The organism is Gluconobacter aidae (assembly GCF_009547075.1).
In the GTDB taxonomy this organism is placed as follows: domain Bacteria; phylum Pseudomonadota; class Alphaproteobacteria; order Acetobacterales; family Acetobacteraceae; genus Gluconobacter; species Gluconobacter aidae.
Genome location: NZ_WIPH01000023.1, coordinates 1 through 41,423 on the forward strand (window position 1 = coordinate 1; position 41,423 = coordinate 41,423).

Below are 41,423 nucleotides of genomic sequence, written 5' to 3' on the forward strand. Positions count from 1 at the left end.
ACCTGGACCAAGAAGCATTAAATGTCGGGCTGTGTGGGAATATTTAGATGAGCACCCTGACACTAATATCGCCCAAATGAAGGAAATAGAGAAGATGCGGGAATGGAACCTTCAAAACACTTCCATTGAATTTTATCAGTGGCGAAAATTTCATGGTCTGTCGTCTACAAAGTGACGCTGATAACAAACGCACGATTCGGGCGTAAAACTTATGATTCGCTTACGCACAATATATATGATCGGTTTGCCGTTTCCTGAGATTCGAGCAAGCTATTGTATTTATTAGGAAAAAGCTGGTGCCGGGTGAGGGATTTGAACCCCCGGCCTTCGGTTTACAAAACCGCTGCACTACCACTGTGCTAACCCGGCATCAGCAGTGCGGTTTTTTCCATGCCGGGGCATATCAGGTCAAGCTTCGGAGAACGATTCTCTGTGCCTGCGCAGGATTTTAGTGCGGGATGGGAGTCATCAGGTCTGCGGGTGGGGGCAGATGCTGAGAGTCCTGCGTGAAGCCGTAACCATCGGAAGACAGGCCACGATGCGTGACCGTCTGGGAGCAGGCCCCCAGTGTCAGGCAGGCGCTGATGAGAAGAAGACGGATCATGACCGTTCTTTCGTGCTGTGTTCTGAAGACAGGGAGCGGGCCACAGCCTGCGCGAGCCTCGTATAGGCCTGTGCGGCTTCGCCCTGTGGTGCGGAAAGGATGATCGGGGTTCCCTCATCGCCACTCGCCCGGATATCGGCCAGCAGCGGGATTTCCGCCAGGAACGGGACCCCCATTTTCTCGGCTTCGGCCTTGGCGCCCCCATGCCCGAACAGTTCCGTGCGGTGGTTGCAGTTCGGGCAGCAGAAATAGGACATGTTCTCGACGACGCCGAGGATAGGCGTTTCCATCCGCTCGAACATGGCCACGCCGCGCCGTGCATCCAGCAGCGCGATATCCTGGGGTGTGGAGACGATGACGGCGCCACCGGCTGCCAGCTTGGGGCCGAGCTTCTGAGCAAGGGTCAACTGGGCGTCTCCGGTGCCGGGGGGCATGTCGATCACGAGGACGTCGAGTTCGCCCCACTCGACTTCACCCAGAAACTGCGTCAGCGCACCCATAACCATGGGACCACGCCAGATCATGGCCTGGTTCTCGTCCACCAGATAGCCGATGGACATGCTTTTCAGGCCCCAGGCTTCGATCGGCAGGATCGTCCCGTCGACGACTTCGGGGCGCGTGTTGCGTCCCAGCATCCGGGGCAGGGACGGGCCATAGATGTCTGCGTCGAGAAGGCCGGTTTTCAGGCCCTGATGGGCCAACCCGACCGCGAGATTGACGGCCGTGGTGGACTTGCCCACGCCGCCCTTGCCCGATGCGACCGCAATGACGGCCTTGACGCCGGGCAGCAGCGTTTCAGGCGCATGCTGGCTCGCGGCATTGCGTCGTTTGTCGCCCAGATTGAAAGGCCGGTGCCCCCCGCCCTGAGCCGGGGCATTGGCAGCAGCCGGCGTTGCGGGACGATGGGACGTGAAGGACAGCGTGGCGCCCGTGATGCCGGGCAGGCTTGCAATCGCGGCTTCGACGCGCGGCCGCAGTGGCTCCACGCGCGAGGCATTATCGCGCGACGTCGCCAGCGAGACATGGGCATGACCGTTGCGGACCGACACGCTCTCCAGAGCGGCAAAGGACAGGACGTTCGAGCCCTGGGCGTCCTGCTCGCTTTTCAGGATGTCGGTAATACGGGTCTCGGCGCTGGGAAGACTGGTCTCGGGGGAGGCAGGCGGCATGTCGTTCGGGGGCGTGGTGTCAGTCATGCCGGGCTCTCATCAGGGGAATATCGTATCGGAAAGGACTCTGCCCCTAGCATGATCGGGGCGAAAACGCATCCCGAACGGCGGGATGGTGACGAACGACCACGTTCTGCGTTAGCGTGCGGGTATGAAAAACCTGCTCGCCCGTTCCGGCGCCCGTCGTGCTGCCTGTCTTGCTGTTTCCGGTCTGGCCCTGTCCCTTGCGGGGGGCTGGAGCGCGAGTCCCGCCTTTGCCCAGAGCGTGGCGCCGATCTCAGGCCAGCCGTCTTCGATACCGACCCCGGCGCCGCGCTCCGTGCCATCGAGCTTCGCGGATCTGGCGAACAGGCTGCTTCCCTCGGTCGTGAATGTCTCGACATCCGCGGTTCTCAAGCCGTCAAAAAATGACGACAAGGGCCCGGATTCCAGTGCCCCGGACGGCCCGCAGGTGCCCCCGTTCCAGCAGGGCTCCCCGCTGGAAAAATTCTTCCATGATTACCTGAAGCACAAACCGGCCCCGAACCATCCGCCGCGACGTCAGCAGGCACTGGGCTCGGGCTTCATTATCGATGCGTCCGGTATCATCGTGACGAACAACCACGTCATTGAAGGGGCGGATCAGGTCAGCGTGACGCTTCAGGACGGGACGGAAATGCCGGCGCGGATCGTGGGGCGGGACAGTCAGGTCGACCTGGCGGTGCTTGAGGTCAAACCGAAGCATCCGCTTCCGACCGTTCCGCTGGGCCGGAGCGACAAGGCGCGGATTGGCGACTGGGTTCTGGCGATCGGCAATCCGTTCGGGCTGAACGGGACTGTAACGGCAGGCATCATTTCCTCGCGTGGGCGAAACGTCGAACACGGTCTGTATGACGATTACATCCAGACGGACGCCGCCATCAATCGCGGCAATTCGGGTGGCCCGCTGTTCAACCTGTCCGGCGAAGTCATCGGCATCAACACGCTGATTTATGGCGGTGCGGGCGGCGATTCCATCGGCATCGGCTTTGCCATTCCGGCTGATGATGCGCGCGGGATTATCGACCAGCTTCGTCGTACGGGGCATGTCTCCCGTGGCTGGATGGGACTGAAGTTCCAGGACGTGACGAACGACATCGCCGAGACGCTCGATTTCCACAAGCCGGACGGTTCCAACGGCAAGGGGACGCTGATCTCGGAAATCGATCCGAAGGGCCCTGCTGCAAAGGCCGGTCTTGAGGTCGGCGACATCATCACCCGCGTGGGCGATCAGGATGTGACCGGCCAGACCATGCCGCGCATCATCGCGTCCATCCTGCCCGGTGCGAAGGCGCAGTTGACGGTCTGGCACAAGGGGGCGTTCAAGACGCTGCCGATTACTCTTGGCCAGTCGCCTACGCCGCCGGACATGCCGCCGTCGGACACCCATCAGCCCGAACATCGTCACGCGGCACTGGGCGAGCTTGGGGTGACGGTCAGTTCGATCGATGCGGATGCCCGCACGCAATATGCCCTGACCGACGATCAGCGTGGCGTTCTCGTCTCGCGTGTCGAGGCCGGAAGCCCCGCCGCATCTCGCGGGATTGCGGAAGGGAACGTCATCACGCAGGTCGGCCAGGACCAGATCAACACGCCGGATGATTTCGCAAAAGCCATACAGCGCCTGCATGATCGCAAGAAGACGGAAGTGCTGCTGCTGGTTCAGGATGATGACGGACTGCGCTGGGTGCCGGTGCCCTTCCTGGGGAACTGATATCGCTCCTTTGCGCTGAAACCTGCCATGAACTTTCTGACACGTCTGAGCCGGAAGTGGCTGTCCGTGCCACCTCGAAACAGCAGATGGCGCGATGTCACCCGTCCTGCGACACGCCAGACCATCCGCGTTCTGGTGTCGGTGGTGGTGGCCTGGATCGTTGGCTCGCTCATGCATCTGCAGGAGACGATCTGGGCACTGGTGACAGCACTGATCGTCACGCAGTCCAGCATCAGCCAGACCATGACGACGGCCCGCGATCAGATCAGCGGAACATTGATCGGCGCGTTAGCAGGCGTATGCGCCGTAGTGCTGGAAATCACGACGGGCCTGCGCTGGGTTCCGTTCTGGCTTATGCTCGCGCCCCTCGTGTTCCTCACCGCCATGCAGCCGACGCTGCGCTTTGCCTGTATCACGTTGATGATCGTGTACCTGTTCCCCAGCCAGGGCAGCCCGTTCCTGCCCATGATTACGCGGCTTCTCGCCATTGTGGTCGGTGTCGCGGTTTCGATCGTGGTATCATTCTTCATCCTTCACAGCAGTGCCCGCAAACAGGCGTTCCATACGGCCGCGCGTCTGTTGCGGCGGATGGACCAGCTTCTGAAAAGCGCCCTTGACCAGAATACCGGATGGACGGCGATCGAACATCAGAACGATGACTGCGTGGCGTTGCTGACGGAGCTGGAAGATGCCGTTACCGAAGCACGGCGCGAACATTGGGGCGAGCTGGAAAGGCGCGATCCGGTACTGGCGGCTCTTCCACGGCTCATGCGGCGGCTGTTGAACGATACGATGCTGGTTGCCCGCGCCATTGCGACGGGGCGCGCGGCAGGGAACACAGGTCTGCTGCCACTGTACAAGGGGCTGAGCCACGCGCTTCGAGCGCTGGCGCATAGTTGTGAAGAGCTGCTGCGCGCGAAGCGGAACCAGCACGAACCGCAGTCCGAAGACGAGGAAATCCTCGACCTCCTGCCGCGGCTGGAAGAACAGACGCGGCCGGAAATGCGCTTTGTAATGTCGCTGTTCCGTGAAGATCTGGAGCGGGCTGTAGGCGTGGTAATGCGCGGGGATGCGAGTGCCGCAAAGGGCCTCTGAATGCGCTTGTGACGATATCACGCGCTCCGGTGTCAGGGGCGCTGTTGAAACCGTCATTCGGTTTTTACGTTGTTCCGGGGCTATGATGGCACATGCCCGGCCTTGTCGGTCCCCGTCAGCGACCGGCCCGAAACCACGGAGAAGTCCATGATTACGCGCGAAACCCTCAAGTCTCTTCCTGCCAGTGTCCAGGCTCCCCCCTATGACATTGACGGGATCAGGCCAGGGATCGTGCATTTCGGCGTGGGTAACTTCTTCCGCGCTCATGAGGCGTTCTACGTCGAGCAGATCCTTGAGCATGCGCCGGATTGGGCAATCGTCGGTGTTGGCCTGACGGGGAGTGATCGTTCAAAGAAAAAGGCCGAGGAGTTCAAGGCGCAGGACTGCCTGTATTCCCTGACCGAAACGGCGCCGTCCGGCAAAAGCACGGTGCGCGTCATGGGTGCGCTGCGCGATTACCTGCTGGCCCCGGCCGATCCGGAAGCTGTGCTGAAGCATCTTGCCGATCCGGCGATCCGCATTGTCTCCATGACGATCACGGAAGGCGGCTACAACATCAACGAGACGACCGGTGCGTTCGATCTGGAGAATGCGGCGGTGAAGGCCGACCTTCAGAATCCGGAAAAGCCGTCCACCGTTTTCGGTTACGTCGTCGAGGCCCTGCGTCGCCGTCGGGAAGCCGGGACCAAGGCCTTCACGGTCATGTCCTGCGACAATCTGCGCCATAACGGCAATGTCGCCCGCAAGGCGTTTCTGGGTTACGCGAAGGCCCGCGATCCTGAACTGGCAAAGTGGATTGAAGAAAACGCGACCTTCCCGAACGGCATGGTCGACCGCATCACCCCGACAGTATCGGCCGCCATCGCCAAGAAGCTGAATGCGGCGAGTGGGCTGGACGACGATCTGCCGTTGGTGGCCGAGGATTTCCATCAGTGGGTTCTGGAGGACCGGTTCGCCGATGGCCGGCCGCCGCTGGAAAAGGCTGGCGTGCAGCTTGTCGATGACGTGACGGACTGGGAACACGTCAAGATCCGGATGCTTAATGCCGGTCACATCACGCTCTGCTTCCCTGCCATTCTGCTGGGTTATGAAAACGTGGATGAAGCCATTGAGGACGCGGATCTGCTGGCGAACCTGAAGAACTACCTCAACAAAGACGTCATTCCCACGCTGAAAGCCCCGCCGGGCATGACGCTTGAAGGATATCGGGACAGCGTCATCAGCCGCTTTTCGAACAAGGCGATGTCCGACCAGACGCTCCGGATCGCAAGTGATGGCTGCTCGAAGGTTCAGGTTTTCTGGACGGAAACGGTGCGGCGTGCGCTTGAAGGTAAGCGTGACCTGTCACGGATCGCGTTCGGCATTGCGTCCTATCTGGAAATGCTGCGTGGCCGGGACGAAAAGGGCGGGACCTATGAATCGTCCGAGCCGACCTATGGCGAAGCGGAACAGAAGCTGGCCAAAGCGGATGATTTTGAGAGTGCCCTCAAACTCCCGGCATTCGACGGCTGGCGTAATCTGGACACGACGGAACTGGACCAGAAAGTCATCGCACTGCGCAAAATCATCCGTGAGAAGGGTGTAAAAGCAGCCCTGCCGGGTTGAGCACACTGTGCTCTGTTCCGGATTTTATCGCGTCTCGGGATCGAGGCGCGAGTAGAACCAGGACAGACCGCAGGAAAAAGCCGCTACCACCAGAATGGCGGCTGTGCTGAACAGCGGTGTGAAGGGAAGGCCAAACACACCCAGCCCGGCCGCGATCAGACACATGCCCAGCAGAATGAAGACCGGGCCACAGGTTCTGTGCGTCCGGTTCCAGACCCACGTGCTGTTTTTGGTCCAGGGCGTGCGGATGCCGATGATGTCGTTGGGACGCAGTTTTCCAAGCCCGTTTCCAGCCAGAACGAAAAAGGCTCCGAGCAGAACATCCGACACGGAGCCCATAACGATCCGGTTGCCCAAAGCGTATTCCATGGAGGCGATCGCGAGAATGCCCATCGTCGCCGTGAGGGTAATCCAGAGCGTGTCGTAGACCGGAAGGGACGCGGCGAAACCGTCTCCGCCCTTCCGGGCGCGTATAAGACGGGGCAGCACCGCCATCAGGACCCATAATACCGCCATCAGCCCCGTCCAGACGAGCAGTCCGTGAAGCGGCGGGACCAGCCGGTCCGCGGTCCAGTCCCTTGTAAAATGAATCGGCACTTTCGCGCCTGATGGTGTGTGAGCAGCGATGGCCAGTCCCACGACCAGGACGGTTGCAATCAGCGCGAGGGAGAGGAGGGGACCGGATCGACGGTCGGATCTGTCGTGCATGATGATAGGTTCCGTGCCTGCTGTGATGTGGCGGATTTCACCTGTCCCAGTTTCATTGAGGACGCCAGACGCAGCCATGCCTCTTCGAGAACGGAGAGCTTCAGATGGTAGATCAGGGTGGTGCCTTCGCGTTCCCGATGCACGAGGTCGGCGCCAAGAAGGACGTTCAGATGCCCGGACAGCGTGGGTTTCGCGAGACTGAACTGTGCGGCGATTTCCCCGGCCGTCATTTCGCGCTTCCGCAGCATTTCGAGGATGGCGCGGCGGGTCGGGTCGGCGAGGGCTTTGAAGACATCGTTCATGATTCGGTAATTAGCAAATCAACGAAATTAAAGCTACAAAAAAAGAGCACCGGTAAACGAACCGCCGCTTCCGGAAGACGAAAGCAGCGGTCTGTATTCAGATCTGGCCCATGAGGACGAGAATGACAACAATGACCACGATCAGGCCAAGACCGCCCGAGGGGTAGTAGCCCCATTTCGAGCTGTACGGCCATGACGGCAGCGCACCGATCAGCAGGAGGATCAGGATTACAAGAAGGATCAGTCCCATGGCACATTTCTCTTGCCGGTTGAGACTGCTTTACGTTTTCGCATGACTGAAAGTTTCGCAATGATTGCGAAAGATCAAAGTCGCCCGCCAGAACTGACAATCAGAGCTGGCGGTCCCGTTTGATCCGGTCCCAGGCGGCATTGATCCGCGCCACGCGGTCCTGGGCACGCCTGCGTTCGGTTTCCGTCATGGGTTTCTGGGCGAGGACGTCGGGATGGTGCTCACGGATCAGTGTTCGCCAGCGCACACGGATTTCCGTATCCGTCGCGCTGCGGGTGATGCCGAGAATGCGGTAGGCATCCGGCTCGTTTCCGCTGGCGGCGCGGCTGTTGCCGCTTTCCGCTCTTTCCCATGCTCCGGAAGAGAGACCAAAGGCGCGGTGTACGCGCTGGAGGAAATCGATTTCCCTGGGGTGAAGTTCACGGCCCGGCCCCGCATCGGCGCGGGCGATGCGGAACAGGGCGGCCATGAGATTTTCCAGCGGCGCCGTGTTGTCGGCATAGGCCTTGCCCATCTCGCGGGCATACATCTCGAAATCGTCCGTCCGGTCGCGGGCGCGATCGAACAGCATCCCCACTTCCTTGACGTTGTCGGGCGGGAACTGGAAGCATGCCTTGAAAGCGTTGATCTCGTGCCGGTTCACCGGACCATCGATCTTGGCCATCTTGGCACAGAGCGCGACGAGTCCGATCGCATAGAGCTGGTCGCGCTTGCCGAGAGCGGCTGCGATCTTCGCCGCGCCGAAAAAAGCGGCGCTGTTGGGATCGGGACGACCATTCGCGGGAAAACGCTCGCTCCAGCCGCCCGTCGAGGGTTTGAGCAGCGAACCATTATCAGCCGCATGTCCCAGCGCCGCGCCCATCAGTGCTCCGAAAGGACCACCAACCGCGAAGCCCGCGACACCACCGAACATCTTGCCCCAGATAGCCATGCCATCAATCTAGCACGCCTGCCCACGGCGGCAAATGACAGATCGCAGACAGGGTGCTTCGGATGCGCCAACCGTCCTGTCCGGCAGTATGATATAGGGTGGGAACTACGAACTTGGCGCCGTCCCATTCTTTTTGGAGGCGCAGATTTCTCTGCTTGTTTCATGACGGATATTTTCATGCCCACCCAGCTTCAGACTGTCACTTCGGCTCCTTTCCGCTCTGATGACGAACTGATGGATCTTCTGATCCAGCGCCTGCCCGAACGGTTGCAGAACGTGCTGAACTGGCTGCGGGAGCCGGATCATCGATGGGTCCGGATTCCGGCGGGCGTGCTGTTCCTGCTGGGGGGCGTTCTGTCCATTCTGCCGGTTCTGGGGCTGTGGATGCTGCCGGTCGGCGTGATGCTGCTTTCGCAGGACATTCCCTTCTTCCGTCGCCTTCAGGGCCGCGTCCTGCGTTGGATCGAGCGCAAACATCCGGACTGGCTGAGCCTGTCGGGGGACAGCGCCGGGCGTTAACTATCCATCCGCGAGCCTTTCTGAAGATGCATCAGCGCCGCGACGCGAAGGGCGGAGGCCAGTGGTCGCTCGGGCGGTCGGGCCGCATCGAGAGACGCCACCAGAGACGCAAAGCTCTGCTGGCGGATTGCGGCCATCGCATCCAGTACCGTCCAGAATTCGGGTTCCAGCGCCACGGACGTCCGGTGTCCTGACAGAGACAGGCTGCGTTTGACGAGATCACTCATGCCGATTGTTCCTCAAGGCGGCTCAAAGCCCAGTGCGCGGTTTCGGAAATATCAGGGTCCGGATCACTCAGCAGATCCCGCGCTGACGCGGCGAGTGACGGGTCTGCGGAGTTGCCGATGGCGATCAGGACATTGCGCACGAACCGGTTTCGCCCGATCCGCTTGATCGGCGAGCCGGAAAAAAACGTACGGAATGTCGCGTCATCCAGCCGGACCAGTTCGTCGAGCTTCGGTGCCACCAGTTCGGGGCGCGCCTGAAGTTTGATATGCCGTGCGCTCTCGGCAAAGCGGTTCCACGGACAGACGGCCAGGCAGTCGTCGCAACCGTAGATGTGGTTGCCGATTTTCGGGCGCAGATCATGGGGGATCGGGCCTTTATGCTCGATCGTCAGATAGGAGATACAGCGTCTCGCATCCATTTTTCCGGGTGCTGTAAAGGCGTCTGTCGGGCAGGCTGTCAGGCAGCGCGTGCAGGAGCCGCAGCTTCCGCCCGTGGGATCGGACGGTGTCAGTTCAAGCGTGGTGTAGATCTCGCCCAGCAGCAGCCATGATCCGTGCTCCCGCGAGACGAGGCAGGTGTGCTTTCCGGTCCAGCCGAGCTGCGCTTTCTCCGCCAGTGCGCGTTCCGAAACTGGAGCCGTGTCCACGAACACCTTCACCTGCGTCTCCGGTCCGCCCAGCTTCACGACATACTGCGCCAGATGCTTGAGCATGCCCTTGATGACGTCATGATAGTCCCGGTTTCGGGCATAGACGGAAATGTTGCCGCACTCGGGATCGGTCGTCGGTCCTTCGGCAGGGGCATAGGACAGGCCGAGCGAAATCACGCTCCGGACTTCGGGCCACAGGGCCTGCGGATGGGCGCGTTCCTCGATCCGCGTTTCCATCCACTCCATCGTGCCATGATGGCCCTGCGCGACGAACTCCCGCAGGTTCCGCGCCACGTCCGGCCCGAGTTCGGCCTTGCAGAACCCGACCGCATCGAAACCCAGATGGCGCGCATGCTCCGCAATCCGGGCTTCAGGCCCTGTATCGGGTTTCGGGGAAGCAGGCATGGAAGAGAGAGGTCTCGCCGGTGAACGGGGAGCCGTTATGCCATCAGGGACGCAGACGGACCAGCTTTTCTGCTGTCCGGAACGGCTGATGCAGACAGGATTTGTCACGATCTGAAAATGGCTTGCCACGTCGGGGGCGGGGCGGCATCGTTGGGCCATGCGACATCCTTTCTTTCGTGTTCTGCCTGCCGTTTTTCTGGGCATGACTTCTGCTCTGACGATGATTTCGCCTGTACATGCTGCTCCGCAGTCTGCTGTACGGATTTATGACCGAATCCGGGACGATCCGGTCCGGCTGAACATGTTTCTCCGTGCTTTTCCGAAAGGGGCGGACCTGCACAACCATCTGGTTGGTGCGGTCTACGCCGAAAACATGCTGGACTGGGCCGCGCGCGATGGTCTGTGTGTGTCGCTGAAGGAAAAACGCATCCTCGACCATGCCTGCACGCATTCGGGAGAGGGTGAGCTTCCCGCCGCCGAACTGTCGCATCACGCGGAATCGGAAAATGTCCTGATCGACGCGCTGTCCATGCGCGACTTCGTGCCCGCTCCTGGCGACGCCTCCGGGCATGACCACTTCTTCGCGACATTCGCCCGGTTTGGTTCCATCGATGATGCGCATTCGGGCGACATGCTGGCTGAAGCGCGTGACCGGGCGGCCCGCGATCATGTGGCCTATCTGGAGCTGATGATTTCGCCCGGTATCGGCGGGATGATTGGCGCGGGCTTCCATCATCCGCTGAAGGGGGATGATTTCGCGACCGCACATCAGGCACTTGCCCCCGAAATTCCGGCACTCGTGCAGAAAGCCCGCGCCGAGACGGACCGGATGGAAGAGCAGGCTCGGGACGTTCTGAAATGCGGAACCCCACAGGCCCATCCAGGATGCGCGGTGACGGTGCGCTATCTGTTCCAGACCCTGCGCACACTACCGCCCCAGGCCGTTTATGCGCAGCTCGACGGCGGATATGCGACCGTGAAAGCCGATCCGCGCTTCGTCGGACTGAATATCGTGGCGCCCGAAGACGATCCGACCGCCATGCGCGACTATGACCTGCACATGCGGATGTTCCATTTCCTGAATGGCGTCACTCCGGGTGTGAAACTGAGCCTGCATGCAGGTGAACTCACGACCGGCCTCGTCCCGACGGAGGGGCTGCGCCATCATATCCGCGCGGCTGTCGAGGTAGCGGGCGCAAGCCGGATCGGGCATGGCGTGGATGTGGCTCTTGAGGACGATCCTGAATCGCTTTTGTCCGAAATGGCGCGGCGTCATGTGATGGTGGAAATCAACCTGACCAGCAATGACCAGATCCTCGGCGTCAAAGGCGCGGCTCATCCGTTTTCGCTGTATCGCAGGGCCGGTGTGCCGATGGCGCTGTCGACGGATGATGAGGGCGTCTCACGCGGGGACCTGACGCAGGAATATGTCCGCGCGGCCCGGACCTATGATCTGTCCTATGCCGATCTGAAAACGCTGTCCCGTGCCGGGCTGGACTATGCATTTGTGCCGGGTGCAAGCCTCTGGGTCGATCATCAGCCGGGAAAATTCATTCCGGCCTGCCAGGCATGGCCGGTCGCTTCCGCATCCTGCTCGGCGTTCCTGAAGTCCAGCGAGAAAGCCCGTCTGCAATGGGCACTTGAGGAGCGGTTCGGTACGTTCGAAGCCGCTGTCACACATGAGGGTCTCTATCAGTGAAATCTGTCTCAACCGTTTTTGGGGCAGCGCTCCTGTCCCTCTGTGCGTCTGGTCTGGCGTCGGCCCATGCCCCGATCCCCGTTCGTGTCGTCGTCGTCACGACTTTCGAGGTCGGCAAGGACACGGGGGATACGGCGGGCGAATATCAGAACTGGATCGAAAAACTGCCCCTGCGGCAGACGATCCCGGCCCCCGGCACCGATCATGACGTGATGCACTACAATCCGGACCTGCATGTTCTGGGCATCGCGAGCGGCGAGGGACCGGAACACATGGCCTCGGCCATCACGGCCCTCGTGCTCGATCCGCGGTTCGATCTGCGACATGCTTATTTCGTGCTGGCAGGGATTGGCGGGATTGATCCGAATTTCGGCACCATCGGTTCGGCCGTCTGGGCACCGCGCGTTATTAATGGTGGCCTGTCCCATCTGGTGGACCCGCGTGAAATTCCTGCCTCCTGGCCGGACGGGTTCACGCCCGTGCAGGGTAGTATACCGGATGAAAAACCACGCCCCGCGCTGCATTCCGGCATGGGGGATATGGAATACACGCTCGACCCGGCCCTTGTGCAGTGGGCCTATGGACTGACGAAGGACATTGCGCTTCCCGACAATGCCGGGCTGAAGGCATCGCGCCTGCGCTACACCGGTTTTGCGGCTGCCCGGAAGCCGCCCTCCGTGCAGCTTGGCGACACGATTTCGGGCGAGACCTTCTGGGTTGGCGCAAAAATGAACCAGTGGGCCGAGCGCTGGGTGAAATACTGGACGGATGGACAGGGTGTGATGGCCACGACCGCTGAAGAGGACGTCGCGTTCTGTCAGGCTCTGGCGCTTCAGGGCAAGGCCGGGCGCGTTGATCCGAAGCGTGCGCTCATTCTGCGCACGGCCAGCAATTTCGACATGCCGCCGCCGGGGCAGAGTGCGGCGCAGCTTTTGTCGGACGAAGCGCACGAGACGGGATTTTCGGGTTTTCAGGCCGCGGTCGATGCCGCCTATACGGTGGGCAGTGTCGTTGTGAAGGAACTGGCGACGCATTGGGACCGGTACGGCAAGGTCCTGCCGTCGGCGCAATGAAGCTATCTGACCAGTCCCCTCCGGTCAGCGTGCCGGAATATGGTCGCGATAGCGGTCCCAGTGTGACGCAAGTTCACGCACGACAGGTTCTCCGGCGCGTTCGTTGTTGTCATAGGCAACGGCCTGCCCCGGTCCTTCGTCTCCCATGGATGCCGTGACCGAAACGCCGGGCGGCGGCATGTCGAAATTACTGCCTGAGCGCAGGACCATGATCCGCTCCGGATCGACATAGCCCAGCCGCGCCAGCATCCGCATGTCGTACTGGTAGTGCTGGCTTTCCTCATTGGTCATGACGAAGCGCCCCTGACCCTTCGTCCACATCGCAACCCAGTTCTCGGCCCAGCGGTTGCGTTCCGCGCCATGCCAGTAGCGCTCCGTGCCGAGCGTCTCACCCATCAGCACCATCGGCGGCTTCTGCGCCTGCGGATAGCCGCGCCATGCCTTGCGACGTTCGGCAATCACCGGATCGTCAGCGAGTTTTACATTCTGGCTCAGGGCAAACGCCCAGCGCGCCAGACCACGATTGAGCGGATAGGCTTTGGTCAACTGCGCCACATCCGTCACCGAGCCATAATGGTTCGGATTGTCGGGCAGGGTGTCCGGACGGCTCGCGCCGATCGCGTAGAGTCCGTAAGGCCAGCCTTTCGGAATGGTCCGGTCGTCGATTTCGCGCAGGGCGTCCGCATCCACAACCCATTGCGCCCAGGCGACGCTTCCCACCGATGCCATGTTCGGATTGACGCCGGAAATGCCGGTGAACAGCCAGTAGGTGTGGTGCAGGTCAAAGCGCGGATCGAGCGCCAGTGCATGCAGATCCATATCGCCATGTCGCAGGACGATTCCATACACGCCGTCCGCGTTACGGCGGAGCTGGTCCGGGACGCCGCGGATGGGAACGGTTTCGTCCAGATGCAGCCGCTCCACCCAGTCCTGATATTCGCCGGGCGCGTCCCCGGTGTCGTGACCGACTTCGAAATTCGCCACGACCAGAACACGGATTTCTTCCGGCGCGGCGCAGGCCGTTCCCGTTGCGAGAGCGGTGCTCAGAACCAGAGCGGAGAAAATATGGCGCATTGAGGTTCTTTCTGGGGGTGAGGCAGGGCTCTGCCCTGCACCCGGAAGGGGTCGAGACCCCTTCACTCCGCTTTATGAATCTGGATCAAAGGGACCGCGTCCCTTTGTGGGGTCTGGGGCAAAGCCCCAGTTTACAGGGCCAGATCAGGCATTGGCCATTCATCTTCGGTCCAGTCGCCCTTGGCCCAGTCTTCGCGCAGCTTTATGGCCAAAGCATCAAGCGTGCCGTCCACGATGGCGGCACGGATCTGGCGCATCAGGCGCTGGTAATAGGCCAGATTGTGCCATGTCAGCAGCATCGGGCCGAGCATTTCGTTGGCACGGAACAGATGATGCAGATAGGCGCGGCTGTAACGCCCGGCAACCGGCGTATCGTCATGCGGCGTCAGCGGGCGTGTGTCTTCCGCGAAACGGGCATTGCGCAGATTGATCGTGCCACGCTCGGTATAGGCGCGGGCGGTGCGACCGGCGCGTGAGGGCATCACGCAGTCGAACATGTCCACGCCGCGCATGACCGCGCCCAGAAGATCGTCCGGCGTGCCGACGCCCATCAGATATCGCGCCTTGTCCTGCGGCAGCATCGGCGTGGTGAAGTCCAGCGTCGAGAACATCAGTTCCTGGCCTTCGCCCACGGCCAGGCCGCCGATCGCATAGCCTTCAAAGCCGATCTCGGTCAGGGCCTTGATGGAATATTCGCGTAAGTCCCGCTCGGTGCCGCCCTGCACGATGCCGAACTGACCATATCCCTCGCGCGCGACAAATGCCTCGCGGGAGCGGGCGGCCCAGCGCATGGACATTTCCATGGATTTCCGCAGCACTTCCGGCGTGGCGGGCAGGGCCGGACATTCATCGAACGCCATGGTGATGGTCGCATCGAGCTTGAACTGGATGTCGGTCGAGATTTCCGGTGTCAGGCGGTGCTTGCTGCCGTCGATATGCGAACGGAACGTCACGCCATCTTCGTCGAGTTTACGCAGCGCGCCAAGGGACATGACCTGAAATCCGCCAGAATCGGTCAGGATCGGGCCGGGCCAGTCCATCATTCTGTGCAGGCCGCCCAGTTTCTGCACACGGTCCGCCGTGGGGCGCAGCATCAGATGATAGGTGTTGCCCAGAACGATGCCCGCACCCGTCGAGCGTACGGCGTCCATCGTCATGCCCTTGACCGTGCCGACGGTTCCGACCGGCATGAAGGTTGGGGTTGGAACCGTGCCGTGGCGGGTGTGCAGATGGCCCGCGCGCGCCATGCCGCAGGTCGCTTCGGGCACCCAGGTCATTTTGGTGACGTGATCGGTCTTGTGATCGCTCATGGGGCGCGCTCCAGCAGGCAGGCATCACCATACGAATAGAACCGCAATCCGTTGGCGATGGCGTAGGCATAAGCCTCACGCATGGTCTCGGTGCCGCTGAACGCGCAGACGAGCATGAACAGCGTCGAACGCGGCAGATGGAAGTTCGTCATCAGCACGTCTACCGCCTTGAAGCGGTATCCGGGCTTGATGAAAATGGAGGTCTCGCCACGCCATGGTGCCACGGTGCCGTCATCACGGGCCGCACTTTCCAGCAGGCGCAGGGACGTGGTGCCGACGGCCACGATCCGACCGCCACGGGCACGGGTCTCGTTGATGGCGGCGGCGGTTCCCGCGTCGATCTCACCCCATTCCGCATGCATTTTATGCTCGGCGATCGTGGAGCGGACCGGCAGGAACGTGCCCGCGCCGACATGAAGCGTCAGGGTCCGGCGCTGAATGCCTTTTGCGTCCAGGGCTGCGAGCATTTCAGGCGTGAAATGCAGGCCGGCAGTCGGAGCGGCCACGGCGCCACGATACTGTGAGAAAATGGTCCGGTAATCCGTATCGTCCTGCTTCGTCGGGCCGAAAGGGCGTTCAATATAAGGAGGGAGCGCGAGGGCGCCGACCCGTTCCAGAAACGCGTCGAACGCCTCGCCTTCGACCGAAAACCGGATGCTGACCGCGCCATCGCCTTCATTTTCAACCACGGTGGCCGTGACCGGATCGTCGCCGAAATGCAGGATATCCTGCGGCTTCAGCTTGCGCGAATTGCGCGCCAGAGCATGCCAGCTTCCGTCCGCCAGAATCCGGTCGAGCGTCAGGCCGATTTTCGCCTCGCCGCGTGTCGCGGCAAGCTGGGCGCGGATGACGGCCGTGTTGTTGGCAATCAGCAGGTCCCCTTCGCGCAGGAAATCCGGCAATTCGCGGACCATGTGTGGATCAGGCGCCATACCGGGCCGGACATGCAGCAGCGTTGCGCTGTCGCGTGGGCGTGCAGGTTCCGTCGCGATATGGTCGCGGGGGAGTTCGAAATCGAATGGGGCGAGATCGTCCGTCATGGGAACGTTCTCTAGCAGGTTCGGCCCGCATGAAAACGTCAGACCCGCGGGCCTGACGTATCTTTTTGTATGACGGAGGTATGTTTCAGGCCGAAACGCTGAGCAGATGGCTCGTATCGCTACTGGAGCTGGAGTTAGAAGATCCGCCGGAGGTCGTCTCGGAAATGATGTTGCCCTGCGCGTCCTCGACGATGGTCGTCGTGGAGCCGTCGGCGTTCAGCTTGGTCGTGGTGGTTTCCTGCGTGGAAGAACTGCTGCCGGACGATGATGAGGCGCTGGAAGAGGCGGTGCTGCTGGAGCTGTAAAGACTGCTCATGGCGGAAGAGCCGATGGAAGAGATGCCTGTCATGGCGAAAAGACTCCGTGTGTGGGTACGACCTCATCCTCGCTCCGGAAAGTTAATAAAGGATAAGGATGCCTGTAACCGAGTGATACGGAGTGTATTCGGGCAGGGTTTGTCTCTCCTTCAGGATGTCATTTCATTCCCGGAAGTTTCTTCGCGGCCTGCCAGAGGGCTTCCATGGTTGGCAGATCCTGTTCAGCCATGGTCTGTCCTTTCTCGGCCAGCATCGCTTCCATAGCCTCGAAGCGGCGGGTGAACTTGTCATTGCTCCGGCGCAAGGCGGCTTCCGGGTCGATATCCAGCTTGCGGGCCAGGCTTGCGACAGTGAACAGGACGTCGCCGAGTTCGTCCTCGATCCGGTCGCGGTCTCCGCCGAACTCGGCCTTCAGTTCGTCGATCTCTTCATGGACCTTGTCGAGGAGGCCGGTGGCGTCGTCCCAGTCGAATCCCACGCGGGCCGCGCGGCGTGTCAGCTTGGCGGCGCGCATCAGGGCGGGCAGGGGGAGGGCAACACCGGCCAGCGTGCCATACTCGGCCCTGCGCTGGCGCTCGGCTTCTTTTTCCCGCTCCCAGAAATCGTCATCCAGTGCTGCGTCACCGAAAACATGGGGATGACGGCGCACGAGCTTGTCGGCGATCGTGCCTGCGACGGTCTCGAAATCGAAATGCCCGGCTTCCTCAGCCATCCGGGCCTGAAAAACCACCTGAAGCAGCAGGTCCCCCAGTTCGTCAGGAATGGCGTCGCGGTCGTCACGCGCAATGGCGTCCATGACCTCATAGGCCTCCTCGATGGCGAATGGGGCGATCGTGGCCGGGGTCTGCTCCACGTCCCAGGGGCAGCCGGCTTCGGGGTCACGCAGGCGCTTCATGATGTCCAGCAGGCGGTCGATCTGCCGGGGGGAAGGCCGGGGAGATGGCTGGCGGGACGGCCGGTCGGACTGGGTCATGGGAAGATCCTGCTATTGTCGGACTGAAAGGTTCATAGCCGTGTGGCCGGGTGGAGGAAAGCGGCGAACGTGGGCTGCCGCGTGACAGCATGTCATTCCCGACGTAAAACTGGGTCCGGCACGGATTTGCAGACGGGGTAGATGACGCATGGCACGCATTTTCATTGATGGAGAAGCAGGCACGACAGGTCTGGGCATCCGTCAGCGGATCGAGCTGCTTCCCGCGTCTTACGGTCTGGAAATCCTGTCCATTGACCCTGCTCTGCGCAAGGACACCGCCGCCCGCCGTTCCATGCTCGAACAGGCGGATATCGCCATTCTCTGCCTGCCGGATGATGCCGCCCGCGAGACCGTGACTCTCGCGGAAGGCCTGGAGGTCCGGATTCTGGACGCCAGTACAGCGCACCGGATTGCGGATGGCTGGGTCTATGGTTTTCCGGAAATGGACGCAGAACAGGCGGCCGTCATCAGAGACGCGCGGTTTGTCGCCAATCCCGGCTGCTACCCGACGGGCGCGATCGCGCTCATGCGTCCTCTGGTCCGGGCGGGTCTGCTGCCGGCGGATCATCCGGTTTCGATCAACGCCGTATCGGGTTACAGCGGGGCAGGACGGGCGGCGATCGAGGAACATGAGAAAAACGGCGGCCCGGCCTTTTTCCTTTACGGGCTGGACCTGAAGCACAAGCATCTGCCCGAAATCCGGCACTATTCCGGCCTGACACGGCAGCCGCTCTTCGTGCCGTCCGTCGGGCATTTCCCGCAAGGTATGATTGTCTCGGTCCCCCTGCATCTGAAAGATCTGCCGGGACAGCCTTCTGCCGCGGAGTTCGAAGCCGTTCTCCAGGCTGCTTATGACGGGTGTGTGCATGTACGGGTCCTTCCGGCGGAGACGCGGCTGGAGGCTGACGCGCTTGCCAATACGGACGATATGGAACTGCGTGTTCATCATAATGGTGAACAGGCCGTCCTGACCGCGCGTCTGGACAATCTGGGTAAAGGGGCGTCAGGGGCCGCGATTCAGAATATGCTTCTGATGCTGGGCCGCTGAGGGTTCCTCTTCCACGGTCCGGATTTTGCACTCTGGTTCTTTTGCGGGGAATGCAGTAGGGTTCGGACCGCCCGCGCGAGAGTGGCGGAACGGTAGACGCAGTCGGCTCAAAATCGACCGCCGAAAGGCATAGGGGTTCGAGTCCCCTCTCTCGCACCATGAGCGGTCATTTCCTGCCGGAATGGCCTCAGGACCGATCAGCCCGGAACGAGCATGTCCAAGCCGACTGTCAGACCCTCCCGCCCGTTCTTTTCCTCAGGTCCCTGCGCCAAGCGCCCCGGATGGTCCCTGTCCGGCCTGGATCAGGCGCTGCTGGGCCGTTCGCACCGCGCGCCTGAAGGTCGCGCGCGCCTTAAAGAGGTTATTACCCGCTCCAAAGACCTGCTCGGCATTCCGACGGACTGGCGGGTCGGAATCGTTCCGGCTTCCGATACGGGAGCTGTGGAGATGATCCTGTGGGCGCTCGCCGGTGAGCGCGGGGTCGATGTCCTGTCCTTCGAGAGTTTCTCCGGAACCTGGGCGCAGGATCTGCGCGACGTCCTGAAAATCGAGGATCTGCGGGTTCTGGACGCGCCCTATGGCGAACTGCCAGATCTGACACAAGTGGACTGGAGCCGCGATGTCGTTCTGACATGGAACGGCACAACCTCGGGTGTCTGCATTCCGGATGCGAGCGCCATTCCGGCTGAACACGAAGGTCTGGTCATCTGTGACGCGACGTCCGCGGCGTTTGCGATGGATCTGCCCTGGGACCGGCTCGATATCGTGACATGGTCCTGGCAGAAAGCACTGGGTGGCGAGGCCGCGCATGGCATGGTGGCGCTCAGCCCGCGTGCCGCTGCGCGTCTGGCCCAGCCATCACCGCGTCCGCTGCCCAAGATTTTCCGTCTGGCCAATAAAAAGGGTCTGATCGAGGCTATTTTTGAGGGCGATACGATCAACACGCCCTCCATGCTCTGTGTCGAGGATGCGCTGGATGGTTTGCGCTGGGCTGAACAGATCGGTGGTTTGCCCGTTCTCAAGGTACGCTCGCAGCAAAATCTGGCTGTCGTCACGAAATGGATCGAGACGGCGGATTGGGTGTCGTTTCTCTCGACACGGGAAGAGACCCGGTCCAGCACGTCGATCTGTCTGAAAATCACCGCCCCATGGTTTGAGAGCCTGTCTGATGACGCAAAGGGCAAAGCAGTCAAGCACCTGACGGCCCTCGTTGCGAAGGAAGGTGCCGGCTACGACCTGGCGGCCTATCGCGACGCGCCGGCCGGTCTGCGGATCTGGGGCGGTGCGACGGTCGAGACATCCGATATCGAAGCACTGCTGCCCTGGCTGGACTGGGCCCATGAACAGACGCGCGTGGAGTTCTCGGCATGAGCCTGTATTCCGAGACCCCGAGCACGGCGCTTCTGCCTTCCGGTTTCGCCGATCTGCTGCCCGGGGAAGCCGAAGCCGAAGCCCGTGGCATTGCCAGCGTCATGGAAGCCTTTTCCCGTCACGGCTACCAGCGGGTGCGACCGCCGCTCCTGGAGTTCGAGACGTCTCTGCTGGGCGGCGCGGGCGAATCCCTTGCGCCTCAGACGTTCCGTCTCATGGACCCGAACTCGCATCGCATGATGGCGCTGCGTCCGGATATGACGACGCAGATCGCCCGGATCGCGGGCGTTCGTCTCCAGGATGCGCCTCGTCCGCTCAGGTTGTCCTATTCTGGAAGCTGCATTGTCGTCGGTACGCCGGGACGGGAAGCGGACCGGCAGATTTCGCAGGCGGGCATTGAACTGATCGGCCCTGACAGCGCACAGGCCGATGCGGAAGTGGTGGCGCTGGGGGCGAAAGCACTGGCGGAGTTGGGGATTGAAGGTGTTTCGTTCGACCTGTCCATGCCTGCGCTGGCCCTGGGGCTGATTGAGGGCGTCATTCCCGAAGACGATCGCGAGCCCCTGCTGCATGCGCTGGACCGCAAGGATGCCAGTGCCGTGGCGGAACTGGGAGGGGTGATTGCCGGAATGCTGGCCGTCATGCTCCGCGCGGCCGGACCTGCGGACCGTGCGCTGGATCTGCTGGCGGAGCTGGATTATCCTGAAGAAATCGCCGGACATTTCGAGCGTCTGGCGGCGTCCGTGGCAGCGATCCGCGAGCGCAGCCCGGATCTGCGTCTGACGATTGATCCCGTGGATTTCCGAGGCTGGCGGTATCATACCGGTCTGTGCGTGACGGTATTCTCCATCAGTTCCCGTGAGGAACTGGGTCGGGGCGGACGCTATCTGGCGGGACAGGAGCCTGCCTGTGGCCTGACGCTTCGCCCGCAGGCTCTTCTGCGCGCCGCTCCCGCCTCGGCCTCCCGTCCGCGCTGCTACGTGCCGGTCGATCTCGACGCCCGCAGCCTTTCCGGTCTTCATGAGACCGGATATGCCACGGTCTCCGCCCTGTCCCACGATGAGGATCTGGCGCAGCAGGCACGGCATCTGCGCTGCACCCACGTCTGGAAGGATGGCGCGGCCAGTCCGCTCTGATCCTTTTTTCTTGGTTCTCCCTCTTTACCGTCAGTTCTAGGAAGTCAGCTCATGTCCAACGTCACCGTGATCGGAACCCAGTGGGGGGACGAGGGTAAAGGCAAGATCGTCGACTGGCTCGCCAGCCGCGCCGATATCGTTGTCCGCTTTCAGGGCGGCCACAATGCCGGTCACACGCTGGTCGTGGGCGATCAGGTCTACAAGCTGTCCCTGCTGCCGTCCGGTCTGGTTCGTGGCAAGATCGGCGTGATCGGCAACGGTGTCGTCGTGGACCCGAAGGCCCTGATGACCGAAATCGACCGCGTGACGGCTCAGGGCCTCGTCGTTACGCCCGAAACACTGTGGATCGCCGAGAATGCGCCGCTGATCCTGCCGGTGCATGGCGCGCTCGACCGGGCCCGTGAAGCCGCTCGCGGCGACCACAAGATCGGCACGACCGGCCGCGGCATTGGCCCGGCCTATGAAGACAAGGTGGCCCGCCGTGCCATCCGCATCTGCGATCTGGCCGAGCCCGAGACGCTGGACTGGAAGCTGGACGAACTGCTCCTGCACCACAACACGCTGCTCGCCGGTCTGGGCGCCGAGACGTTCACCAAGGAGCAGCTTAAGGACTTCCTGACCGAGATCACGCCGCGTCTGCTGCCGTTCTCCTGCCAGGTCTGGGACCGTCTGGACGAAGCCCGTCGTGCCGGTCGCCGCATTCTGTTCGAAGGTGCGCAGGCCGTCATGCTGGACGTCGATCACGGCACCTATCCGTATGTCACAAGCTCCAATACGGTTGCGGCTGTTGCAGCATCGGGCAGCGGTGTCAGCCCGTCTTCCGTTGGTTTCGTACTCGGAATTGCCAAGGCCTACACCACCCGCGTGGGCGAGGGGCCGTTCCCGACCGAACTGCACGACCAGACCGGCCGGACTCTTGGCGAGCGCGGCCATGAGTTCGGCACCGTCACCGGTCGTCCGCGTCGCTGCGGCTGGTTCGATGCGGTTCTGATCCGTCGTGCCGTCCGCGTCGGTGGCGTCAGCGGCATCGCTCTGACGAAGCTCGACGTGCTGGATGGTCTGGACGAGATTGCCATCTGCGTTGGCTATGAACTGGATGGTCAGAAGATCGAGACTTTCCCGTCGGCTCCAGGTGCACAGGCCCGCGTCAAGCCAGTTTACGAGACGATGCCGGGCTGGAAGGAAACGACCGCAGGTGCCCGTTCCTGGGCCGAGCTGCCGGCACAGGCCATCAAGTATGTCCGTCGCATTGAGGAACTGATTGAAGCACCGGTGACGCTGCTCTCCACCAGCCCGGAACGCGATGACACCATCCTGATGCGTGATCCGTTCGAGGACTGAATTCTCAACTCCGGAATCGGTCCAGCATTAACGAAGTCTCAATCCTTGTCCGGCACAAAAGACCGGATAGGGAAACAACGGGACTTCAATGGCCGACACTCAGGCAGATAACAGCCAGGAACTGCTCATCGCCGAGCGGTATCTGATCAGCCTGGACCGCAAACAGCCCGATCTCGGCGGCTGTGCGACCTATAGCGCCCAGGACGTGACGGCATCCGGGGCGTCCTATCTGGCCCTGGCTCCCTTTGCGCCTTCGCCCCGCCTTACGGAAATCATGTTCTTTCGTCATGAGAGCGTGATTCCGATCCACACCCATGAATACTCTCAGGGCGCTTTATGGCTGCTCTGTCCCCATCCCCCCGGTCCCTCGCTTGCAGAGGGGCTGGGAGTCTGGACGGAGAGCCAGTTGATCGACGGCGTCATCCGTCCGATGGCATCGCTTCTTCAGCGTCTGGAAGCGGAAAAGCTGACATGTCGCAGCATCCGCCCCGACAACCTGTTCGTCGGACAGGGGCTGCACAAGGTCGTTCTGGGGCCTCTGGGAGTAGCCGCTCCGGGTGAAAAACAGCCCGTTCTTTTCGAGCCCCTGTCTTCGGCGGTCTGCCGCCCTTCCGCCCGTGGCGAGGGGACGACGGACTGCGATGTCTTTTCGCTGGGAGTGGTAATTCTTGCGCTCGCTATCGGAAAGCTCCCTCTTGAGAGCCTCTCCGATACGGATATTCTCAGGCGGCGTTTTGAAGTCGGTACGCCCGCCGCCTACATGGACGGCCATAACGTGCCTGTCGGGCTGCGCTCGCTCCTGACGGCGATGCTCTCCGATGATCCCGTCAGTCGCCCCTCGCCGCGCGATCTTGTGACGATCGCACCCAGCAAGGTCTTTACGGTCCGTCCGGTCATTCCCGCGCGCATCGCCCTCATGATCGGTGGAAACGCCGTCTATACGCCGCAGGCTCTCGCCTGGTATGCCGGACGGTACCCGGCGGAATTTTCAGCATTGCTGCAAAGAAAAGTCGTCAGCAACTGGCTTGGCCGCGAACTCGAACTCTCTGTCATGGCGGGGCTGATCGAACAGGCAAGTGCCTCGTTTCTTCCGGCCGGTGGCAGCAAGGCGGTTGATCCTGCCACGATGGTCATCACGCATGCGATTTCCGTTCTCGATCCTGCCGCGCCCATGTTCTGGGGAGGGGCCTGGTTCTGGCCCGAGGCGCTTCCCCAGATGGTGGTGCAGGCAACGGTTCAGCCTTCCAGCCCGGATGAAGAGCGGACGGTTCGGAATATCCTGAGTTTCATGACGGCCAATCCCGATGTCTTCATGTCCGCCCATCTGCCTCAGCGGCAGAGCCATCAGATTACCGCTCTGTCCGTGGCGGCGCGACGTATCGGAACCAGGGGGGCGGATCTGGTCAGACGTTTTCCCTATGAACTGAACAAATTCCTGCCCTGCCTTTCAAAGAGATGTCTGGAGGCCAGGATTTCTCTTCCGGAAGGGCTGTTGCAATGGTTGAACCGGCATGTGGGAATTGAGGATCTGCCAGACGAGGCTCTGGGACGGAGCGGTTTTCTGGATGATCAGATGCGCTCCTTTCTTGAAGCGAACTGCGCGCGTCAGGGGATCATTCCGCTCTCCCAGTCGCAGAAAGCAGGGTTACCGGGTTGGCTCGCCGATCTGAGCGTACTCGCGGTTGTACAAAGGAAATTCGACAGGACGCCGCTCAGTTTTCTGGCGCAGAGGGCCTTGCCGCTTCTGGAAACGGAACTGCGCCAGTGGCGGAGCAAGACATCGCGCGCCCGACGGCGCGTGCGCCTCGGCAAGGCGGCGGAAGACGGAAATCTCGGCACGTTCCTGGCGACCGTCAATGATCCGACGGGTCTTCGACTGGATCAGCGCCAGGCCCAGGAAGCCGAGGCCGAAATGAGCAATCTGATGCGTGTTCTCGATGAAGCGCCTGAGCGCCGGGCGGCCAATGATCGTGAAGCACGTAATTCGGGAGAATTTTTTTCACTTCTGACGGGCATCGCCGTAGCGATGGTGAGTATCTGGCTGGAGTTCTGTCAGTGAGGAAAATCCATGGCGTCCGTTAGACAGGCAGAACCGGGATCGCTCCGGGCCCCGGGATTCCGCTGGTGGCACGGGATCATCATCGGGCTGCTGCTCTCTTATGTTCCTGGCAGCTTGCTGGTTGCAGGCGTTCTGCTGTTTCCTCTGGTCGCCCTGAAGCTTGTTGATCCCAATGCGGACGGTCAGCGGATCATGATCGTACTGTTCTATGTTGGCGCTGCCATGGTGCATCCGCTCCATGAAGCCTGGTTGGCCAACGGGGATTGGAAGACGTGTATCGCGCAGATCACGCAGCCCGTGACGCTGGCGCTGGACTGGCTTGCCGCGGGCGCGGCCTGGCTCGTGGCGGAAGCATCGGCCATTAGTGGCCGGCTCTGGAACGCGGAAATCGCGCGACGCGAGCGTAAATCCATTGAAAAACGCATCGCATATCTTCAGGAGGAATGGATGTCTTCGGACGAGGATGCGCCTGCGACCTGATCTGCAGGCCGCAGAATCCGGAGCCTTATGTGGAAGGTGTCTCGTCGGTTGAGGTTTCCATCAGTCTGGCCGCCAGATCGTTGGAGCCGCCCACCAGACCTTTCGCATATTCCTGAGCCGAGAAAGGACGCAGATCCTCGGCCTGTTCTCCGACACCGACCATGTGAACCGGCAGTTTGAACTGCTCCGCAAGTGCCACAACAATCCCGCCGCGGGCGGAACCATCCAGTTTGGTCACGATCAGTCCGGTTACATTCACCAGTTCACGGAAAACACGGACCTGTTCGATAGCGTTCTGACCGGTTGTTGCGTCCAGAACCAGCAGGACGGAGTGGGGGGCCGTCTCGTCGAACTTCCGCATGACGCGGATGATCTTGGCCAGCTCCTCCATCAGAGCGCCCTTGTTGTGCAGGCGCCCGGCGGTGTCGATCAGGAGCAGGTCGGTTCCGGCTTCGGTTGCGCGCTTGAGACCGTCATAGGCCAGACCCGCAGCATCGGCGCCGTGTTTGCCGGCGATGACGGGCACGTTGGCGCGCTTGCCCCAGACTTCAAGCTGTTCGACGGCAGCGGCACGGAACGTGTCGCCAGCCACCAGCATCACGGATTTGCCCTCTTCCGTATAGAGACGGGCCATCTTGCCGATGGTCGTGGTCTTGCCGACTCCGTTGACACCGACGACCAGAACGACATGAGGTTTCTTCTTCGGGTCGGGTTCGAAGGGAATGGCAACAGGTTCAAGGACGCGGGCGATTTCGGTCGCGAGGGTCTCGCGGATTTCGTCGCTGGTGACGTCCTTGCCGAAACGCGTGCGGCGAAAGCTGTCGATGACGCGCTCAGCCACTGCCGGTCCGAGGTCGGCGGCGATCAGTTCGTCTTCAAGGTCTTCGAGTGCTGTTTCATCCAGCCTGCGATGCGTGAAGACGGCGCCGAGGCGCGAGCTCGACCGCGAGAGACCCTGTTTGAGTCGTGAGAAAAATCCAGCCATGTACGGGAGTTCGGACAGCTCGGACTGAACGTCAAGAGGATCAAAGGATTTCGACGCTTTTCAGGAGCGTATTTCCGCCAGAAGTGTGCCGTTTTCCTGTCCCGTGGCCCGGACGGGAACAAAACTGCCTCGGGCCGGGGGCGAGACCGGTGTGTCGCCGGTCAGACGAACAGCGGCGAATTCCGGCGAATGGCCACGGTCAGGGGCTTCGGCGAGGATCTCGAATTCGGTTCCGACAAGTCGCTGGAGAAAGCGATCCCGGACAGTATCGCCCGCGCTCCGCAACCGGGCCGCGCGCTCCTGACGTGTGGCATTGGGAACGGAGGGCATTCTCGCTGCAGGGGTGCCCGGACGCTCGCTGTAGGGGAAGACGTGCAGGAACGGGATCTGTTGTTCCTGCACGAAAGACAGGGTTTCGTGGAAAAGAGCATCCGTCTCGGTCGGGAAGCCTGCAATCAGGTCGGCGCCGAACCCTGTTTCGGGGCGCAGGGAGCGGACACGGCGAAGTGTCGCGGCGACGGCTGCGGTGTTATGGCGGCGTTTCATGCGCTTGAGAATCAGATCCGATCCCGCCTGAAGGGACAGGTGCAGATGCGGCATCAGGCGAGGTTCGTTTTCCAGAAGCCACCACAGATCCCGGTCGCCGTTTTCGGCATCCAGAATGACCGGATCGATCGATGAAAGGCGCAGTCGCCGGATTCCCGTAACCTGTCGCAGCAGATCCCGGCACAGAGCACCAAGCCCGGTGCCATTCTGGCTGCTGCTCTCCTGGCCCTTCCAGGACGCAATGTCTACGCCGGTCAGGACGATTTCCTGATGTCCCGCTTCGACGAGCGCTTCAGCGCGTGCGATGGCTTCCGTGGCGGGCGTGGAGCGCGAGTCTCCACGTCCATAAGGAATGATGCAGAACGTGCAGCGATGATCGCAGCCCTGCTGGACCTGGAGAAGGGCACGGGCATGACGGGACGGTGGGACGCCTTGGTCTCGATCGCCCCAGATGGCAGGTTTGAGCTTGTCGGCATTGGGCACGACACGGACGACGCCCGGTAGTTCGGCCCATCGTTGCGGCGCGATATCCGAAGCACAGCCGGTTACGACGATTTTCGCATCCGGATTTTCGCGATGGGCGCGGCGGATGGCCTGCCGGGCCTGCCGTTCGGCCGTGGTGGTCACGGCACAGGTGTTGACGATGATCGTGTCGTCCTGCCTGCGCGCATGATGGGCCATGCCGTCGCTCTCATGGGCGTTGAGCCGGCAGCCGAACGTCAGGACGGACGCCGTCATGCGGTTGTCCCGTGAAAGACCGTGACGGCCGGCCCGGTCATGAGGACGTGACCATCCTGTCTCCACGTAATCCGCAGGTCGCCGCCATCCATCGTGACGGTGCAGGTCCGTTCCGTCAGACCACGTCGGACGGCGTTGACGACTGCCGCGCACGCGCCGGAGCCACAGGCCAGCGTGAGACCTGCCCCCCGTTCCCAGACACGCAGGCGCATATGGGTCGGCGAGAGGATCTGTGCGAAGCCGATATTGGCGCGTTCAGGGAAAAGGGCATCCCGTTCGAGGTCCGGTCCCAGCGTTTCCGCCCGGTCAGTATCGCCGAACAGCGTGGCGTGCGGATTGCCCATCGAGCAGGCAGCCGCGTCTTCATGCAGGGGCAGGGTCAGCGTGTCGCAGGAACGGGCGAGGGGGATATCCTGCCAGTTCAGTCCGGGCAGGCCCATATCCACCGTTACGAGCGCGCCGTCCCGTGTGGTAGGCAGGAGTCCGGCAGCCGTCTGAAGTGTCGGGGTACCTCCCACGAATGCGACCACGCAGCGTGAGGCGTTGCCGCAGGCTCCGGCTTCCGATCCGTCGGGATTGAAAAAACGGACCTGCACGTCCGCGCCCTCCCGTGTCGGGGCGCTTAGGAGAACGAGCTGGTCGCAGCCGATTCCGAAGCGTCTGTCGCAGAGACGGCGGATGGTCCCGGCATCAAGGGCGGGATCGGTGTCGCGGGCGTCGATGACGACGAAATCGTTGCCCAGGCCGTGCATTTTCGTGAAGGAAAGGCTCATGATGGTGCTTTCCATAAAGCATCGCGCGGGTTGACGCACGGGGAACATGCCCTCATGTCCGTGCTGGATCAGCAAGGAGTGACCATGAGCGGCCCGGAACAGCTTGAAGGACTGCACGCAGCGGCGTTCACGCGCGCCAACAGCGAGCCCGATACGATTTTCTTTGCGCAGCGCGTTCCGGATTCGCTGATGGATATGGGCGCGCGGACGGCCGTGACGGCTCTGTATCAGACGGCCCTGCCGGTTGGTGGTGCGGTGCTGGATCTGATGGCGGGCGCGCTCAGCCATTATCCCGAAGAAGCGACGTTCCAGCGTGTGGTTGGGCTCGGGATCTCCAAAGGCGCTCTGGATTCCAATCCCGTTCTGGGCGAGCGTGTGGTGCAGGATCTCAATGAAGTCACGGCGTTGCCGTTCGACGATGACAGCTTCGATGCGGTGACGCTGTGTGACGGACTGGCCTATCTGACGCAGCCTTTGGCCGTCCTGACCGAGGTCGTTCGTGTGTTAAAGCCCCGTGCGCCGCTGATTCTGACGTTTTCCGACCAGTTCCATGCCGCCAAGGCCGTAGCGATCTGGCAGGCGCTTGAGCCAGCGGATCGCGTGCGTCTGGCCAGTGTGCTGATGTCTCGCGCCGGGCTGGCCGAGCTGGATACCGGGGAAGTCGTCCCGCCTGAAGACCTGACGGCATGGCGCGATACGGTGCATGCGGTGATCGGGCGCAAGCCAAGGAACTGAACAGGGCAGGGACTGCGTCGCGGGTGCCGGACGGAGTGGGAAGAACAAGAAAAAGCCTTCCATACGTTCTTTCTGGCATTTTGGAGTGGAAGTCTTTATGCAGCGGCATTCCAGCCGCCGCATCCTGTCGTCGGCGTGACGTTTGCCGAGTGTTCATAAAATATGCCTTTTCCCGATACCCATCCTGCCCTCAAGCGCGCCCTTGAGGCACGTGGCTACGAACAGCTGACTCCTGTTCAGGAAGCCGTTCTGCAGCCGGGGCTGGACGAGCGCGACCTTCTGGTTTCCGCGCAGACGGGGTCGGGCAAGACCGTCGCCTTCGGCCTGGCCATCGCTCCGACCCTGCTCGGAGATGCCGATCGCCTTCCGCCGTCCCCTCAGCCCATGGCGCTCGTGATCGCGCCGACGCGTGAGCTGGCGCTTCAGGTCCAGTCCGAACTCAAATGGCTCTATGCCGAAACCGGCGCCCGCATCGCGAGCTGCATTGGCGGCACCGATGCCCGCAGTGAAGCCCGCGAGCTGAATCGCGGCGCCCATATCGTGGTCGGAACGCCCGGCCGTCTATGCGATCACCTGTCGCGTGGTTCGCTGGACCTGTCCGCCCTGCGCTGCGTTGTGCTCGATGAAGCCGACGAGATGCTGGACATGGGCTTCCGCGAGGAGCTGGAGCAGCTTCTCGATGCTGCCCCGGCCGAGCGTCGCACCCTGCTGTTCTCGGCGACGATCGCCCGCGAGATTGCGTCGCTGGCACGCCGTTATCAGAAGAATGCCGAGCGTATTGACACGGTCTCGGGTGCCAAGCAGCATTCCGACATCACCTATCGCTGTGTCATCACGCAGCCGCAGGAAATCGAGCGTTCGCTCGTCAATGTGCTCCGGTTCTATGAGAGCCCGACGGCGATGGTGTTCTGCAACACCCGCATGATGGTCAATCAGGTGCAGGCTGCCCTGCTGGAGCGGGGTTTCGCGTCCGTCGCGATTTCCGGCGAGATGGGCCAGAACGAGCGCAGCCGTGCGATCGAGAGCCTGCGCTCCGGTCAGGCCCGTGTCTGCGTTGCGACTGACGTTGCAGCCCGTGGCATTGACGTGCCGGCCCTGAGCCTCGTGATCCATGCCAGCATCCCGACGGCCGCCGAAACCCTGCTGCATCGTTCGGGCCGGACCGGTCGTGCGGGCCGCAAGGGCACCAGCGTGCTGATGGTTCCGCTGAACCAGCGCCGCCGGGCCGAGCGTCTGCTCCAGATGGCGAAGATCCAGGCGGAATGGGAAGCCGTTCCGACGGCCGATGCCATTGCCGAGCAGGACAAGACCCGTCTGATGGACGATCCGATCCTGACGAATGCCGTGGACGACATGTCTGACGAACTGGTCAACCAGCTCGTCGAGAAATACGACGCCACGAAGCTGGCGGCCGCACTCGTGGGTCTGTACCGGGCGCGTCTGCCGAAGGTGGAGCAGATCCGCCCGATGTCCGTCGAAGCTCCTCGCCGTACGGAACGCGGAGAGCGTGGCGAGCGCGCACCGCGTGAAGAGCACACCATGTCCGGCGAATGGTTCAAAATGGCCGTTGGTCGGACCGAGCGCGCCGACCCGAAATGGCTGATCCCGCTGATCTGCCGTCTGGGTGGCGTGCAGAAGCGCGAGATCGGCAGCATCCGCATCGATCAGGAACAGACCTATTTCCAGATCGCCGATGAAAGCGTGGCGCGCTTCAAGTCCTGCCTTGCCGGCGCGGAAGCGGACGAAGTGACGATCGAGCCGTCCGAAGCCCCTGCCGGTGGCATGGGGCCACGTGGTCGCAACCCGGGTGAAGGCAAGCGCTTTGGCGGCGGTGGCCGTTCGGGCGGTGGCTTCAAGGGCGGTCCGCGCGGTGGCGCAGGCGGCGGTTACAAGGGTCGTGGCGGTTCAGGCTATGGCCGTCCGAAGCCCGTTGCCGGTTCGCGTGGGGATGGTCCGAAGGGCGACGGTTCCAGCCGCAAGCGCCGTTCCTGATCCTCTTTCCCCGGATCTGACGGATGCCGAACCCCGCCTGAGACTGTCTCAGGCGGGGTTTCTCTTTTTCAGGAGCTATTTTTCAAGATCTGGGGGAGCCGCGCCACGAGATCCCGGACTCGGTTGAGAATTTCCGCGACAGGAAGCGGGATGACGGCGTTGTCCGTATGGTTTTCGCGTGTCGCTCCGGTTTCGAAGAGATCGGCCCAGTATCGCAGGTCTCCCTGTGCGGCCATGGCTGCGAAACATGGATTGACGTGATGGGAGGGCACAAGCTCGTAGACGAGTGTGCCGGGCCCGCACCATGCAATATTGGCCAGACCCGCGCCCAGCATCCCCATGACCATTTCCGCTTCGCCGAACAGACGGATCTGGTCCTTGAGGGAAAGGGTTTCGGGGCGGATGCGTTCGAAGCCCAGTGTTTCCAAGGCTTCTGCCAGAGTGCCTTCATTCGGGACATGTCTGTTGGCCGAGTGGCCGCGTTCGATATAGAGGCGTCGGTGCGGCCTGCCTGCCTCAATACCAACAGCCGCGCGGAGACGGGCATAGGCGGCGCGGGAAAGTCCGGAGGCTGCAAAATCCGCGCTGCCATTGACGAACGTCACATAGTCGAGCGCCCTGAATGCGTATTGTCGTCCCTGTTGCAGACGGAGATGGGTGTCTGAGGTGAGGCCAAAGAGTTCAAGTGTTTCGAACTGCCAGGGATGCATGTGTTCCGGCAAAACGAGGCGGAGCGGCAGTTTTTGCAGCGACAGCGCATGCAGGGTCGGGACGGTGTGCGCGACCCAGTGATAGTAATTCGCGGCCCAGTGATCGACGCAGGCTGCCGTGATGCCTTTGAAAGGCGCGCAGCGGATCAACTCCTCAGGCCGGAGCTTCAGGGCGCGAACGGCTTCGGGATCCTGAACATAGGCCGTCTCCGGGATCACCCGCCCCGCGTGAAGAAGCGTCATCAGCGGCTGGTCCAGTACGACATCGCGCAGGGCATACCGACTGACCGTGACCGGCATGCTGCTCCAGTTCACGAAGGGATTGCGTTCCGGGTGAGGCAGGTCCGGCACGTTCGGTGCCGGGAGCGCATGACATGTTTCAAGCACCGTCCCGTCCCGGGCGATATCCGTCAGACGCATCGGATTGGCGGGCGGCGACAGGATATGCCGGAGGCGGGTGAGAAACTGCATGATGATGAAGTTCAGACGGTTTTTGCCGCTCCCTTGAGAAGAGCCTGCTGGGCTTCCCTCAGAGGGTCAGACAGTTTCTGTTCCGGGTCTTTCAGATGGAGGCTTTCGAGCGTCTCCAGCAGGGCTTCGGCCACCAGCACCCTCGCCAGCCATTTGCGGTCCGCCGGGATAACGATCCAGGGCGCTTCCGGCGTGGCGGTCGCGCGGATCGCTTCCTCGTAAGCCGCGCTGTAATGCGGCCAGAATTCACGCTCTTTCAGGTCCGAAGGGCTGAATTTCCAGCGTTTTTCCGGATGATCCAGTCGCTTGAGGAGGCGCAGTCGCTGCTCTTCGGGGGAGATGTGGAGGAAGAGCTTGAGGACGATGATGTTCTGGCGGCGCAGATAGCTTTCGAAATTCCGCAGGTCCCCCAGACGGTGGTCCCAGAAATCAGGCAGATCCGGATTGAGTCCGCGCGCCCGGACCATATCCGGATGAACACGCTCAACCAGGACGTCTTCATAATGGCTGCGGTTGAAGATGCCGATTTCCCCACGGGAGGGAACGGCAACGTGGATGCGCCACAGATCGTCATGGCGGGTCGAGATGCCAACCGGAGCCTTAAAGGACGTGACATGCACGCCCTGCGGATTCAGGCCGGAAAAGGCATGACGGATCGCGCCGTCCTTTCCAGCAGTGTCCATGCCCTGAAGCACCACGAGGATGCCGTGCGTGGCATAGGCCGCGAGGCGCTGCTGAAGGACCGACATCCGGTCCACGCAGTCGCGGATCCGGGTGCGGGAACTATCCTTCTGGCGACCGAGCTTGTCGTTCGTGGCGATGGAGGACAGGCGGAATTTCTTGCCGTCCGTAATGCGAAGCTGTGGAGGGAGGCCGATTTCAACCAACATGACGGTTTACCGCAAGACCGCCGGATGCCTGGCAGACCGGCATCATTTCCAGATAATTGACATTCACGTGCCACGGCAGACCGATGAGCCAGGAGACCGTCCCGGCGATGTCCTCGGGTGTCAGAGGCGTCGTGTCCTTGTAGATGGCGGCCGCCTTGGCCTCGTCCCCCAGGCGCACATTGCTGAATTCGCTGCCACCACACAGGCCGGGTTCGATATTGGTCACGCGGATACGGGTGCCGAGCAGGTCTGTCCGCAGGTTCTGGGTAAACTGGTGCACGAAAGCCTTGGTCGCGCCGTAGACATTCCCACCAGTATAGGGATAGGTCCCGGCCGTGCTGCCCAGAGTGATGATGTAGCCCGTATCGCGCTGGACCATTCCCGGCAGAAGGACCCGGGTCAGTTCGACGACGCCCGAGACATTGGTGGCGATCATCGTTTCCCAGTTATCAGCCTCGGCATCCTGTGCCGGTTCCATGCCAAGTGCCAGACCGGCGTTGTTCACGAGGACGTCGATATCCTGCCACTCTTCGGGCAGCGCGGCGGGCAGGCTGCGCAGCGCCTCACGGTCGGTCATGTCGAGCGTGAAAGGCAGGACGCTCTCGCCCAGTTCATCCTTGAGTGCTTCCAGACGGTCCTTGCGGCGTCCGGTCGCAATGACGCGATGGCCTTCGCGGACGAGGCGTGTTGCGATCGCGTGGCCAAAACCCGCGGTGGCACCAGTAACGAGAACAGTGAGAGGCATGGCAATCTCCAGACAGACAGTCCGCACCCGGCAGGCGCGGTTCGGGGAACCCGGTTCAATGACATTGGATGTCATTAACACTCCTGAAGGCAAACGCTTGCAATACGGGAAGGGATGCACCCATGTTGGCAGGCATGAAGAAAACACTCGACGGACGCATTGACAACCTGACGGACTCCGCTCCTGCCGAACTCGGGCTGACGGGAAAACTTCTCGTGGCCGCCCCTGCTCTGGCGGAGACATTCTTCGAACGCACGGTCATCTATGTCTGTGCCCATTCTTTGCAGGATGGCGCGATGGGGCTGATCGTCAACCGTCGGCTGTCGCAGCCGGGTCTGGACGATCTTTTTGCCCAGCTTGGAATCGAACCAAGCCCGCCGGAGCGGCGGATCGGCGTCTGCATGGGCGGCCCTGTCGAGCATTCGCGGGGCTTCGTCCTGCATTCAGCGGACTGGGCCGGGGAAGGCAGTCTCGATGTCGATGGCCAGACGACCCTGACCGCCAGTCTGGATATCCTGCGCGAACTGGCGTCGGGTCAGGGACCGAAACGGGCGATGATGGCGCTTGGTCACGCGGCGTGGTCGCCGGGACAGCTTGAGCAGGAAATCCTGCGCGACAGTTCCTGGTTCGTGTCGCCGGCAACGGACGACATTGTCTTCGGGACAGATCATGCCCGGAAATGGCGGCAGGCGCTGGCGGCCATCGATATCGATCCTCTTCTTCTCTCAGCGTCTGTCGGGGAAGCCTGATCAATCCTCATCCTTCACAACAGGACCGCAGCATGAGCGCACCCCATATCCTTTACGTCTACGAACACTGCCCGTTCTGCACCAAGGCGCGGATGATTTTCGGGCTGAAGAACATTCCCTATGAGCAGCGCATCCTGCTCAATGACGATGTGGACGGACCGGTTCGCATGGTGGGCCGCAAGGTCGTGCCCATCCTTGAGGAAAACGGGACATTCATGCCCGAGAGCATGGATATCGTCGCCCATATCGACGGGATCGGAACCCCGGTTCTCACGGGAGAGACGCGCCCCGAGATCGCGGCCTGGCTACAGAAGGCGGGCAAGCCGCTCTATCGCCTGTTCCTGCCCCGCGCCGCCGCAACGCCTCTGCCGGAGTTCGCCACGACATCCGCGCGCGCGGGCTTCATCCAGCGCAAGGAGCCTTCCGTCGGATCGTTTAGCGCGCTGCTGGCGGACGGGACTCCCGAACTGGCGGAACTGAACGCGCTGCTGAAGGATCTGGCGGCCCTGATCCGTGCGCCGGATGCCGTCAATGGCGTGCTGTCCACGGATGACATCCACCTGTTCGCGCATCTGCACAGCATGTCGCTGATCCGGGGCGTTGTTTATCCACCCGAGGTCGAAGCCTATCGCCAGACCATGTCGAAACGGTCCCGGGTGGAACTGTTCGATGATATGGCGGTCTGATCCGGGCGTTTTCTGACCCGGAGTTCCTGCGAAAAAGGCCGGATCTGGCGATCCGGCCTTTTTGACGTCCGTGAGACGAGGATTATTTCCCGGGCTGAAGAACCGCGTGGAGGAACTGCTCCCGTCGCTGGGCCACGCGGGCGCGGATGACAGGATCGGGCAGCATGTGCGTGCCCGGCAGTAGGAGCAGGTCATAGGGTTTGCCGGCATGAAGCAGGGCCTGCGTCAGCTTCATGGTGTTTTCGAAATAGACGTTGTCGTCCGTGATGCCGTGCATGAGCAGAAGCGGCTGTTTCAGCGTGTTGGCATAGGTCAGGACATTGCTCTTGCGATAGCCTTCCGCATCGTCCTGCGGCTTGCCGAGATAGCGTTCTGTATAGGCCGTATCGTAATCCGCGAAATCGACCGGCGGTGCGCCCGCCACACCGACCTTGAACACATCCGGACGGCGAATGGTCGCCATGGCGGTGAAATAGCCACCAAAGGACCAGCCATGTACGCCGACGCGGGAGAGATCCATTTCATGGTAGCGCTTGCCAAGCGCCTGGAGCCCGTCCACCTGATCCTGAAGTGGCAGATCGATCAGGTTGCCCTTGATGGCCCGCTCGAAATCATGGTCTCGCCCCGGTGTTCCACGTCCGTCGAGCGTGACGACGATATAGCCCTGATTGGCAAGGCACTGGTCATCAAGATAGGACGTTGGCGTGTCATGCACCATTTTGGAGCCCGGCCCCGCATAGACGGACAGCACGACCGGATAATGTTTTGAAGGGCTGAAATTGTCCGGTCGGATGATGGCGGCGTCCAGATCCCGCGCTCCTGCGGTCGTGAACTCGACATGAACCGGAAGTTTCGGAGGCTGGGCCACGCCCGGAAGGGTTACGACGACATGACCTGCCGTATCCCGCACCAAAGTCTGGCGCGTGCCGGCGGCACTGGCGAACGTGTCCACCATGGCCGTGTGCGTCCCATTCGTGACGTGGATGTTGTGAATGCCGCGCTCCGTCACGAACGGCGTGACGGCTCCGGTTTTCAGATCGATATGAACGACCTTGTTGTCCAGCCGGTTGGCGCGGACGGTGGCCGTGAGTGTGTCATGTTCGGCGTCGTAGTCGTTGAGGGCGATATAGGACAGGCCGGGCGGCGTCAGGACCCGCTTGAGCGTTCCGTCCGGGGCATGGAGTTCGAGCTGCCAGTCCTTTCCGCGGTCTGCGGCCCAGAGAAAGCCTGCGTTGTTGTCAAGAAAGACGGGCAGGTTGTGGCCGCCGGACGCGGCGCGCGGGTCCAGTTCGATCCAGGCCGGGTCGGACTGTTCCAGGAGAACATGGGTGTTGGCGGTCGCGGGGTCGATCGTGAGAAGCTGTTCTTTCGTCTGGGCACGGTTGAGCAGGACGATGGCGAGCGGCCCGTTCTTCCGCCAGACTACGCGACCGAGATAGGGCCATGCCTCGTGATCCCATGAAATCCAGCGGATCGGGCCACCTTTTGCGTCCACGAGGCCAAAGCGCGTTTTCGCGTTGTTCGTGCCCGCGCGGGGATAGCGGAAGGTAACGGGCTCGGCCTGTGGGGCTTCGGGGTTGGTGATGTAGTGCTTTTCGACGTCGCTGTTATCGGCTTCCTCGAACAGGAGGGTCTTGCTGTCGGGAGACCACCAGGCGCCATCCGCACGTTCCAGTTCTTCGGCGGCGGCGAATTCGGCGAGGCCGTGGCTCAGAGTTTGGCTGCCCCCGGTCGTCAGGCGCGTTTCACGTCCGCTGACCAGATCGACACTATAAAGGTCATTATCCCGCACGGCGGCGAGGCTCAGACCGTCCGGCGAAAGGCGGGGCGCGATCCACTGACCCGCGACCGGCGTGACGCGGCCGTCATCCGTGGCGATGCGTTCAAGCCGGCCATCCTGTGAGGCGAGAACCGTGCCGCCGTCCTCGCTCATCTGGTAGTCGGTGATGCCGGACATGCTCTGGCGCGCCCGTTCGCGCCGGGCCTTCTCTTCGACTGACAGATGTTCCGGCCCCGATGCCGGTGCGGCCAGTTCATGAATCGAGTGGTCCGGCAGGTCGTAGCGGTAGAGATGCAGATGCGTGTCGAACGGCCCCGAACGCAGGAACAGGACGGAGTGACCGTCCGGCGTGACTTCCGCGTGGTTCGGCAGGCCAAGCGTTCCGTTCCGGGTTTTGGCGAGATTGAGCATGCAGGCGGCGGGATCTGCGGCTGCGGCAAGGCTGGGGAACAGCAGCGGGGACAGGACGGCGCAGGCCAGAAGGGCGCGACGAAGGGGATGTGACGGCATTGCATCTCCGAAAGGATGACGGCGGACAGGATTTTGACGTCGATCATGGACCGGGGCGCCGTTTGTGAACAGGGTTTCCGGGAAGGATGACGCAGCCGTCTCACGTTTTCGGGAGCGGGGGCGATTTTACCGGGACCGATCCCGGCCTCGTGTGTTCTGCATTGCGGTACGTCTCAGCAAGAAGGAGCCTGATGGATATGCAGTATCGTCAGCTTGGTCGCTCGGGCCTCAGGATTTCAGCACTCAATTTCGGATCGGTCACATTTGGCGGGCAGGGCAACTTTGCCGCCACCGGCAAGGTGGATGTTGCCGAAGCCACGCGGATGGTGGACATCTGCGTCGAGCACGGCGTGAACATGTTCGACACGGCGGATGCCTATTCCGGCGGCGAGGCCGAGGAAATTCTGGGTCGTGTTCTTCAGGGACGCAGTCGCGAACTGCTCGTGACCTCCAAGGTGCGTTTTCCGACGGGGAAGGGGCCGAACGAACAGGGTCTGTCGCGCCATCATATCCTCAATGCCTGCGAAGACAGTCTGCGTCGTCTGGGGCGCGATCACATCGACCTCTATTATCTGCATGAATGGGACGGCCTGACGCCGGTCGAGGAAACGCTTGAGGCGCTCCAGACCCTGCGCGATCAGGGCAAGATCCGGTATGCGGGTATTTCCAATTTCTCTGGTTGGCAGGCGATGAAGTTGCTGGGCGCAGCCGAGCGGGACCGTCTGATCGCGCCGGTCAGCCAGCAGCTTTATTATTCCCTTGAAGCCCGGGATGCCGAATACGAGCTTCTGCCGCTCGCCGTCGATCAGGGGCTGGGCGTGCAGGTCTGGAGTCCGCTGGCCTGTGGTCTGCTGACGGGGAAATACCGGCGCGGCAAGACGGCGCCGGAAGATTCCCGCCGGATTTCCGGCTGGCCGGAGCCCGAAGTCCGGGATCTGAAAAAGCTCTACGATACGGTCGAGGTTCTGGTGCAGATCGCCGAAGAGCACAGTGTTTCCGCCGCTCGTGTGGCGCTGGCCTGGACGCTGCACAAGCCGGGGATCACATCTCTGGTTCTGGGTGCGCGCAAGGAGAGCCAGCTTCTGGACAATCTGGCCGCCGCGTCGCTCCGTCTGACGCAGGAGCAGGTCCGCAGGCTTGATGACGTGAGTGCGCCTGATCTGATCTATCCGTACTGGCATCAGAACCGCAATGCGTTCGACCGTCTTTCCAAAGCGGATCTCGTTTTGCAGGGACCCGCAAAACGTCTTCGCGTGGCTCTTGAAACGAAAAAATGACTGCCTAAATATTAATCACAGGCCGCTGCTTTCGGGGGCGGCCAGACATATCAATGCCGCCATAACGGGGCATGCGAGGACTTCAGAGATTATGGACATTCAGAATTTTACCGAGCGCAGCCAGGGCTTTCTTCAGGCCGCACAGACCATTGCGCTTCGGGACTACAACCAGCAACTGACGCCGGAGCATCTGCTCAAGGCGCTGCTGGATGATGAACAGGGTGCGGCATCCGGCCTGATCCGTGCCGCAGGCGGCGATCCGAAGGTCGTTCAGACCGCCAATGACGCAGCCCTTGCAAAACTGCCGAAAGTTCAGGGTGCCGGTGCCGGCCAGCCGCAGATGACGCCGGATCTGGCGCGTCTGCTCGACGCCGCCGAATCCGCTGCAAAAGTCGCTGGTGACAGCCATGTCGCGCAGGATCGTCTGCTCGTGGCGATTGCTGCCAGCCACACGCCTGCGGGCAAGGCGCTCGTGGATGGCAAGGCCGGGGCGCCTGCTCTGGAACGCGCTGTTGCGGAAATCCGTAAAGGCCGGACTGTGACGAGTGCTTCGGCTGAGAACACCTTCGATGCCCTGAAGAAATATGCCCGTGACGTGACCGCTGTCGCGCAGGCGGGCAAGCTTGATCCGGTCATCGGTCGTGACGAGGAAATCCGCCGGACCATTCAGGTTCTGGCCCGTCGCAGCAAGAACAACCCGGTCCTGATTGGTGAGCCGGGCGTGGGCAAGACGGCTATTGTCGAAGGTCTGGCACAGCGGATCGTCAACGGCGACGTGCCTGAAGCTCTGCGCAACAAGAAGCTGATGTCGCTCGACATGGGCGCGCTGATCGCAGGTGCGAAATATCGTGGTGAGTTCGAGGAGCGTCTGAAAGCTGTTCTCAAGGAAATCGAGACGGCTGAAGGCGAGATCATCCTCTTCATCGACGAAATGCACACGCTGGTCGGTGCCGGCCGCTCCGATGGGGCGATGGATGCATCCAATCTCATCAAGCCGGAACTGGCCCGCGGCACGCTGCACTGCGTGGGTGCGACGACGCTCGATGAATACCGCAAGTATATCGAGAAGGACGCAGCTTTAGCTCGTCGTTTCCAGCCGGTCTTCGTGGGCGAGCCGTCCGTTGCCGATACGATCTCGATCCTGCGTGGCATCAAGGAAAAGTACGAGCTGCATCATGGTGTCCGCATTACGGACAATGCCATCGTTGCGGCAGCGACGCTTTCCAACCGCTACATCACGGACCGCTTCCTGCCGGACAAGGCGATCGATCTAATCGACGAGGCTGCCAGTCGTCTGCGCATGCAGATCGACAGCAAGCCGGAAGCGCTGGACGAACTCGACCGCCGCATCATCCAGCTCAAGATCGAGCGTGAAGCTATCCGCAAGGAGGACGACACAGCCTCGAAGGACCGTCTGGTCGCGCTCGAGGCTGAACTGGCTGATCTTGAAGAGCAGTCCGATGCGATGGGTGCTGAATGGCATGCCGAAAAGGATCGGGTGAACGCGATCCAGAAGCTGAAGGAACAGCTCGATACGGCGCGTTCCGATATCGACGTGGCGCAGCGTCAGGGTGATCTCGGCAAGGCGTCAGAGCTGAGATATGGCCTGATCCCGAACCTTGAGGCCCAGATCGCCAAGGCTCAGGAAGAGGAAGATGCCTCGTCGAAAAGCGGACTGTTCGCCGATACCGTGACGGATCAGGGCGTGGCTTCGGTCGTCTCCCGCTGGACCGGTGTTCCGGTGGACCGGATGCTCGAAGGCGAGCGCGCCAAGCTGATCCGCATGGAAGATACGCTGCGTGAGCGTGTGGTCGGGCAGGAACAGGCACTGGTTGCCGTTTCGAATGCTGTCCGCCGGGCACGCGCCGGTCTTCAGGACCCGAACCGCCCGATCGGCTCGTTCCTGTTCCTTGGCCCAACGGGCGTTGGCAAGACCGAGCTGACCAAGGCTCTGGCGCAGTTCCTGTTCGATGACGAAAAGGCCCTGCTGCGGATCGACATGAGCGAGTTCATGGAGAAGCACGCGGTCTCCCGTTTGATCGGCGCCCCTCCGGGCTATGTCGGTTACGATGAAGGTGGCGTGCTGACTGAGGCTGTCCGTCGTCGCCCTTATCAGGTGATCCTGTTCGACGAGGTGGAGAAGGCCCATGAGGACATCTTCAACATCCTGCTTCAGGTTCTCGATGACGGACGTCTGACGGACGGGCAGGGGCGTGTGGTGGACTTCCGCAACACGATTATCGTCCTGACCAGTAATCTCGGTTCTGAAGTGCTGGCCAATCTGCCAGACGGTGAATCCGTGGATGAAGTCCGTCCGCAGGTCATGCAGGTTGTCCGCAACCACTTCCGGCCGGAGTTCCTGAACCGTCTGGACGAGATCATCCTGTTCTCCCGCCTGCAGCGCAAGGACATGGACCGGATCGTCAAGATCCAGATCAGCCGTCTGCAGAAGCTTCTGGAAGATCGCAAGATCGACCTGGAACTGGACGAGAAGGGAACCGAGTGGCTGGCCGCGGCAGGATACGATCCAGTCTATGGTGCTCGTCCGCTCAAGAGGGTCATCCAGCGCAGTCTGCAGAACCCGCTTGCAAGCCTGCTGCTTGAAGGCAGCATCCATGATGGGGAAACGGTCAAGGTTTCGGCCAATGACAAGGACCTCACGATTGATGGGAAAGCTGTTTCCGCAGACTGACCCCCGTCAAAACCGGTTTCGGTTAG

Annotated in this window: 38 protein-coding genes and 2 tRNA genes; 19 read left to right on the forward strand and 21 right to left on the reverse strand. The window is 61.8% G+C overall.

The window, feature by feature from the left end:
- Nucleotides 1-294 precede the first annotated feature (294 nt).
- The 3 genes from GFJ39_RS09975 to GFJ39_RS09980 form a co-directional block, all read right to left on the reverse strand.
- Nucleotides 295-369 (reverse strand) — tRNA-Thr (locus tag GFJ39_RS09975).
- 79 nt (nucleotides 370-448) lie between these two features.
- Nucleotides 449-604 carry a hypothetical protein gene (locus GFJ39_RS14080; RefSeq protein ID WP_194285346.1) on the reverse strand — a complete coding sequence of 52 codons (156 nt, stop codon included), beginning with the start codon at nucleotides 602-604 and terminating at the stop codon, nucleotides 449-451.
- A complete protein-coding gene (locus GFJ39_RS09980) occupies nucleotides 601-1,800 on the reverse strand; it encodes an Mrp/NBP35 family ATP-binding protein (RefSeq protein WP_194285347.1) in 1,200 nt (399 codons plus the stop codon). The genes GFJ39_RS14080 and GFJ39_RS09980 overlap by 4 nt, the downstream gene beginning before the upstream one ends.
- A 124-nt stretch (nucleotides 1,801-1,924) precedes the next feature.
- Between GFJ39_RS09980 and GFJ39_RS09985 the strand changes: the two genes are divergently transcribed.
- The 3 genes from GFJ39_RS09985 to GFJ39_RS09995 all read left to right on the forward strand — a co-directional run bounded on the left by GFJ39_RS09985 (nucleotide 1,925) and on the right by GFJ39_RS09995 (nucleotide 6,205).
- Nucleotides 1,925-3,505 (forward strand): Do family serine endopeptidase, encoded by a 1,581-nt coding sequence (locus tag GFJ39_RS09985; protein WP_153431196.1) that lies wholly within the window; start codon nucleotides 1,925-1,927, stop codon nucleotides 3,503-3,505.
- 27 nt (nucleotides 3,506-3,532) lie between these two features.
- Nucleotides 3,533-4,600 (forward strand): FUSC family protein, encoded by a 1,068-nt coding sequence (locus GFJ39_RS09990; protein ID WP_153431197.1) that lies wholly within the window; start codon nucleotides 3,533-3,535, stop codon nucleotides 4,598-4,600.
- A 147-nt stretch (nucleotides 4,601-4,747) separates the two neighbouring features.
- Nucleotides 4,748-6,205, forward strand: a complete 1,458-nt coding sequence (locus tag GFJ39_RS09995; protein WP_153431198.1) for a mannitol dehydrogenase family protein — start codon at nucleotides 4,748-4,750, stop codon at nucleotides 6,203-6,205.
- A 24-nt stretch (nucleotides 6,206-6,229) separates the two neighbouring features.
- On the opposite strand, the gene GFJ39_RS10000 is transcribed toward GFJ39_RS09995, so the two are convergent.
- From GFJ39_RS10000 to GFJ39_RS10015, 4 genes are all read right to left on the reverse strand, one after another.
- Nucleotides 6,230-6,913 (reverse strand): SdpI family protein, encoded by a 684-nt coding sequence (locus GFJ39_RS10000; protein WP_194285348.1) that lies wholly within the window; start codon nucleotides 6,911-6,913, stop codon nucleotides 6,230-6,232.
- Nucleotides 6,862-7,215 (reverse strand): autorepressor SdpR family transcription factor, encoded by a 354-nt coding sequence (locus GFJ39_RS10005; RefSeq protein WP_153431200.1) that lies wholly within the window; start codon nucleotides 7,213-7,215, stop codon nucleotides 6,862-6,864. The genes GFJ39_RS10000 and GFJ39_RS10005 overlap by 52 nt, the downstream gene beginning before the upstream one ends.
- Before the next feature lie 97 nt (nucleotides 7,216-7,312).
- Nucleotides 7,313-7,465 carry a DUF3309 family protein gene (locus GFJ39_RS10010; protein WP_080504750.1) on the reverse strand — a complete coding sequence of 51 codons (153 nt, stop codon included), beginning with the start codon at nucleotides 7,463-7,465 and terminating at the stop codon, nucleotides 7,313-7,315.
- Between the two features lie 100 nt (nucleotides 7,466-7,565).
- Nucleotides 7,566-8,396: a TerB family tellurite resistance protein gene (locus tag GFJ39_RS10015; RefSeq protein WP_194285349.1), complete on the reverse strand. Its 831-nt coding sequence runs from the start codon at nucleotides 8,394-8,396 to the stop codon at nucleotides 7,566-7,568.
- Between the two features lie 177 nt (nucleotides 8,397-8,573).
- On the opposite strand from GFJ39_RS10015, the gene GFJ39_RS10020 reads away from it, so the two are divergent.
- Entirely contained in the window at nucleotides 8,574-8,915 is a 342-nt protein-coding gene (locus GFJ39_RS10020) for a DUF2892 domain-containing protein (RefSeq protein ID WP_228391892.1), read from the forward strand.
- On the opposite strand, the gene GFJ39_RS10025 is transcribed toward GFJ39_RS10020, so the two are convergent.
- Nucleotides 8,912-9,142: a ribbon-helix-helix domain-containing protein gene (locus GFJ39_RS10025; RefSeq protein WP_153431202.1), complete on the reverse strand. Its 231-nt coding sequence runs from the start codon at nucleotides 9,140-9,142 to the stop codon at nucleotides 8,912-8,914. The two genes, GFJ39_RS10020 and GFJ39_RS10025, sit on opposite strands and share 4 nt — an antisense overlap.
- Nucleotides 9,139-10,197 carry a tRNA epoxyqueuosine(34) reductase QueG gene (queG, locus tag GFJ39_RS10030; protein WP_153431203.1) on the reverse strand — a complete coding sequence of 353 codons (1,059 nt, stop codon included), beginning with the start codon at nucleotides 10,195-10,197 and terminating at the stop codon, nucleotides 9,139-9,141. Before queG ends, GFJ39_RS10025 begins: the two co-directional genes overlap by 4 nt.
- 157 nt (nucleotides 10,198-10,354) lie before the next feature.
- Between queG and GFJ39_RS10035 the strand changes: the two genes are divergently transcribed.
- Both GFJ39_RS10035 and GFJ39_RS10040 read left to right on the forward strand, forming a co-directional pair.
- Nucleotides 10,355-11,896: an adenosine deaminase family protein gene (locus GFJ39_RS10035; RefSeq protein ID WP_153431204.1), complete on the forward strand. Its 1,542-nt coding sequence runs from the start codon at nucleotides 10,355-10,357 to the stop codon at nucleotides 11,894-11,896.
- The gene (locus GFJ39_RS10040) at nucleotides 11,893-12,969 is read left to right on the forward strand and encodes a purine nucleoside permease (protein WP_325062912.1); all 1,077 of its coding nucleotides are present in this window, start codon (nucleotides 11,893-11,895) and stop codon (nucleotides 12,967-12,969) included. Before GFJ39_RS10035 ends, GFJ39_RS10040 begins: the two co-directional genes overlap by 4 nt.
- Before the next feature lie 24 nt (nucleotides 12,970-12,993).
- Here the strand turns inward: GFJ39_RS10040 and GFJ39_RS10045 are convergent, their stop codons facing one another.
- From GFJ39_RS10045 to mazG, 5 genes are all read right to left on the reverse strand, one after another.
- On the reverse strand, nucleotides 12,994-14,043 hold the full coding sequence (locus GFJ39_RS10045) for a purine-nucleoside phosphorylase (protein WP_153431205.1): 1,050 nt from the start codon (nucleotides 14,041-14,043) through the stop codon (nucleotides 12,994-12,996).
- 131 nt (nucleotides 14,044-14,174) lie between these two features.
- Entirely contained in the window at nucleotides 14,175-15,320 is a 1,146-nt protein-coding gene (tgt, locus tag GFJ39_RS10050) for a tRNA guanosine(34) transglycosylase Tgt (protein ID WP_153431229.1), read from the reverse strand.
- A 29-nt stretch (nucleotides 15,321-15,349) separates the two neighbouring features.
- The gene (queA, locus tag GFJ39_RS10055) at nucleotides 15,350-16,393 is read right to left on the reverse strand and encodes a tRNA preQ1(34) S-adenosylmethionine ribosyltransferase-isomerase QueA (RefSeq protein ID WP_153431206.1); all 1,044 of its coding nucleotides are present in this window, start codon (nucleotides 16,391-16,393) and stop codon (nucleotides 15,350-15,352) included.
- Nucleotides 16,394-16,478: 85 nt separating this feature from the next.
- Nucleotides 16,479-16,742 carry a hypothetical protein gene (locus tag GFJ39_RS10060; RefSeq protein WP_153431207.1) on the reverse strand — a complete coding sequence of 88 codons (264 nt, stop codon included), beginning with the start codon at nucleotides 16,740-16,742 and terminating at the stop codon, nucleotides 16,479-16,481.
- Between the two features lie 125 nt (nucleotides 16,743-16,867).
- A complete protein-coding gene (mazG, locus tag GFJ39_RS10065; RefSeq protein ID WP_153431208.1) occupies nucleotides 16,868-17,683 on the reverse strand; it encodes a nucleoside triphosphate pyrophosphohydrolase in 816 nt (271 codons plus the stop codon).
- Between the two features lie 148 nt (nucleotides 17,684-17,831).
- Here mazG and argC point away from each other — a divergent pair, with 148 nt between their 5' ends.
- The 7 genes from argC to GFJ39_RS10100 all read left to right on the forward strand — a co-directional run bounded on the left by argC (nucleotide 17,832) and on the right by GFJ39_RS10100 (nucleotide 25,118).
- The gene (argC, locus tag GFJ39_RS10070) at nucleotides 17,832-18,731 is read left to right on the forward strand and encodes an N-acetyl-gamma-glutamyl-phosphate reductase (RefSeq protein WP_153431209.1); all 900 of its coding nucleotides are present in this window, start codon (nucleotides 17,832-17,834) and stop codon (nucleotides 18,729-18,731) included.
- Nucleotides 18,732-18,806: 75 nt separating this feature from the next.
- Nucleotides 18,807-18,890 (forward strand) — tRNA-Leu (locus tag GFJ39_RS10075).
- Between the two features lie 54 nt (nucleotides 18,891-18,944).
- Entirely contained in the window at nucleotides 18,945-20,102 is a 1,158-nt protein-coding gene (locus GFJ39_RS10080; RefSeq protein ID WP_153431210.1) for a phosphoserine transaminase, read from the forward strand.
- Nucleotides 20,099-21,238: an ATP phosphoribosyltransferase regulatory subunit gene (locus GFJ39_RS10085; protein ID WP_153431211.1), complete on the forward strand. Its 1,140-nt coding sequence runs from the start codon at nucleotides 20,099-20,101 to the stop codon at nucleotides 21,236-21,238. Before GFJ39_RS10080 ends, GFJ39_RS10085 begins: the two co-directional genes overlap by 4 nt.
- 51 nt (nucleotides 21,239-21,289) lie before the next feature.
- On the forward strand, nucleotides 21,290-22,579 hold the full coding sequence (locus GFJ39_RS10090; RefSeq protein WP_153431212.1) for an adenylosuccinate synthase: 1,290 nt from the start codon (nucleotides 21,290-21,292) through the stop codon (nucleotides 22,577-22,579).
- An 88-nt stretch (nucleotides 22,580-22,667) separates the two neighbouring features.
- Nucleotides 22,668-24,638, forward strand: a complete 1,971-nt coding sequence (locus GFJ39_RS10095; RefSeq protein ID WP_153431213.1) for a serine/threonine-protein kinase — start codon at nucleotides 22,668-22,670, stop codon at nucleotides 24,636-24,638.
- A gap of 9 nt (nucleotides 24,639-24,647) precedes the next feature.
- Nucleotides 24,648-25,118 carry a hypothetical protein gene (locus tag GFJ39_RS10100; RefSeq protein WP_153431214.1) on the forward strand — a complete coding sequence of 157 codons (471 nt, stop codon included), beginning with the start codon at nucleotides 24,648-24,650 and terminating at the stop codon, nucleotides 25,116-25,118.
- Between the two features lie 25 nt (nucleotides 25,119-25,143).
- On the opposite strand, the gene ftsY is transcribed toward GFJ39_RS10100, so the two are convergent.
- From ftsY to dapF, 3 genes are read right to left on the reverse strand one after another with little or no spacing between them, the layout of a single operon-like run.
- Nucleotides 25,144-26,103 carry a signal recognition particle-docking protein FtsY gene (ftsY, locus tag GFJ39_RS10105; RefSeq protein WP_153431215.1) on the reverse strand — a complete coding sequence of 320 codons (960 nt, stop codon included), beginning with the start codon at nucleotides 26,101-26,103 and terminating at the stop codon, nucleotides 25,144-25,146.
- A gap of 60 nt (nucleotides 26,104-26,163) precedes the next feature.
- Entirely contained in the window at nucleotides 26,164-27,387 is a 1,224-nt protein-coding gene (locus GFJ39_RS10110) for a MiaB/RimO family radical SAM methylthiotransferase (protein ID WP_153431216.1), read from the reverse strand.
- Nucleotides 27,384-28,160 (reverse strand): diaminopimelate epimerase, encoded by a 777-nt coding sequence (gene dapF / locus GFJ39_RS10115; RefSeq protein WP_153431217.1) that lies wholly within the window; start codon nucleotides 28,158-28,160, stop codon nucleotides 27,384-27,386. Before dapF ends, GFJ39_RS10110 begins: the two co-directional genes overlap by 4 nt.
- A gap of 84 nt (nucleotides 28,161-28,244) precedes the next feature.
- Here dapF and GFJ39_RS10120 point away from each other — a divergent pair, with 84 nt between their 5' ends.
- Nucleotides 28,245-28,895 (forward strand): methyltransferase domain-containing protein, encoded by a 651-nt coding sequence (locus GFJ39_RS10120; RefSeq protein WP_153431218.1) that lies wholly within the window; start codon nucleotides 28,245-28,247, stop codon nucleotides 28,893-28,895.
- 162 nt (nucleotides 28,896-29,057) lie between these two features.
- Nucleotides 29,058-30,887, forward strand: a complete 1,830-nt coding sequence (locus tag GFJ39_RS10125; RefSeq protein ID WP_153431219.1) for a DEAD/DEAH box helicase — start codon at nucleotides 29,058-29,060, stop codon at nucleotides 30,885-30,887.
- 68 nt (nucleotides 30,888-30,955) lie between these two features.
- Here GFJ39_RS10125 and GFJ39_RS10130 read toward each other — a convergent pair whose 3' ends face one another.
- Genes GFJ39_RS10130 through GFJ39_RS10140 form a run of 3 tightly spaced genes read right to left on the reverse strand, consistent with a single transcriptional unit; the run spans nucleotide 30,956 to nucleotide 33,703 of the window.
- Complete coding sequence (locus GFJ39_RS10130; RefSeq protein ID WP_153431220.1) at nucleotides 30,956-32,068, reverse strand: glycosyltransferase family 61 protein; 1,113 nt, start codon at nucleotides 32,066-32,068, stop codon at nucleotides 30,956-30,958.
- An 11-nt stretch (nucleotides 32,069-32,079) separates the two neighbouring features.
- Nucleotides 32,080-32,958, reverse strand: a complete 879-nt coding sequence (locus GFJ39_RS10135) for a polyphosphate kinase 2 family protein (RefSeq protein ID WP_153431221.1) — start codon at nucleotides 32,956-32,958, stop codon at nucleotides 32,080-32,082.
- Nucleotides 32,948-33,703, reverse strand: coding sequence for an SDR family NAD(P)-dependent oxidoreductase (locus GFJ39_RS10140; protein WP_153431230.1), 756 nt, complete (start codon nucleotides 33,701-33,703; stop codon nucleotides 32,948-32,950). Before GFJ39_RS10140 ends, GFJ39_RS10135 begins: the two co-directional genes overlap by 11 nt.
- Before the next feature lie 134 nt (nucleotides 33,704-33,837).
- Between GFJ39_RS10140 and GFJ39_RS10145 the strand changes: the two genes are divergently transcribed.
- Nucleotides 33,838-34,452, forward strand: coding sequence for a YqgE/AlgH family protein (locus tag GFJ39_RS10145; protein ID WP_153431222.1), 615 nt, complete (start codon nucleotides 33,838-33,840; stop codon nucleotides 34,450-34,452).
- A 32-nt stretch (nucleotides 34,453-34,484) separates the two neighbouring features.
- Nucleotides 34,485-35,138, forward strand: a complete 654-nt coding sequence (grxB, locus tag GFJ39_RS10150; RefSeq protein WP_153431223.1) for a glutaredoxin 2 — start codon at nucleotides 34,485-34,487, stop codon at nucleotides 35,136-35,138.
- A gap of 82 nt (nucleotides 35,139-35,220) precedes the next feature.
- On the opposite strand, the gene GFJ39_RS10155 is transcribed toward grxB, so the two are convergent.
- Nucleotides 35,221-37,428 (reverse strand): S9 family peptidase, encoded by a 2,208-nt coding sequence (locus tag GFJ39_RS10155; protein ID WP_153431224.1) that lies wholly within the window; start codon nucleotides 37,426-37,428, stop codon nucleotides 35,221-35,223.
- Nucleotides 37,429-37,625: 197 nt separating this feature from the next.
- On the opposite strand from GFJ39_RS10155, the gene GFJ39_RS10160 reads away from it, so the two are divergent.
- Together GFJ39_RS10160 and clpB are read left to right on the forward strand one after the other, a co-directional pair.
- On the forward strand, nucleotides 37,626-38,705 hold the full coding sequence (locus GFJ39_RS10160; RefSeq protein ID WP_153431231.1) for an aldo/keto reductase: 1,080 nt from the start codon (nucleotides 37,626-37,628) through the stop codon (nucleotides 38,703-38,705).
- A 91-nt stretch (nucleotides 38,706-38,796) separates the two neighbouring features.
- Nucleotides 38,797-41,397, forward strand: coding sequence for an ATP-dependent chaperone ClpB (gene clpB / locus GFJ39_RS10165; protein ID WP_153431225.1), 2,601 nt, complete (start codon nucleotides 38,797-38,799; stop codon nucleotides 41,395-41,397).
- The last annotated feature ends 26 nt before the right edge of the window (nucleotides 41,398-41,423 follow it).

Bases quoted from the DNA above. Each gene is read 5' to 3' on its own strand.
- GFJ39_RS10060 (WP_153431207.1), bottom strand. From the start codon at position 16,742: ATGACAGGCATCTCTTCCATCGGCTCTTCCGCCATGAGCAGTCTTTAC.
- GFJ39_RS10045 (WP_153431205.1), bottom strand. From the start codon at position 14,043: ATGCGCCATATTTTCTCCGCTCTGGTTCTGAGCACCGCTCTCGCAACG.
- GFJ39_RS10010 (WP_080504750.1), bottom strand. From the start codon at position 7,465: ATGGGACTGATCCTTCTTGTAATCCTGATCCTCCTGCTGATCGGTGCG.
- GFJ39_RS09990 (WP_153431197.1), top strand. From the start codon at position 3,533: ATGAACTTTCTGACACGTCTGAGCCGGAAGTGGCTGTCCGTGCCACCT.
- ftsY (WP_153431215.1), bottom strand. From the start codon at position 26,103: ATGGCTGGATTTTTCTCACGACTCAAACAGGGTCTCTCGCGGTCGAGC.
- GFJ39_RS10000 (WP_194285348.1), bottom strand. From the start codon at position 6,913: ATGCACGACAGATCCGACCGTCGATCCGGTCCCCTCCTCTCCCTCGCG.
- GFJ39_RS09995 (WP_153431198.1), top strand. From the start codon at position 4,748: ATGATTACGCGCGAAACCCTCAAGTCTCTTCCTGCCAGTGTCCAGGCT.
- GFJ39_RS10035 (WP_153431204.1), top strand. From the start codon at position 10,355: ATGCGACATCCTTTCTTTCGTGTTCTGCCTGCCGTTTTTCTGGGCATG.
- GFJ39_RS10095 (WP_153431213.1), top strand. From the start codon at position 22,668: ATGGCCGACACTCAGGCAGATAACAGCCAGGAACTGCTCATCGCCGAG.
- GFJ39_RS10130 (WP_153431220.1), bottom strand. From the start codon at position 32,068: ATGCAGTTTCTCACCCGCCTCCGGCATATCCTGTCGCCGCCCGCCAAT.
- queA (WP_153431206.1), bottom strand. From the start codon at position 16,393: ATGACGGACGATCTCGCCCCATTCGATTTCGAACTCCCCCGCGACCAT.
- GFJ39_RS10020 (WP_228391892.1), top strand. From the start codon at position 8,574: ATGCCCACCCAGCTTCAGACTGTCACTTCGGCTCCTTTCCGCTCTGAT.
- GFJ39_RS10005 (WP_153431200.1), bottom strand. From the start codon at position 7,215: ATGAACGATGTCTTCAAAGCCCTCGCCGACCCGACCCGCCGCGCCATC.
- GFJ39_RS10015 (WP_194285349.1), bottom strand. From the start codon at position 8,396: ATGGCTATCTGGGGCAAGATGTTCGGTGGTGTCGCGGGCTTCGCGGTT.
- dapF (WP_153431217.1), bottom strand. From the start codon at position 28,160: ATGAGCCTTTCCTTCACGAAAATGCACGGCCTGGGCAACGATTTCGTC.
- GFJ39_RS14080 (WP_194285346.1), bottom strand. From the start codon at position 604: ATGATCCGTCTTCTTCTCATCAGCGCCTGCCTGACACTGGGGGCCTGC.
- GFJ39_RS10080 (WP_153431210.1), top strand. From the start codon at position 18,945: ATGTCCAAGCCGACTGTCAGACCCTCCCGCCCGTTCTTTTCCTCAGGT.
- GFJ39_RS10110 (WP_153431216.1), bottom strand. From the start codon at position 27,387: ATGACGGCGTCCGTCCTGACGTTCGGCTGCCGGCTCAACGCCCATGAG.
- argC (WP_153431209.1), top strand. From the start codon at position 17,832: ATGGCACGCATTTTCATTGATGGAGAAGCAGGCACGACAGGTCTGGGC.
- GFJ39_RS10125 (WP_153431219.1), top strand. From the start codon at position 29,058: ATGCCTTTTCCCGATACCCATCCTGCCCTCAAGCGCGCCCTTGAGGCA.
- GFJ39_RS09985 (WP_153431196.1), top strand. From the start codon at position 1,925: ATGAAAAACCTGCTCGCCCGTTCCGGCGCCCGTCGTGCTGCCTGTCTT.
- grxB (WP_153431223.1), top strand. From the start codon at position 34,485: ATGAGCGCACCCCATATCCTTTACGTCTACGAACACTGCCCGTTCTGC.
- GFJ39_RS10120 (WP_153431218.1), top strand. From the start codon at position 28,245: ATGAGCGGCCCGGAACAGCTTGAAGGACTGCACGCAGCGGCGTTCACG.
- GFJ39_RS10160 (WP_153431231.1), top strand. From the start codon at position 37,626: ATGCAGTATCGTCAGCTTGGTCGCTCGGGCCTCAGGATTTCAGCACTC.
- GFJ39_RS10085 (WP_153431211.1), top strand. From the start codon at position 20,099: ATGAGCCTGTATTCCGAGACCCCGAGCACGGCGCTTCTGCCTTCCGGT.
- GFJ39_RS10145 (WP_153431222.1), top strand. From the start codon at position 33,838: ATGAAGAAAACACTCGACGGACGCATTGACAACCTGACGGACTCCGCT.
- mazG (WP_153431208.1), bottom strand. From the start codon at position 17,683: ATGACCCAGTCCGACCGGCCGTCCCGCCAGCCATCTCCCCGGCCTTCC.
- GFJ39_RS10140 (WP_153431230.1), bottom strand. From the start codon at position 33,703: ATGCCTCTCACTGTTCTCGTTACTGGTGCCACCGCGGGTTTTGGCCAC.
- GFJ39_RS10135 (WP_153431221.1), bottom strand. From the start codon at position 32,958: ATGTTGGTTGAAATCGGCCTCCCTCCACAGCTTCGCATTACGGACGGC.
- queG (WP_153431203.1), bottom strand. From the start codon at position 10,197: ATGCCTGCTTCCCCGAAACCCGATACAGGGCCTGAAGCCCGGATTGCG.
- GFJ39_RS10090 (WP_153431212.1), top strand. From the start codon at position 21,290: ATGTCCAACGTCACCGTGATCGGAACCCAGTGGGGGGACGAGGGTAAA.
- GFJ39_RS10025 (WP_153431202.1), bottom strand. From the start codon at position 9,142: ATGAGTGATCTCGTCAAACGCAGCCTGTCTCTGTCAGGACACCGGACG.
- tgt (WP_153431229.1), bottom strand. From the start codon at position 15,320: ATGACCTGGGTGCCCGAAGCGACCTGCGGCATGGCGCGCGCGGGCCAT.
- GFJ39_RS10155 (WP_153431224.1), bottom strand. From the start codon at position 37,428: ATGCCGTCACATCCCCTTCGTCGCGCCCTTCTGGCCTGCGCCGTCCTG.
- GFJ39_RS09980 (WP_194285347.1), bottom strand. From the start codon at position 1,800: ATGACTGACACCACGCCCCCGAACGACATGCCGCCTGCCTCCCCCGAG.
- clpB (WP_153431225.1), top strand. From the start codon at position 38,797: ATGGACATTCAGAATTTTACCGAGCGCAGCCAGGGCTTTCTTCAGGCC.
- GFJ39_RS10100 (WP_153431214.1), top strand. From the start codon at position 24,648: ATGGCGTCCGTTAGACAGGCAGAACCGGGATCGCTCCGGGCCCCGGGA.